The sequence below is a fragment of the Candidatus Neomarinimicrobiota bacterium genome, assembly GCA_041154365.1.
Classification (GTDB): Bacteria; Fidelibacterota; Fidelibacteria; order Fidelibacterales; family Fidelibacteraceae; genus Fidelibacter; species Fidelibacter multiformis.
Genome location: AP035449.1, coordinates 2,018,503 through 2,076,173 on the forward strand (window position 1 = coordinate 2,018,503; position 57,671 = coordinate 2,076,173).

At 44.2% G+C, this 57,671-nt stretch carries 37 protein-coding genes, 2 tRNA genes and 1 CRISPR repeat array (2 of these 40 only partly in view); of the genes, 9 read left to right on the forward strand and 30 right to left on the reverse strand.

Annotated features, from left to right (window positions below; genetic code table 11):
- Positions 1-940: the beginning of a family 20 glycosylhydrolase gene (locus tag strainIA91_RS08680; RefSeq protein WP_400166388.1), read on the reverse strand. The gene continues 1,607 nt to the left of window position 1, outside the view; the window shows 940 of its 2,547 coding nt (coding positions 1-940); it begins with the start codon at positions 938-940; the stop codon falls past the left edge of the window.
- Between the two features lie 244 nt (positions 941-1,184).
- Between strainIA91_RS08680 and strainIA91_RS08685 the strand changes: the two genes are divergently transcribed.
- Entirely contained in the window at positions 1,185-3,845 is a 2,661-nt protein-coding gene (locus tag strainIA91_RS08685) for a DUF5916 domain-containing protein (RefSeq protein ID WP_400166389.1), read from the forward strand.
- Between the two features lie 134 nt (positions 3,846-3,979).
- Positions 3,980-5,794, forward strand: a complete 1,815-nt coding sequence (locus tag strainIA91_RS08690; RefSeq protein ID WP_400166390.1) for a family 10 glycosylhydrolase — start codon at positions 3,980-3,982, stop codon at positions 5,792-5,794.
- A 698-nt stretch (positions 5,795-6,492) separates the two neighbouring features.
- Here strainIA91_RS08690 and strainIA91_RS08695 read toward each other — a convergent pair.
- The gene (locus tag strainIA91_RS08695) at positions 6,493-6,831 is read right to left on the reverse strand and encodes a DUF6249 domain-containing protein (RefSeq protein ID WP_400166391.1); all 339 of its coding nucleotides are present in this window, start codon (positions 6,829-6,831) and stop codon (positions 6,493-6,495) included.
- Between the two features lie 125 nt (positions 6,832-6,956).
- On the opposite strand from strainIA91_RS08695, the gene strainIA91_RS08700 reads away from it, so the two are divergent.
- Positions 6,957-7,499 (forward strand): RNA polymerase sigma factor, encoded by a 543-nt coding sequence (locus strainIA91_RS08700; protein ID WP_400166392.1) that lies wholly within the window; start codon positions 6,957-6,959, stop codon positions 7,497-7,499.
- Positions 7,489-7,908, forward strand: coding sequence for a hypothetical protein (locus tag strainIA91_RS08705; protein WP_400166393.1), 420 nt, complete (start codon positions 7,489-7,491; stop codon positions 7,906-7,908). The genes strainIA91_RS08700 and strainIA91_RS08705 overlap by 11 nt, the downstream gene beginning before the upstream one ends.
- An 11-nt stretch (positions 7,909-7,919) precedes the next feature.
- On the opposite strand, the gene strainIA91_RS08710 is transcribed toward strainIA91_RS08705, so the two are convergent.
- The gene (locus strainIA91_RS08710) at positions 7,920-9,623 is read right to left on the reverse strand and encodes a histidine kinase dimerization/phosphoacceptor domain -containing protein (protein WP_400166394.1); all 1,704 of its coding nucleotides are present in this window, start codon (positions 9,621-9,623) and stop codon (positions 7,920-7,922) included.
- Between the two features lie 215 nt (positions 9,624-9,838).
- Here strainIA91_RS08710 and strainIA91_RS08715 point away from each other — a divergent pair.
- Positions 9,839-9,912 (forward strand) — tRNA-Arg (locus tag strainIA91_RS08715).
- A gap of 6 nt (positions 9,913-9,918) precedes the next feature.
- Positions 9,919-9,991 (forward strand) — tRNA-Lys (locus tag strainIA91_RS08720).
- Positions 9,992-10,463: 472 nt separating this feature from the next.
- Here strainIA91_RS08720 and strainIA91_RS08725 read toward each other — a convergent pair.
- The 3 genes from strainIA91_RS08725 to strainIA91_RS08735 form a co-directional block, all read right to left on the reverse strand.
- Positions 10,464-11,495 (reverse strand): tyrosine-type recombinase/integrase, encoded by a 1,032-nt coding sequence (locus strainIA91_RS08725; protein ID WP_400166395.1) that lies wholly within the window; start codon positions 11,493-11,495, stop codon positions 10,464-10,466.
- Between the two features lie 458 nt (positions 11,496-11,953).
- Positions 11,954-15,826: a C25 family cysteine peptidase gene (locus strainIA91_RS08730; RefSeq protein WP_400166396.1), complete on the reverse strand. Its 3,873-nt coding sequence runs from the start codon at positions 15,824-15,826 to the stop codon at positions 11,954-11,956.
- A 122-nt stretch (positions 15,827-15,948) separates the two neighbouring features.
- Positions 15,949-17,475, reverse strand: a complete 1,527-nt coding sequence (locus strainIA91_RS08735; protein ID WP_400166397.1) for an FG-GAP-like repeat-containing protein — start codon at positions 17,473-17,475, stop codon at positions 15,949-15,951.
- Between the two features lie 343 nt (positions 17,476-17,818).
- Between strainIA91_RS08735 and strainIA91_RS08740 the strand changes: the two genes are divergently transcribed.
- Complete coding sequence (locus strainIA91_RS08740; protein ID WP_400166398.1) at positions 17,819-19,207, forward strand: hypothetical protein; 1,389 nt, start codon at positions 17,819-17,821, stop codon at positions 19,205-19,207.
- Between the two features lie 152 nt (positions 19,208-19,359).
- Here the strand turns inward: strainIA91_RS08740 and strainIA91_RS08745 are convergent, their stop codons facing one another.
- The 7 genes from strainIA91_RS08745 to strainIA91_RS08775 all read right to left on the reverse strand — a co-directional run bounded on the left by strainIA91_RS08745 (position 19,360) and on the right by strainIA91_RS08775 (position 25,477).
- The gene (locus strainIA91_RS08745; protein WP_400166399.1) at positions 19,360-19,593 is read right to left on the reverse strand and encodes a helix-turn-helix domain-containing protein; all 234 of its coding nucleotides are present in this window, start codon (positions 19,591-19,593) and stop codon (positions 19,360-19,362) included.
- Between the two features lie 42 nt (positions 19,594-19,635).
- Positions 19,636-19,800, reverse strand: coding sequence for a hypothetical protein (locus strainIA91_RS08750; RefSeq protein WP_400166400.1), 165 nt, complete (start codon positions 19,798-19,800; stop codon positions 19,636-19,638).
- Positions 19,801-20,409: 609 nt separating this feature from the next.
- Positions 20,410-21,009 carry a hypothetical protein gene (locus strainIA91_RS08755; RefSeq protein WP_400166401.1) on the reverse strand — a complete coding sequence of 200 codons (600 nt, stop codon included), beginning with the start codon at positions 21,007-21,009 and terminating at the stop codon, positions 20,410-20,412.
- Positions 20,996-21,736 carry a DUF932 domain-containing protein gene (locus tag strainIA91_RS08760; RefSeq protein WP_400166402.1) on the reverse strand — a complete coding sequence of 247 codons (741 nt, stop codon included), beginning with the start codon at positions 21,734-21,736 and terminating at the stop codon, positions 20,996-20,998. The genes strainIA91_RS08755 and strainIA91_RS08760 overlap by 14 nt, the downstream gene beginning before the upstream one ends.
- Positions 21,737-21,747: 11 nt before the next feature.
- Complete coding sequence (locus strainIA91_RS08765; RefSeq protein ID WP_400166403.1) at positions 21,748-22,239, reverse strand: host-nuclease inhibitor Gam family protein; 492 nt, start codon at positions 22,237-22,239, stop codon at positions 21,748-21,750.
- Between the two features lie 494 nt (positions 22,240-22,733).
- Positions 22,734-23,030 carry a hypothetical protein gene (locus strainIA91_RS08770; RefSeq protein WP_400166404.1) on the reverse strand — a complete coding sequence of 99 codons (297 nt, stop codon included), beginning with the start codon at positions 23,028-23,030 and terminating at the stop codon, positions 22,734-22,736.
- Positions 23,027-25,477 carry a hypothetical protein gene (locus strainIA91_RS08775; protein ID WP_400166405.1) on the reverse strand — a complete coding sequence of 817 codons (2,451 nt, stop codon included), beginning with the start codon at positions 25,475-25,477 and terminating at the stop codon, positions 23,027-23,029. The genes strainIA91_RS08770 and strainIA91_RS08775 overlap by 4 nt, the downstream gene beginning before the upstream one ends.
- Before the next feature lie 334 nt (positions 25,478-25,811).
- On the opposite strand from strainIA91_RS08775, the gene strainIA91_RS08780 reads away from it, so the two are divergent.
- A complete protein-coding gene (locus tag strainIA91_RS08780; RefSeq protein ID WP_400166406.1) occupies positions 25,812-28,184 on the forward strand; it encodes a hypothetical protein in 2,373 nt (790 codons plus the stop codon).
- Between the two features lie 195 nt (positions 28,185-28,379).
- Here the strand turns inward: strainIA91_RS08780 and strainIA91_RS08785 are convergent, their stop codons facing one another.
- From strainIA91_RS08785 to strainIA91_RS08825, 9 genes are all read right to left on the reverse strand, one after another.
- Complete coding sequence (locus strainIA91_RS08785; protein ID WP_400166407.1) at positions 28,380-29,144, reverse strand: hypothetical protein; 765 nt, start codon at positions 29,142-29,144, stop codon at positions 28,380-28,382.
- Positions 29,144-31,135: a BREX-3 system phosphatase PglZ gene (gene pglZ / locus strainIA91_RS08790; RefSeq protein WP_400166408.1), complete on the reverse strand. Its 1,992-nt coding sequence runs from the start codon at positions 31,133-31,135 to the stop codon at positions 29,144-29,146. Before pglZ ends, strainIA91_RS08785 begins: the two co-directional genes overlap by 1 nt.
- Positions 31,128-33,926: a DEAD/DEAH box helicase gene (locus tag strainIA91_RS08795; RefSeq protein ID WP_400166409.1), complete on the reverse strand. Its 2,799-nt coding sequence runs from the start codon at positions 33,924-33,926 to the stop codon at positions 31,128-31,130. Before strainIA91_RS08795 ends, pglZ begins: the two co-directional genes overlap by 8 nt.
- Positions 33,923-34,621 (reverse strand): hypothetical protein, encoded by a 699-nt coding sequence (locus strainIA91_RS08800; RefSeq protein WP_400166410.1) that lies wholly within the window; start codon positions 34,619-34,621, stop codon positions 33,923-33,925. The genes strainIA91_RS08795 and strainIA91_RS08800 overlap by 4 nt, the downstream gene beginning before the upstream one ends.
- On the reverse strand, positions 34,621-37,446 hold the full coding sequence (locus strainIA91_RS08805) for a DNA methyltransferase (RefSeq protein WP_400166411.1): 2,826 nt from the start codon (positions 37,444-37,446) through the stop codon (positions 34,621-34,623). Before strainIA91_RS08805 ends, strainIA91_RS08800 begins: the two co-directional genes overlap by 1 nt.
- Positions 37,447-37,557: 111 nt before the next feature.
- A complete protein-coding gene (locus strainIA91_RS08810; RefSeq protein ID WP_400166412.1) occupies positions 37,558-38,958 on the reverse strand; it encodes an ATP-binding protein in 1,401 nt (466 codons plus the stop codon).
- Positions 38,959-39,005: 47 nt separating this feature from the next.
- Positions 39,006-42,731: a DUF6079 family protein gene (locus tag strainIA91_RS08815; RefSeq protein WP_400166413.1), complete on the reverse strand. Its 3,726-nt coding sequence runs from the start codon at positions 42,729-42,731 to the stop codon at positions 39,006-39,008.
- 41 nt (positions 42,732-42,772) lie between these two features.
- Positions 42,773-43,237, reverse strand: a complete 465-nt coding sequence (gene brxF, locus strainIA91_RS08820; protein ID WP_400166414.1) for a BREX-3 system P-loop-containing protein BrxF — start codon at positions 43,235-43,237, stop codon at positions 42,773-42,775.
- A 210-nt stretch (positions 43,238-43,447) separates the two neighbouring features.
- Positions 43,448-44,035, reverse strand: a complete 588-nt coding sequence (locus tag strainIA91_RS08825; protein WP_400166415.1) for a hypothetical protein — start codon at positions 44,033-44,035, stop codon at positions 43,448-43,450.
- 424 nt (positions 44,036-44,459) lie between these two features.
- Here strainIA91_RS08825 and strainIA91_RS08830 point away from each other — a divergent pair, with 424 nt between their 5' ends.
- Positions 44,460-45,452, forward strand: a complete 993-nt coding sequence (locus strainIA91_RS08830; protein WP_400166416.1) for a DNA/RNA non-specific endonuclease — start codon at positions 44,460-44,462, stop codon at positions 45,450-45,452.
- Positions 45,453-45,659: 207 nt separating this feature from the next.
- A CRISPR array of direct repeats spans positions 45,660-46,295; the repeat unit is 37 nt; unit sequence GTTTCAATCCTTGTCTTAATGGAATGGGCACTTCAAC.
- A 345-nt stretch (positions 46,296-46,640) separates the two neighbouring features.
- Here the strand turns inward: strainIA91_RS08830 and strainIA91_RS08835 are convergent.
- The 8 genes from strainIA91_RS08835 to strainIA91_RS08870 form a co-directional block, all read right to left on the reverse strand.
- Positions 46,641-46,841: a hypothetical protein gene (locus tag strainIA91_RS08835; RefSeq protein WP_400166417.1), complete on the reverse strand. Its 201-nt coding sequence runs from the start codon at positions 46,839-46,841 to the stop codon at positions 46,641-46,643.
- A gap of 15 nt (positions 46,842-46,856) precedes the next feature.
- Positions 46,857-47,312 (reverse strand): RadC family protein, encoded by a 456-nt coding sequence (locus strainIA91_RS08840; protein ID WP_400166418.1) that lies wholly within the window; start codon positions 47,310-47,312, stop codon positions 46,857-46,859.
- A 728-nt stretch (positions 47,313-48,040) separates the two neighbouring features.
- The gene (locus strainIA91_RS08845; protein ID WP_400166419.1) at positions 48,041-49,072 is read right to left on the reverse strand and encodes a tyrosine-type recombinase/integrase; all 1,032 of its coding nucleotides are present in this window, start codon (positions 49,070-49,072) and stop codon (positions 48,041-48,043) included.
- Positions 49,073-49,519: 447 nt separating this feature from the next.
- Positions 49,520-50,812, reverse strand: coding sequence for a T9SS type A sorting domain-containing protein (locus tag strainIA91_RS08850; protein ID WP_400166420.1), 1,293 nt, complete (start codon positions 50,810-50,812; stop codon positions 49,520-49,522).
- A 13-nt stretch (positions 50,813-50,825) separates the two neighbouring features.
- Positions 50,826-51,494 (reverse strand): hypothetical protein, encoded by a 669-nt coding sequence (locus strainIA91_RS08855; protein ID WP_400166421.1) that lies wholly within the window; start codon positions 51,492-51,494, stop codon positions 50,826-50,828.
- Between the two features lie 148 nt (positions 51,495-51,642).
- Positions 51,643-55,362, reverse strand: coding sequence for a C25 family cysteine peptidase (locus tag strainIA91_RS08860; protein ID WP_400166422.1), 3,720 nt, complete (start codon positions 55,360-55,362; stop codon positions 51,643-51,645).
- 21 nt (positions 55,363-55,383) lie between these two features.
- Positions 55,384-56,856, reverse strand: a complete 1,473-nt coding sequence (locus strainIA91_RS08865; protein ID WP_400166423.1) for a T9SS type A sorting domain-containing protein — start codon at positions 56,854-56,856, stop codon at positions 55,384-55,386.
- Between the two features lie 185 nt (positions 56,857-57,041).
- On the reverse strand, positions 57,042-57,671 hold the 3' end of the coding sequence (locus strainIA91_RS08870; RefSeq protein ID WP_400166424.1) for an FG-GAP-like repeat-containing protein. Its footprint extends 984 nt past the window's final position; the window shows 630 of its 1,614 coding nt (coding positions 985-1,614); the start codon falls outside the window, past its right edge; the stop codon is at positions 57,042-57,044.

A 57,671-nucleotide genomic window follows, 5' to 3' on the forward strand; every position in this document is an offset into this window, starting at 1 on the left:
TTGCAGAGACAGCTTCTTTTTCCGCCTGCGGAGGAAAAAGTCCACGAAATGTCTGAATGCCGTAAAACACTCCGGCAGCATCAGATCCGGATATTTTTATTTCATGATCCGATGTCCAGGTCAGCATATAGGATTCCGGCCCGGCTGTTTCAGGTGTCAGGCTCAACATGATTTGGGTTCCTTTTGCCCTGGGATCCACCGGATGGTAAATCTTTTCCAGTACAGCTTCAAGACAGGCTTTTTCATTTTCCAATCCCTGCTCTGCCAACACGGTGACGGGGCCGGTTAAGGTGACAAGGGAATCCTGCCAGAGAATTTCATCGGGGGATGGTGTGATCAGGGGTTTGTAAGGATCAATCGGGTCAACCTCCGGGAGGATTTGCCGATTGTTCCGATGATAACGGATCCGGTGATTTTCAACCGGCAGTTTATCGTAAGAGGTCCGTTGAATCTTTGAAGTATCAATAGGTTCATAATTGATATCAACAGGCAGGTACTCTTCATGACCGTCAGGATACGTAAAAACAAAGTAATTGCCCGTGGGCAGATCGGTATATGTGACCACCCAGTGACTTGCTGCAATCGGCAAAACCACTTTACCGCCCGGTGGAATGGGGGCAAATGAGGATTTGGGTTCCAGCATATAGAAATCTCCGTTTATGTGACGGCCGGTGATCACATCCGGTAAATCATCCACCACCAGGCGTCTGAAACGGTTGAAATACAAGGCCCAGCCATCCCGGGGCAAGGGCACCTGAGAGTGATTGTGAATGGTTAATAGTCCCAGATGCATCATTTTTCCTTTGTACTGATTCTCCACATGTTTCCAGCTAAGGGATAAAGAATCAGGAAATACTTTTGTTTCTTGTATCATCTCTTTTTCCGTACATCCAAATATTAAAGGCAGGATAAACATCCATATGATCCATTGTTTTTTCATCTCATCCTCACATATTTATGCTTCAACTGACGATAAAAAATTAAAAGAAAAGTCCGTTAGTTCAAAGACAAGTTAACCAATTTCATCCTCCCGGCTTTAAAAAAAGGGAGAATCATTATCTTTTGGGCACTTTGGGATTTTTTTTAAGATATATCGGGAATATTTTTATGTAAGAACTGACAACTTTTTAACAACAGATTCCCTCAGAGGAGAGTCAATGTGTACATAAAAGAGGATGAAGGGAATGAGAAAAATTGTTCTGTCTATCTGTCTGGTCATCATAGGGATACATGCTTTACAGGCACAGGAAAACAACAATGCCCGGCAAAACAGGGTGGTTGAAGCCATATACATCCATCAGAATCCCGGAGTACATCTGGATGGAAAGCTGGATGAACAGGTATGGAAAAAGGGAGTATGGCAATCAGATTTTACCCAGCATGCGCCCCACGACGGAGAACCGGCTTCATGTAAAACACAATTCAAGGTCTTGTATGACGATGAATATCTGTACATCGGCGCCCGGGCTTATGATCCCAATCCTTCTGAAATCAAGGCATTTCTAAGCCGGCGTGATGAATATACCCATTCAGACTGGATGTATGTGTCCATCGATTCCTACAATGATAACCGGACAGCCTTTGAATTCGGTATTAATGCAGCCGGTGTATTGCATGACATCCGTCGCTATGACGATGGGAATGTGGATTGGGACTGGGACGCTGTATGGGATGGTTCGGCCCATATTGATCATGAAGGATGGACAGCCGAGTGGCGCATTCCATTCAGTGAGCTCCGCTTCACCTCCTCCCCGGAAATGGAATGGGGATTTCATGTCTACCGGGAAGCCCCCAATTGCGACAATGAAGTCTCTCTATGGAATCACTGGCCCAAATCGAATAATGGAATGGTTTCCAATTTCGGAACCCTGAAAGGCTTAAAAAATGTGCAAACTGCCAATCCTGTATATGTGATTCCCTACGGAGTGGGACGGGCAGATATTTCTGAGAATCTGAAAACAGATCATCACCCGGAAAAATATGATCTTCTGGCCCGAATCGGTGGTGATATCCGCTACTCGAGTCCTATCGGCCTGACTCTGAACGCCACCATCAACCCGGATTTCGGCCAGGTGGAAGCCGATCCGGCAGATTACAATCTGACAAACTTCGAAACCTATTTCAGCGAAAAACGGACCTTTTTTATGGAAGGAGCCAATATTCTTCAGTTTCCTCTTGGATTTGGAGATGGCGACATGGCTTATAACACCCTCTTTTACACCCGCCGTATCGGCCGGACACCTACAGCCTCAGCCCAAACAGATGATAATAAAACAGTGGATGAAATCCAGTCTCCCGATGAAACAAATATATTGGGAGCTGCCAAAGTGACAGGGAAAACGGCTTCCGGCATCTCTATCGGGGTTATGGATGCATTAACCGCTGAAGAAACGGCAACGGTTTACTATGATGACGGGACAAAAGACCACCCTGTCGTAGAACCCCTGACGAATTATGGACTGGTACGACTGCAAAAAGACTATCATGACGGAGAAACAACCGTAGGAGGCATTTTAACGTCTGTTAACCGGAAACTGGACGGTACAGGTATTACCTCTCTTCATTCATCGGCTTACACCGGGGGACTGGATATCAATCACCGCTTTGCTGAAAATGAATATTCCTTTATCGGTCATCTGGCCTTCAGTCATGTAATGGGGGATACTACCGCAATCCAAAGGACACAAAAACATCCCTCCCGATATTTTCAACGGACGGATGCTGATCATCTGAGTTATGATCCTACACGGGAATCCCTGAGTGGCTATTCGGCCAAAGCCATTTTCCTGAAAAACCGGGGACATTTTCGGGGTGGATCGGGACTGGTCGTCACAAGTCCCGGTTTTGAAGTCAACGATCTGGGATATTACAGATCCGTAGATGATATCATGAGCTTTCTCTGGCTTCAGTATCAGGATTGGGAACCGGGCTCTGTATATAAGCAAATTTACATAAACCATAATATGTGGATAAATTATGATTATTCAGGAACACGGAAGGTCTTTGGCGGAAATGTGAATTACAGCGGAGTATTCCTGAACAACTGGTCTCATGGATTAGGCATCAATTTGAGTGCTTACGGTGTTTCCCCCTATTTTAACCGGGGCGGACCGGCATTGAGAACACCCTCCAACTGGAATGTGTGGACTTCAGTAGAATCAGACGAACGAAAAAAAGTCATATGGGGAATGTTTGGTTACTATTTTAAAAATAAAGACAATGTAACGGGTTTTGAAATTGGACAGGAGCTGACTTACCGTCCGTTGAATAATTTTCACCTGAGTGCCGAGATGAGTTTTAATGTGTTGGATGATACCTGGTCCTGGATTGGAAAAGCAGAAGCTGATGGGCTGGAAACCCAGTATATCTGGGCGGATATGTATCAGGAAACCCTGAATCTTACATTCCGGGCTGACTGGACACTGACTCCGAAACTGAGTCTGCAGTATTATGCACAACCTTTCATCACAGCCGGAGACTATTCCAATTACAAACGGGTGGATCATCCGATGGCAAAAGAATTTAAGGAACGATTTGAAAATGTAAATGACCGGATAGCGTATGATGAAGAAGATGAGGAATTCAGTCTCGATCTGGATGATGACGGCTCGGCGGAATATACATTTCAAGGACAAACAGATTTTAACTATAAACAATTCCGTTCAAACCTGGTCCTTCGCTGGGAATACTCTTCAGGATCCACATTTTATCTGGTGTGGTCACAGGGATTCACAGATTACCGAAGCCTGGGTAATTTCGAATTCAACCGGGATATTCAGGATCTTTTTGGGGCCCCCGGAGATAATGTAGTAATGGTTAAAATGAGTCACATGTTTAAAATTTGATAACACAAATAAAGCTTATAAGGACAAAAGAGATCTGTGTGGTCTCTTTTGTTTTTGTGAATAAAAAGTTCCTTCTCCATACCAGAATCCCTTAATTTATCCCTCGGAAACAGATGACAGACAAAGGAATTCTCATGACCAAAAAATTGTTCGCAATTATATTCATTTTACTAATCAGTCTACAGGGTTTGACGGCAGCCCCGAAAGAAGAGTTTAGGGCTGTATGGGTGGCCACCGTTTTGCGGCTGGACTGGCCTTCATCCTCAACGGTTTCTACACAGAAGAATCAAATGATCAATATCTTGAATACAATGGAATCTTACCGGTTCAATGCCATTGTTTTTCAGGTCCGCCCTGCCTGTGATGCTTTGTATGACTCAAAAATTGAGCCCTGGTCCAACTGGCTGACCGGTACGGAAGGTAAAGCACCATCTCCTTACTATGATCCTCTGGCATTTGTTGTGGAAGAAGCTCATAAACGGGGTATTGAAGTCCACGCATGGTTCAATCCTTACCGGGCCCGAAAAGGGGATGCCGGCTCTTCGGCGGAACATGTTTTCAATAGCCATCCGGAATGGATTCTGGCTGTAGGCGGCAAAAACAGTGATTCACAATACCGTTCTTTGGATGAACGGAACCTGCCAGAGAGCAAAGCAGTGGATTATATCCTGGATCCGGGAAAAGAAGCCGTCCGGGAATATGTCCTTTCGGTGATTGTTGATGTGGCATCCCGATATGATATCGACGGTATCCACATGGATGATTATTTCTATCCCTACTCAGGTATCAGCAATGAAGATGCCGCCACATTTGCCGAAGAAAGCAGGGGTTTTACAAATATACATGACTGGCGGCGGGATAATATTAACCTGTTGATCCAGGCCATTCATGATACATTGGACGTCATCAAACCCCGAATAAAATTCGGCATGAGTCCCTTCGGAATCTGGAAAAACGGTGTCCCTGCAGGCATCGTGGGACTGGATGCCTACAGCACCATCTATTGTGACGCCGTCACATGGTTGAATGAACAGTGGATTGATTATATCACCCCACAATTATACTGGCCATTTGGGGGCGGACAGGATTACGGCAAGCTGATGCCCTGGTGGGCCGGGATCGCTGCAGATAATGAGCGTCATTTGTATCCGGGACAAGCGGTTTATCGTATCACCAACTGGACAGCCGGTGAAATGCCGCGGCAAATCCGCCTGAACCGGCAGACGGAATCCTGTCTGGGATCGGTCTTTTTCAGGTATGGTTTCACGCCAGGAGGCAACCCTTTGGGATTCCGGGATTCACTCCGGAACAACTATTACAAACACCCGGCGGTCCCCCCTGCCATGACCTGGAAAGACTCCCTGCCGGCACCGGCACCCCAAAATGTGCAAATAGAGTTCAATGAAGCCGGTGCAACCCTTACCTGGGAGGCCGGCGAGATAAGTGAAGCCCATGACGACACCGCATACCGCTACCTGATCTATAAATGGCCATTGGGTGAGTCTTTGAACCGGGATGACAATGCTCATCTATTGGCAGTTATTCCTGCGATAGAAGAGTTGACTTTTACAGATACGGATTATGAAAACTATCAATATGGAATTTCTGCCCAGGATCGGCTGAGCAATGAGAGTAATCTGATTCAGACAGCCACATCCGGTATAGATAGTTTTAAACCTTCAGCATCTGCCTGGCAATTACACCCGGCTTATCCCAATCCCTTCAATCCGGTGGTACAGATCCGGTACACCATCCCCCATGCCGCCCGTGTTCAAATTGCCATTTACGACATCCGGGGCCGGGAGATGTTTCAGGAATATATTGATCATCAGCAAGCCGGAACCTTTAGCCGTGAATGGAATGCATCGGCATATCCTTCAGGAATTTATATTCTTACAGTTCAGGGTTCCGGATTCAGATCGGCACAGAAAATAAGCCATTTGAAATGAATGAAGAATGAAGAATGAAGAATGATGAATGATGAATGGAATGAAGAATGATGAATGATGAATGATGAGTTTGGTGTCGTGAAAGATGAGTCGTTTTTTTTATAATCAGCGATACTTTTTTTCTCAATTCCCTTGAATTTCGAACGCAATGATATATTTGAATCGTGGAACACTGAAAGCGATTGAATCATGAGTGTTGATGATCAAGAATGCACGCATTTTCTTGCCAGCACAGGTATATTTTGACACTGCCCGGTAACCGCTTTCATACCAGATCTTCGAAGTCTAAATTTTTTGATGACCGGCATCTCGATAAAATGCACTTATATGAATGAGCGATGACTGCACTTCGATACGACTGCCTGATGGCAGTCTGCTCTGTGACCTCTTTAGTAGATTATGAATGTAATCCATCCATTAAATTATTCGACATATAATATATATAATTAACAATATTATCTTGCTTCATGCCGCATTTCGCTGTATCTTACCCCTTGGGTGGATGGGTGCTACTTAAACGAATTCATATATTCCATCTCTCTTATAACCGGGTTTCAGTTAGGGGAAAAGATTCCAATCATTTTTAAGAAGTTGGAAGTTGGAAGTTGGAATTTAGCGTCGCTTCGCTCCTGGTGTGTCAATCTATTCAATCTATTCAATCTCCTACAGACTGCCGACTGTCCACTGCTGACTGTCGACTAATCAACATCTGAACGTCTAAACGTATACTTATGATACAGCAGGTAGGCAATCCCTACCGCCAAAGGCAACAGTGCCCAGCTGGCATATTTCAATTCGGTGGTAATCCATAAGGCGATAAAAAGGGCAATACCAAACGTTACGAGTACGAGTCCGCGTTTCAGGTTATCCACCTTTTTGCGAATACTAATCTCCGGGACATCTACTCCCATTTCCAGTGCTTTCATCACTTCCGAATGGACGAGCTCTTTTTCTTTAAACGAGATGTAAATTAAATACGCAATCACCCCAAAGAAGGGGATCATGATACCCAGGGGGACAAGGATTTCTTCTTGCATGGTTCTCCTTTTTCATTTTGTTTTATGAGAAGACCGGCTATCCGGTAAAATGTTGCATAAAAAATTGAAAAAATTCTTTATGTTAAATCAAGCAACAAAATTTCTATTCAAGAGTCTTCTTAACAATGGATCCGACAACCGAAAAGAACATACTCCGACTGTACCGGATGGGACAGAAACATCAGGCATTTTCTGAGATACTCCGTTATCTGGGTGATGATGTATATGGACTGGCGTATCATTTCACAAAAAATGAAGAGGATGCGTCGGATATCACCCAGGATGTCTTTCTAAAAATCTGGAAAAAATTTCACACCTTTAAAGGGGAATCCTCCCTGAAATCCTGGATTTTGCAAATCACCCGGAATGCCTGTCTCTCGCACCTGACCAGCCGGCATTATCGGATCAGCCGTGAGGATGGGGATTACGGACAAAGTGCAAATGAATCACAACAGCATGAGACATTCCCGGATCTCCGGACCTGTGTGGAGTCCCTGCCGGCAGATACAAAGACTCCCCTGGTCCTATATCATTTTATGTCCTGCCGATATGAAGAGATTGCCCACATTCTGGATTTGCCACTGAACACCGTCAAAGCCCGGATCCGCCGGGGCAGGCTCATGCTGGTCAAACAACTGAAAGCCAAAGGATATCACCATGCAATGTGACACATTTGAAAAAATTTGGATAGAATACGGGACAGAATCTTTACCCCGGGAAGCTCGAAAACATCTGGAAAGCTGTGCATCCTGTCGCGCCCTGATCCGTGAAACGGAAGTCCTGGCAAATCGTTTGGACAGCTTCTCCCCCACTCCCATACCAAACACTGTGAAATCAAACATCCTGAAGAAAATCGGGAGTCCTTTTTATTCTCCCGATTTGATCCTGAATCTTGTTGCCCTGTTGGGACTCGCTATCATTTTCGGTTTCAACCTGGAGCTCATCCTGCATGGCATCATTACCGGCACAGGCTACCTGACTCACTTTTTTGTTTCCACCCCCTGGTATGTTTTTTCCCTGGGGGGATTGATTTTCGGATCTTTGATTATCGCACCTGTTTTAAGAAAAATTCTGTAGGATAGATTGTATTAAAACCGCGGGGGGACGGATGTATTCATTTTGGGAAATTGAATCCTGAAGGTTGTCCCGCCGGAGTGCTGGATGTCCAGAGACCCTTTCAATTGCTGCACCAGAGCTTGTGTAATTTTCATCCCCAGGCCGAAGGTTTCGCTTTCCACAGCATGTTTCGGCATGGTTTTTCCATCGTTTTTAACCGTGAGTACATACTGCTCTTTTTCCTGTACAAACGACACCCGCAAATCACCTGATTCCTGTCCGGTAAACCCATATTTAAAGGCATTGCTGATGATTTCATTCAGGATCAGAGAGCAGGGTGTTGCCTGTTCCAGGGGAAGCACCACATGATCAACATGAATATGTGTTTGGATCTGGAGCCCCGGTTTTTTGTAGGACATAGACAAATGGGAAATTAGATCTTTCAGGAAATCGGAAAAATCTATCGCCTCTACATTCTGGGTCCGAAAAAGTTTTTCGTGGACAAGGGATATGGCCCGAATCCTGCTTTTTACACTCTTTAGGACAGTATTTTCCTCATTGGAGAGATTTTGCTGCATATTCACCAGACTGTTAATCAACTGGAGATTATTTTTCACCCGGTGGTGAATTTCCGCCAGTAGGATCTCTTTTTCCCGGAGGGATGCGCGAATTTGCTCTTCGTTCTTCTGTTCTTCCGTATGGTCCCTAAAAGTGCAAATGTGTCCCAGCACATCATTCCAGTCATCAAAGACCGGCGCCATGGAAAAAATGGCAGGAAAGGTTTTTCCGTCACACCGTCGTAGATTGATATCCAGATTCCGGACAGGTTTTCTATTTTCCTTATCCAACAGATGGGAAATGCGGTGGACATCTGATTCGGCAACGATCATAGACACCGATTTCAACATCAGGTCATCCCGCGTACACGCCAAGAGGTTTAGGGTTTCGTCGCTGATTTCCCGGATACGACCTCCCATATCCAGCAGGAGGAGTCCTTCTCCCATATTTTTCAGAATATCCGACACAATATTCTGAGAACTGAGTCCCATCGCCCGGTATTTCTCGATTGTATACCAAAGAGTGAACGCTGGAATAAGGGCAAAGAGGACGGCTAGAGGCGGTGCAGGAATCTGAAGTACCGGAAGAACTGTATCTGTCAGGGATCCAAAAATAAAAGCGAGGACCAGGGATAGAATAATTAATCGTGCCTGACTTTTCTCCCGTTTTTTATTCGCCTTTTTCAACCAGTGGATTAACAGGGAGAATCCGATCACAAAATAGGATGAATAATATAGATTGTAAGACCAGTCCAGCCAGGACCCTGAGGAAAGGAAGGTCCAGCCATAGGCCATCAGGACATATTGACCCTCTGCAAAAGCCTGGGGATTAAAAAAAGCAATAAGGATATAGGTCAAGCCTGGTAAATAGAGGAGTCCTGGACAGATTGCACATGTACGGAGGGGTTTAAAACGGGTTTTGAGCATGAAAAAATGGAGGAAAAGGGCCGGCATCAGGCAGAAGCCCAGTGTCGAGAATTGGCGCCAGGCATTGGCAGAGGCTTGTGAAGTGGCCACCAGCATATAGCCGGTAGTAAAGGACCAGATCGCAAGGCTCACACTCAGGGAAAAGAACACTCTGTTCAGGGTTGAATGGTGTTGCCGGAAAAGCACGCGAAATCCCATATAGAGAAAGACGATAAAGGCAAACTGGTACAGGGAAAAGAGGGCATTCATCATATTTTCAAGATCTTTATAGCTAATTGGTTAGGTTTCTAAACAAACTTTCAAAACGTGGGAATATAATCAAGTCTCGTGAGTATATCAAAAGATGCGTGATGATAATCACAGGAAAAAAGATATGGTATTGTAGAATATAAGGTCTCGGGGAATGTAGAAAAAGCATTTATTTTTACAGGAATCTCTGTTATATTAACAGGCTTTTTGTGAAATCTGCGCACGTAGCTCAGCTGGATAGAGCGACGGATTCCGGTTCCGTAGGCCGAGGGTTCAAATCCTTCCGTGCGTACAAGGGGCGTCACTAGCTCAATTGGTAGAGCAGCGGACTCTTAATCCGTTGGTTCGGGGTTCGATTCCCTGGTGGCGTACGAAGATAAGTCGCTGAATATCAACACATTACAAGCCCTCGACAGTTATCGGGGGCTTGTTTTTTACCCCATGAAAAGTGCCGAATTTGCTCAATTTTAGCAGGGTTTAATCGTGTTTAACGGAAACATAGCGGAAACATTTTCAGGGCAGATCAGATGATGTATTTCATTGATTTGACAAGGGATTAGGGGAATTATACAGATCAGCAGTAGATAAGTATTCTCTATTAATTTCAACTACTACAGTAACTTACCATTTGTAATAACGGAAACACATTTTGAAGCAAACATCACTATAACAAATTGATTACCAGATTGTTACAAGTACAACAAATATTACATGCATGAACAAAACCGGAAACATAGCGGAAACATGTGCCGAAATGATTCCCTGAGAGGGTATTGTTTTATTGAAAAACCGGGGCTTTTAGCACAGGAGAACATCCCATGCAAAACCCCGGTTTCATATCATTCAGTGATGATTATTTCGAATGCTGATCACATTCTTCAGGTAGTCGATGGGGATCTTCGTGTAGATTTCAGTCACAACAACCGAAGAATGTCCCAGAACCTGTTTTGTCAGATTGATGTCCCGGTGTTCTATCCAGTGGCGCACGGCAAAGGTGTGTCTCAGGCTGTGAAAGGTATAGTCATCAGAGAGTCCGGCTTCCCGGGCAAAGTGCTTGAATTTGTGAGAGAGGTAGTCTGTGGAGAGGTGGGTGTCCCGGACTCTTTTATACAAATCTACCAGCCCCGGGTCGATGGGAATGATCCGGTCCTGCCGGCCTTTGGTGTTGGTAATGCGGAGATGTTCTCCATCCGGCAGCAGTTCACTGTTTTGCAGTTCAGAGAGTCGCATACCGGTATTCAGATAAATGATGAAGGCATCTCTGGCGTTAGGACGTTTATCTGCAACGGCCATGAATCGCTTTACATCTTCATCCGTCATGAACTTAGGATGAGACTTATCAATCTTCAGAAGCTTAATCCTGAAGGGCCGTTTATCAATATACTCTTCTTCCACCGCCCAGTTGAAAAAGCGGCGGATTCCCCGGAGTAGAATGTTCACCGTTGTGGGTGTAAACCGGGTCTCGATCTTTCCGGATTTGGGATTCACCCGCTCCGCATGAAGCAAACCCTTCATCAGAATAGCGTTATCCGATTTGACAAAGGAATCCAGGGGTTTATCTTTTCCGAAGATGCGGATCAACTCATTGAGGGCGTCTTTATACCGCTGGAGTGTGGATCTCTGGATCAGGTTCTCCTGGGATTTCAGGAAGAGGGATACCATGGCAGACAGGGTGTTTTTAGTAGGCGTCGTCGTATCAGCCTTTGGATCTTCCGCAATACCTATCCTAATTTCATATTCGAGTTTCTTTATTTCGACCAATCGTTGTTTGGCAATTGTCAGGGATTTAGTATTCAAAGGAATACATTTTGTCTTCCTGTCTTGACCCTTATAAATACCATAGTAAAGGTTTCTGGACTTTTTTAAATAGGCCATCTTTATCTCCTTTCCGGTTTGGGTTTTTGGGTTGTTGGGATCCGATTGTCTGGATCGCCTGTTTTCTTTTTCATCCTCTTCCCTTCTCTTTGGGGTTATGGGGTTTGCCGGGAGCAGTTGCGGTATTCACCCATGCTCACCCTAGTTATGTCAGCGGGATTTGGCAGTATTGAGGGAAGGGGATAAAAAACTGGGGGGATATAAAAAAGCCCCTGAAATGGAGCTCAGGGGCTAAGGGTTTGGACTAAATATTCCTATATATGGGTGAAGAGTGGGGTTCCCCAGCGGATTATGGGGTTATTTTAAATGAGAGGATATTAAAAAGGGCGGTGTTGATGCCGCCCCTGGATTGTGTCATATTTATTGCAGGCTTTTGATTGAAACCTGCCCCGATAAGCCAGAATAACATTCGGAAACTGCCCACTGCCCACTGTCGACTTTTGACTTTCGACTTTCGCCTATTTCATCAACACCATCTTTTGCGTTTTCACAAAACTCCCGGCTTTTAATCGTGCAATATACACCCCGGAGCTGTATGAAGATGCATCCCAGGTGACGGTGTGATAGCCTGCAGGTGTGTGCTGGTTGATAATCTGCTCAACCATTCTTCCGGTAATGTTATAAATATAAAGGCTAACATGGCTTGCTTCCGGAAGTGAATATCGGATGGTTGTTGCCGGATTAAAGGGGTTGGGATAGTTTGGCCAAAGGGCAAATTCTTCCGGTAATTGAGAATCTTTCGGATGTGAATCAGGTGCCATTCCATCTTTATACAGTTTCTGTTCTTCAAGATACATTGTTTTGTAATCAGCAATCGCAGTCACAAGAAATTCAATGCCGGATGTATCATGACCGTACTGTTTCTCATAACGTGCCACCATCTCTTCCGCTTTATCAAATTGAGCGGAATATGCATAGAGCATTGAAAGATTCGCCATGATTTCCTGCCGGTTTTCAGGATCAAAACCTTCCAATGCAATTTCTGACAATCGAACAGCTTCAGAGATATCACCTTCCAGTGTCTTCCAGAGAATCATGTACTTCAATGCCCGTCCTCTAATTGAAATCATTTCTTCTGAATTATAAATTGAAGCTAAGTACTGAAAAAAGCCATCTCTCTCATGATATTTATTCGTCACAAAATCTGTACGAATGATGTTGAAAAGAGCTGTAAGGGCGGAATCTGCCTGACCGGCGTCTGTTTCATCAAGGATTATATGTTTCAGGAGAGCGATCTGTTCTTGTGGACTCATGACTTCAACGGGTAAAACACCGGATTTACTGAATTGCTGACCAGAAAATGTCTGTCCTTCCCAGGCAGGCTGAAATTCCAGCTCGTCTGCGATGGAGACATTTCCATAAAATTGGTTGCTATTCGGTGGAAATTCGCCCCACCATGAAAACATCGATTGGATAGATGGATTATTGACTGAAGCATTATATATCTCATATCCACTATTATCGTGAACTGAGCTGAAGTACACCTGTAGACCTCCAAGACTACTGGATGCATATATTTCATTTTGATAATTACTACGGATGGTGTTATACCCCTGCCAGTTTGGGTAGCTTATCTTACCGACATACACGACATCCCCATATCCTGTGCGCAGGCCGTTCCGGGTACTGGTACCTCCTGTCCCGTTATTCTCGATCACATTTCCGTAAAGATTCAGGAGATTACCGGATGCGCTATAGATGCCATCTCTTCCCCCATCTGTTATACGAGTGCCGCTGATATTGACTTGAGGATTATTGATCGTTACAACATTATGCCTGTTATTATAAATATCACAGTTAACAACATCACATGTATTCTGCTCAATTCGGACACCCTGATCATTATCATGGAGAGTACAGTTTTCAAAGACATTACCTGATGATGGATATCCTATTGCATGAATTCCCCAATCACTGTATTCTATCTCACACCATTTCAGGCTGTTATTGTCTGTTCGTAAGTAGAGCCGGTTCCAGGATTGAGGTGTTGTTCCGCTTGTGGAGGTAAAGAGAATAGGATCTTCCTCTGTTCCTTCCGCAATCAGGCAGGCATTGTCATAGGTTGCAATGGTATAATATCCGTCCATCAGGACATGAGTATTGGGGAGAAGGGTTAAGGAACCATTCCCCGATACAGTAACTGTCCCCAACAGATGCAGATTTCCAAACCAGGTTTCATCACTGGTGAAATTGCCGCCGGTGACGGCAGTATACGGAATGTAATTGTGTTTTGTCACGGTAATATAAAGCGGGCGGACCTGAGTTGTGAAAGAATAGCTTTGGACATTATCACATGACAGATAATAACTGCTTCCCTTATCTCCACTGCTTACACAAATGGTGCTTCCGGAAACACCTGAGTTTACTGTTATGTAATTACCGTAATCCGTGACCGTTACATTTGCAAATTCTGAAGGTATGTCCGTCCAGATTTCCGTTTCAGGGCAGCCAAACAGATTATGGGTGAGTTTTAGATGGTGGCTTGTCACCAATGGATTTTGTTTTGACATTGCTTCAGCTTCACCAAGATGAAAAATGTTATTATCATCAATTTCATCACAGAAGTAGAGGTGCAACAAAGGTGATGAAGTCGTATATCCACCCCTTGTGTTTCCCAGCAAAGCCGCAACCCCGGTATGACGATAGGAAACCGTCAATGCTTCACCCATCGTTCGGCCCGGACAACTGTTATCAAAAACATCAAAACAGCCCACATTACAACAGATAGAGTAAGCGATAGGATAATAGTCTTTATTGCTGATATTATTTATTCCATCACCAGCTACCTGACTGTCTTCTCCCCAACTGGTAGCATCTTCCGTATCATGAGCATAGATCCTGTTATCCGGTTCACCTGCGTAACCGGTTCGAATAGAGTTAGGAGCTCCATGAGCATAAAAATTCCATAAACCATATTGAGTATTAGAGATTTCGTTTATAACACTGGTTGCAGTATGGGGTGTGGGTGAATTTAACCAAATCTCATGGTTTATTGAAGAGGGATAATGATAAACGACATTCGTTGGATCAGTCTCACTTCCCAAATCTGCCCCCTGAATGGAAAAGGATTCCAACAGATAATCCTGATCTCCTTTTCCCGGATCCATCTCATATAACATAACTTTTTCCGTCCAGTTTATAACCTCTATTCCCGATGAAACCGGAATCCGTCCGATGAATAGTTCATAGTCATAGTGAACATCATCATCTGTTGGCTCACCATACTTTCCATCGTTATCTACTTCCCAGTCACCATTAAATTCCGCATAATAGAGGTCTGTTGGTGGTTTATAGTAATCATTTGGACAATAGTTGTTATATGTGTGCCCCCTTCTTGCCGGCACAACCGCATCATTTCCCCCGATTAAAACCCAGACAGTTCCATTTCGTTGGGCATCGGATAAATATTGGCGTATGCTTCCCGGATTATCATCAATACCAGAGACCAAATCACCGGAAGAATAATAATTATATATCTCTTCTTTGGTGACAATACCGATATCAAGCCCTTTGCGACTTTTCCAGTTCATAAATGTTTCAAAATAAGGGACCAGTGAATCTGTTGTTACAATCACGTATTCGTACGCGGGAACGGTTTGTATCGCATTTACCTTCCCCATCGATTTCTTGGTTACCGGTCTGATCTGATACCGGGAAATATCCTCAGGATTATCAATTAACCGTTCAAGATTCCTGTCATAATGCTTCTGATTCCGTTCCGACCGGTATTGTACCGGGGATAAGGTGTTTCTTTGGGATGGAGAATAATGAATACGGTAGGAAATCTGATGATTAAACCTTAGTTCTCCGGTTTTCGGATTATACTGTAAGGGATAAATGGCAATAGTCACGATATGATTTGATCTGTCGAAATATTCATCACGGATTTTTACCACCTGATTCTCCGGATAATAATGGTCTTCAGCATATATTGATGGATCCGGTCCGATAAAACCCTCTTCTCTGCCGGGTAGGGGAGTTATGGGCTTATCCGGCTGAAGGGGCATGATTTTATAGGTACCGGTAATAACCGATTCCCGCGTTTCAAGAATCTCTATGGAGCCCACATCCTGATCAGAAGGTATCAGCAACCTTTCAAATCTGACCGGTAATGCGGGTTGACCTTCCCGTCCGTAAGGCAGGTATTCTTTCATCTCCGGTTTTGTATACTCATTCCCGTCCTCAGCCTTTATGGTAGCCAACTGTAAATCGGATTCAGAGAATTGGACATTCCTTACCATATCCGCTTTTAAAGGACTGACACAAAACAGAAAAATGAGACATACAAAGCATACCTGCAAACGCTGTGCTTTAAACTCCTGTTTTTTCATGACGAATTTCCTTACATTTAGATGTTACTTGTTGATTCCCCGGTGGAAAATCTGACTCATTTTTCGCCGGGGATTTTCTTTACGTGAAAGATATGTATAACTCTCACCTCCTTTCAGTTTACCTATTTCACGTAAACCATTTTCCTTATCACAGACTGATTATTACAACTCAGTTTATACAAATATATACCCGATGACAGACCGCCAGCATCAAAGGTATAGGCATGGCTGCCTGATGAAAGATGACCCTTCTCCAGAACCGATATCAGGCTTCCCTTAATATCATACACCGAGAGTTCAACAAAACCGGGATCCTGTATGGTAAATGTAATGGTTGTAACAGCATTAAAGGGATTGGGATAATTCTGCTTTAAATGATATCCTGTCGGTACAGTCTTTTCTTTCACATCTGAGTATTCCCCAAATGTATAAATGAATACTTTTCCATAGGTCAGCACGGATGGATCATCCACATATTCATTAATTCCCCGCTGACCAATGGCAATTTCCTTGTTCCCGTTTCCAGTAAAATCGCCGATTTCCACAATTGAAGATCCAAAAAAATGATGATGAGTGCTGCCATCCAGTATATAATCCGGGATAGTATCGTAATCGCTGCCCCCCATATAACATAATACCTTTCCGGCATATAAAGAGTTTCTATCTCCAAATCCAACCAAAAGATCATTTATCCCGTCATTATCCACATCCATTTTACTTGATATGGCATTTATTCCTCCGTTATAATCAAACCCTCTGAAGGTGTACATCAGCGTCAGGGAATCACCCGAATAGATGTTGATCAAACTATTATGAGGTCTGTATTTTGTTGATGATGTAATCACAAAATCGGGAATTGAATCATGATTGATATCTCCGATTCCCGAGACATGTCTGCCAAACTCAAAAACTGTTGTATCTCCTGTTATTTCAACCAGATTCTCGTCGCTTAATGTTTTACCTCCATAAATAATATAGGCTATTTCCGGTGAAAATACCGGACTTGTGCCTATAATAATATCGTCATAACCATCATGATTGATATCTCCTAATCCATCGATTGTAAATCCAAGGCCTTCTTCAACCAATCCTTGAAAACAATAATCCCATTCACCGTTTATTTCCGGACCGCCAAAGTATATATAGACATAACCGGTTGTTTCCCATGTCGCATGTGAACTAATAATAAAATCTTCATACCCATCTCCGTTTATATCTCCCGCATTGGCGACATCCCAACCGAAAAAACCCCAATAACGAGTTCCGTCAATTACTATATCCGGGGTACCTGTAAAACCCTCACCACCAAAAAAGATTGATACCTGTCCAAATGCAACATTCGCATTGCATGCGCCCACGATCAGATCCGGAACGCCGTCCCCGTTAAAATCACCGGATGCAAGAGCCCAACCGAAATACTCCTCTCCGGTTAGTTTCAGAATCGCAATGGTATCGGGGCTGCTGCTACCGTAATAGATATTAACATAATTTCCTTTGTAACCACCCACTGCAAAATCGTCGTATCCATCCTGATTGAAATCTCCCAATCCGACAACCGTACTGAAAGCATCACCGGGGGATTCTCCCCGGATGGTCATGAGTAAATGAAAATCCGGGTCTGCATAAGAATAAGCTGAAATCAACAGCATAAACAATATAATCTTTATAATGGGACTATTATATGTTTGCTTATTATTCATGAATTACCCCTGTTGTATACTGTTTGTCTGTAATATATATAAGGGGGGGGGGTAATGTCAAGCTAAATTTAACAAATTTGAGATATATTTTATGGATTCCATGGTTCAATTATATTTCACAAAGAGTTTATACATCAATTGACGAAACCGGCCCCCATTCTTCATTCATCATTCAATTCATCATTCTTCATTCTTAATTCTTAATTCTTAATTCTTCATTCAGAATTCTCCCCATTGCTTCCCACACTATTCTCATCTAAATTGCACATAAAGCAGTATACAGGGACTTTTCATGCCTAATCTCACACATTTTACATCAGGGAGCAGATATCCGGCATTGTTGCTTCTTCTTCTCCCCTTTCTCATCACCGCCTGTTTCAACCCGGAGCCGGAGGATTACGGACTGGCGCTTGAAGCGGTGGATGTGGTCTGCGTGGAGGCCACATTCCGGGTGACGGCTTCCGGGGTGCCGGAGACGTGGACCTGCGGACTCTACCGGGATGACAGTCTGGTGGTAACAGAGACACTCAGCGGACAAAGCGGTTATATCCGGGATACGGGACTTCTGCCGGCGGCGGATTATACCTATCACATAACCTATATGAAAGAGGGCCGGGACAAAGACCGTTCCGATCCCATCGCTGTCACCACGCTGGATACCACCAGCCATGATTTCACATGGACCGTGGAAACGCTGGGTGATGCCGGGTCGTACTTCAATGATGTGGCGATTGTGGATGAAAACAATATCTGGGTTGTGGGATATATCAAAAAAGGGGATTCCATCTACAATGCCGCCCACTGGGATGGGGAGAAGTGGGAGATGATAAGAGTGATGTTTGCTGTTTATTATTCAGAAGACCCCACATTCATAGATAACGTTCAAATTAATTCTCTATATTATATAAACAATTCAAATTCGTTATTCTTTACATGTTTAGGCGCATTAACTATATATGAAGATTTAAGAAGCTGGAAGTATATAGAGTTAAACCCAATGCAAGGTGTTCCAGGAAACTCCATCTGGGGCTCATCATCGGATAACGTATGGTTTGCGGGAAACAACGGGACGCTGGTCCACTATGACGGGAGCCGGTTCCGCCGGGTGGAAAGCGGGACGGGGGTGGATTTGAAAGACATGGACGGGACACCGGACGGTAAACATGTGTTTGTTGCCGGGGTTATGAAGATGGGAGATTGGGCCGGTTATAGTGTTTTTCTCCATATCGAAGAGGGAATTCCAAAAATTAAGTATACATCAACTCCTTACTCAGGAGATCCGGAAAATGGCAATTTTGGTGCGATACATGCCCTGACAGTTACTGATTCAAGAGTTTACACAAATCCGCTGGCAGTGGACATGCTGGTTTATGAAATCATCCCGGACATCTATCACTATTATCCTGTCAAATCAACGGTGTTGAGAACCGATTATTATGCCGCAGGATTGCAGATCTGTGGGAAACGGAATCAGGATATTCTGTTTATTTCGCAGGAGTCCGTTGTAGTACACTACAATGGCAGCAGCCTTAGAATAATGATGGATCTGCTTCAACTATACGGGAATAATATGTTATGGGTGAGACGGGCACGCTACACCGATAATCTGGCAGTGATTGTGGGCTTGTTTGATACAGGTATCCCGGGAGGAATTATTGTGAAAGGAGTGCATCAGGACTGAGAGAAAGGCAGGGCGGCCGGGCACGCATGACTGTGTTACCCACTCCAGTTTTCCTGTATATAGGAATAAGGTGGGGTTCTCTGGCGCGGGGGTATGGTTAAGGGACAATAAAAGGGACGGTTTTGACGCCGCCCCTTTTAACCCAGGAGTACTCATGCTGAAAGTTCCAGCGCCCCATTTTGCGCGGCCTGGTGGATTTGGTTTATCTCAAGTCGAATCGATCCTCCAATCCGGCAGGACGGCATAATTCCGTCATTGATCAGCCGGCGCAAGGTGCTTTCACCAATGGACAGCATTTTGGCTGCTTCCCGGATGGTCAAGTATTGGACCGGGAATTGCGGGGTCTCCTGTTGCCAGGAAAAAGCTTGCTTTGTGTTTGTTCTCATCACAAACTCCTTTATGTTTGATTGTTTACCATTATTAAAGACTCAGGCTGATGCCAGCAATCTTTTTTGTTTGGGTGAATAATTCCCCTTTTCGATCTTGTCCAGAAGGGTAAGAACATCCTTTTCCACATCTAAAAAAGTGTATGTCTCAGTCCGCTCAATTCCGTTTTCTGTGATAAACCAGTCAATTCCGAAGACGTTATTCATTATGTGAACCAACGGTATATACGGGGCATTTTCAAGGCTGAGTATGCAATGGGTATTGTGAACCTGCCCGTGACAGGAAGCTCGAATTAATCCCAAATTCGACGGAGTATCGTTATGCTGATTTCCATCAACGTGGTGGCAATTCAAATAAATGCCTTTGGATATGTTCTTTAGCAAGGGAATGCCCGATATCCATTTCAAATACTCTGCGGAAAGGTTTCCTGTATGCTCTTCGGGCCCAATAAGGTTATTCCTGGTTTTAATTTTCAGTCTGTCATCTATATATAGGAATTTGAAGTTTGCTGGGGATTTTCCAAGAAGTAATCGGATATCATTTTCAATTAGAAATGGCAGTGCAAGTTCGCTGATACATAATCCCTTATAAAAAGTAAACCACAACTTTCGATCAGGCGTTTCCGGTAAAGGGTATACAATACCACTGAGAATTTGATTCCTTTCCCCAAGTGGTAAAGAGAGGATTCCGCCGGCTTCAATGATCTGTTTTGAAATAGTAGATAACATGATGATTTTCCTTTATTTGTTCATCTTATTTTCTACTATAGTTATGTCAGAGAAAAACCGGCGGATTTGGATATGGATTGGTGATATTTACCCGTTTTGACGGGCATCAAGAACGCCCGGTGAAACCTTGATCCAGGCGTCGCCTTGCTTTTCGGATTTGCCGAAGAAGTAATCCAACGCAGCCTTTGCATCGGCCATTTTGAGTTCGGGTTCGTTAAGAAGTGAAACAATTCGTTCATGTTCTTCAGACGTAACGAGGTGGTTCCCAAGCAGTTTTTCCAGCGTGGACCGCTGTGCCGGAGAGGCGGGTTTATTTCCATTTCCATTCCCGTTCCGTTTGCCGTTTCCGGGGGATTTACCGGGCTGCCTCTTTTTGGCTGCAATCACCTCATCCGCCGACGCGACGCTTCCAGTAATGCCATATCCTGCAAAGGCCAGGGCACGGCCGACCGCAGATGTCTCTGCGTTTTCAAGGGCAGACGTCTCGTTGATTTCGGTGGATCCGAAGACTTCACTGGCGTGGGCGGTATAAACCTCGCCATTGATTTTCAAAACCGCTTTTACTGTGACCGAGCGCTGATCAATGCTGATAATCTCGGTTTCAATACTGACCTTTTCATGGTTGGTGTGAACCATTTGAAGCCGCTCGTGGACTGTCACATATTCATTTCCTTCAATTAAGACCATTGTGATAACTCCTTTCAGTTATAAGTTGATGGAGAGCGATGTGCTTCTCCATGATTTTGGCCGGCGGTGAACCTTTCAGTCCTTCCGTACAGGCATTATAAAAGCTCCACATATTTCTGGGCTCAAAGTCCTCGTACGAAGGTTTCAGCCATTCTTTTTTGACGATTGGAAGCTGCCGCGGGGTCAGAACACTCTTTCCGAAAAGCAGTCCCAGCATTTGGAAAGCCTCGTCGTCTGCAAGGGCATGTTCTGCCATGGATTCAGCATCTGTTGATATCTGATGGTAGTTCTTCCGGCAGCGGAAGATTGTGGCGATGATCATGTCCTCAAGATCCGTAAGCACATTGGATGTGTGCTTTCGCATGACTGTCAAATCCCCGGTAAAGGCCAGGTTGTCACAAACGAAAACCGATGCGCCAACGGCCAGACCGACACTCAGGGATTTGTCATAGGAATTGCGAAAACCGATGGTGAGACCCATTTGGTCGTCTTCCGGGACCCGGTATGTGTGCGTCCCAAAGAGTTGCCGGCCGTCCCGTGCCAGACCGTAATCATCCCGGTCAAACCGGTATCCAGTCAGAATATCCCGACCGATGGTCTCCACCATCCTCACAAGTTCTGCGTGTGGAACCGGCTGGTAAGAGTCGGTCCTCTCCGGGAGAGGGATGGTTGCCAGTTCTGTCCGCGGAACATGCCGGCCATCGGATGTGTGCATTAAAAGATTCATGATTTTCTCCTTTATTGTGTATTGACTTCAGGCTTGGCGAAGAACTTGGGTTCAGGTGTCACAATATCCACCCCATCGGGGATTTCTCCGGTGGACTTATAGACCTCGAGTATCTTCGCCTTATCAGGTGATTTTGTGACCCGGACAAACGCTTCCCGCGCCAGAATCTTCTCTTCATCCACGACCTCGACATGCGGCGGTTGAACCCTAAATCCGATGCGCCCATGGGGCAGTCCGATGGACTTTTTGCCCGTCTCCAGGACATACGCCTTCAGGCTGTTTCGGAACTCCTGAGCCATGAATTCCAGAGATTCAAGCTTGCGGGATCGCCAGAGATTCAGGTATTGAAGTTCCTGATTGAAGAGGCTTTCAATCTCTTCGATCCTGCTTTCGATTCTCCACAATTTTGCCAGAATCACATCGGCCTGGAACATAGATCCGACGCGGTTTTCCACGTTTGCATCCGTCAGTGGATGTGGTATTTGATGCAATTGAACGGTCATTTTGACCTCCTTTTTGTTGTTGTTTTATTAACATGTGGTGGATCAGTTGGCGACTATGCCATCTTGTCATACGCGCGCAGAATGGCCTATTGATTAAATTCAGTATATATTATTAATAACTGATTGTTTTCGATTGTTATAAAGCTTTCATCTCTGCCATAATGGCAGACATTCAGGTGGGGGACGTTTTCAGAATATATGTGATATTTGACCGGGAGTGTAGCGCTGTACCCTGATTGCTTTCAATATTGGGGGATATTTGATATAAGTGTGGGTTTTATCCACACTTGGGGTCCACACAGGGTCTGGCTGATGCCTGGATGCACCTCACGCGGGGGTAGACCGCAAAACGGGATGAAGCGATTATATCGATCGCATACCCGCTCCGCGAGGGTATGGTGTATAGGGTGGCGTGTCGGGGGTCGATGGCCGCGGAGGAAATGCAGCCTGAATATATTGTCAGTTAATAATGTTCTTTACAGAGGGATCAAATCTTAATTCTGCTTGAAAATCAGGTAGGTGGACGCCTTGTTTGACTCTACCGAAATGAGCTTAGCCGGGACATGGAGCGTGTTCTCTTCACCGCCCCAGTCCGGATACACGCCTTCGCCAAAGATAAGAGTGAACTGATCTGGTGTAAGAACGTGGCCGATGAGTGAATGAGCCGATTGGGCGAGGATGTGTTTGCCTTTGATGATGATGGATTTCTCACCATGCAGCAGCTGCAATCTTGCAATCACACCTTCTTTGCCATTGGTGTAGAATTGGATATCTTCACGTATGCCGATCATTTTTGAACCTCCTTGATTTTGATGATGTGAGTTATCGTCTGGTAATTTGCTCCGGTCTCCTTCACAGCCGTGATCCGGTAAGCGGACTCTGGACACACGCACTGCCTAAATGAAGGATGACTGGCCATTGATTGAAGGTCATCCCCTGAGAAGAGATTGTTCACAGAAAGCCGGCCCGTATACCATATGGGGATTATACATCCACTGATTATCCTCAACATTTGCAGTTCTTCAATGCTCAGAATATTGGCCAGTAGTGTCATGGGAAATTCCTTTAACAGGCTGACAAGTGTAATCGTGTAATCGGTTTTTAAGACACCCCCCATTCGTTTTGCGATGATCCGGGATGCCTCACCGTAGGTCAGGTTGTATTTTGCCGTACCGGCGGCGACAGATTGCCAGAGCAGTTTGCATTCATCCACCTCTCCAAGAATCCGGACAACGGTATCTCTCGAGGTTCGTGACTGAACGGACTCAAACCGGTTCCGGCCGCGGTTTCTCAGGCGGTCCAGTGTCTCTTGATCAGGCTCCATAAGAAGCTCAAGGATATTCCTCGCTTCCCTTGCATGATCCGGCATGATATTCTGAACAGTCTTTAATACATTATGAGCTTCTGCCATCATCTCAGGGACAGGCAGACCTGACTTCCCAAGGGATTTAAATGCTGGTTCAAGAGCATCAATCCTGTCGTGATCAGACAGTGCATCCTCTCCCGGAATCAGCCAGGATTCACTCCCTTCTGGAAGGTGCTCCAATATCCACTGATAACCCCGGAATCTTTCCGATCCGGAGTTTTTCTTCTGAGAGGAAATCGCCCTCTGGATGGCTTCCGTGAAAAGAGAACTGAGATCATAAGTCATCAGTTCCGGCGCCTGACGGATAATCCGCCGGGCTGCCTTGTCGTACATCCCGATCAGATGTGATGCACTCCGTATGCGCCCCGTGGCGGTCCTGACGGCATCAAATTCAGTGTCTTCCGGCTCATCAGAGACACTCTTGAATTTTGTGGTGTCAAACCAGCTTATCTTCTCAGGAGTCTTTGTGTACTGCAAGATGCAGTTGTCATCGCTGAGCGTGAATCCATCGCCATCGCAATCACGGCCAGCCCATTGCATATACCAACGGGAAACCCACTGGAGATTGGTAGGATGCACATTTAACAAAATCAGGTGGTTGTGTATCTTGTCATCCGGGATCAGTTTCACCCGCACATGCATGACTTCTGTATGCACCGGAAGAGCAGGACTGAAGAGGAAAGCCATGTCTTTTATCTCCTCCCGGTGGATGGATTGTCCTCGGATTACGAAATGCACGTGGTCAGATTCCGTCGTCACCCCGACCTTGCCGGCGAAACCCTTGACGGGAGCCTTCTGGAACAGGCGGTATGCGGAAGCGAGGAGCTTCTGGTTGAACTGCCTTACATACCCCGGAAAACCGGTTGCTGCCTTGATGAAGGTATCGGGTTCGGGGAACTGAGACCGAACAGGAAGGGGAATGTCTGCATAATCCGTCTGTTGACGATTCATGGATGGTCTCCACGGCACTAATGAATATTCATCCATCACAGCGCCCAAGACACTGGTTGTGGGCTCTGTCAGTGGCGCCGGGTGCTTGAGTCCCCCATAGAATCCCGGTGCCAATCCCGACAAGGATTCCGATTCCAAAGTCCCCTTGAAGTAGCTTCCATTGGCAAACCACAGCGTTGCCTGCAAGGCGTGGACCGGGATTCCGATTTCTTCTTGTACCTGAAGAAACTGTGCAGCTGAGAGGATGCAGACGCCAAGTTCCCCATAAACTCCCTTTGGCTCAGTACTCTCTTTTTTATGCACCAGTTCTAAACTCAGGGGTAACCCCGCAAGACTCTGCAGCCGAACGCCCTGTCTCTTGAGACCAGCGGCCAAATCAGATCGTTTCTGCGGCTCCAGAGACAGCCACGGCTTGATGTACTCAGGGATGTTATCCTTCGGGAAATAGAAGGATTTCTTCAAGGTTTCAGCAACCAGAAGATAGTCTTGTCCCTCCCATTCCAAATCATAAGGAGCATGCCGGACCAAATCAGTCTGGCGGCCGCTGCTCAGTTCGACACGCTCCAACGGGTCATCTTGCCAGTAACCCACAAGCAATCCCGGAACGAGGGACGGGCGGCTTGTGATGATGGGGATTTCCGGATCAGGATCCTTTACTGACGGCGACGGGATAAAGTCTCCTCCATACATAACCGGTACACCTTCCTGCACCGTTGTACGGTAGAACACCGCCTTGAATGCCTCTTCCGGTGAGAACTCCAAGTACTGAGAATCACCCGTGATCAGATACTCTCTCAGTTTCTCCGAAAGCCGGTTTCCGGGATTGGAATCCAGCAACAATTCCAGGTCAGTCCGGTTGATCTTACCGGACTCGACTTTACTTTTCAGGGACATGAGGTCCCCAATTGTCATGTTCATCATGACGTCCTCCTTTGTTATGTTAAAAGCCATACTGATACCAGGGGTGGGGGCTCGAAACGGCAAGCCCATCACCTGAAATATCATTTAATGTTAAAACATCTGCCACAAAAAAATAACCCTCATTATAACTCAGTTCATTTTTGTTCTTGTCTTAGAAAGAATGGATTTGTATATTATATGTTAAGATCATTACACCCAATTACCTCCTGATGGGTTGGAGGAATAAATAAACTTTTATCGCCTTTCTGGGCTTATTTAATGCTTTAAGGTTTTAGGGACGACGCGTTATGGCGGTTTGGTTTCTGCCATAACTAAATTGAAACCCAGAGGGCTGATGAATCTTCGCACCAAAAAAACAGATCCTGCGATTTACGGCAATCTTGCCCACCAGGATACAAAAACGGCCCGCAGCCGATTTCAGAAGGATTTGATCCTGACAGTCAGCCGTATGCTGAATGAAGGTAAAAATCCAGAGTCTGTTATCACTAATTATATTCACAATGAACTGTTAAAACTCAATCCTGAAATTAAAAGGGCCATGAAAGACGCATGGGCCGGCGGGGTTGCATACAGATTCCCTGATATCGATTTTCAGTTACAATACGGGTTGATCGATCCGGATATTTATAATCAAATTCTTGATCAATATGAAGAAAACCTGCGTATGGGGACTTTGACTGGAGATCTTTCAGAAGATGAAGAAAGATACCACGTTTTATACACAGAACTCACGCATACGGCAAATTCACTGATGTCCTACATTCTTGAAACGGGGAAACATAAACCCCTGGGAATCGACTGGTGGGTGACTCTCACTCCGGGAAGAATAAAAAAGCTAGCCAACTTTTATATCAGTCATGATGAAACGGTGAACATAGTCTTCCGGGCGCTCAAGCTCCTGGCCGCAGAATTCGGAATGCCGTTCAACATCAATCCTCAAGTTGTTTATTCGCTTACCGGCTTGGATAAAAGGACGGTTCAGCGTGCCATAAAGAAGCTGACGGAAAGTCATCAGGATTTTAAAGTTCAATATTGGAAAAAAACATTCCAGTACCATGTCGCAAGTCTTCCCAAAGGGAAAAGAGCGGGCAGAGAAATCCAGGTCAGCATTCCAATGCAGGGTGAACCTAACCCTGATAAATGGGCTGTCAATCAAGAACAGAAACACTGGCAAATGCTGCACGAGCTTAACACAGGAAGGCCGCCCAGATACCATAATGACCCGCGCGCACCACTGATATACCTGAGAAACGGCACCATCAAAATCAAGCTCGGCACGGTCTCCCTGATTGAACTCTTCGCAATTTATACGGATTACAAGCCCAACTCTGATTTTGAGTACAAATGGAGAGCGTCCAAAATCCCCATGCGACGGATGGACTCGTACTCCTATGCTGTAACGGACGATTTCTGGCAAAACAAAGCAAACTGCCTCACGATGCAATACCTTTATGAGGTCCAGTTTCCCATGCAAGACAGGGGTCTGCCACTGGACATTAAGCAGACCGAAAGGCTTATCCGGCGATTCGAAGGATACCTCGCGGGAACACGGAAGCTGCCACGAACACTGCTGGAGAAGTACGGTGAAGGGGAACTGAAACCAGAAAAAAAACAGGTGAAGAGCGACGAGAAGATCACGAACCGTCTCAGAATCCTCCGCAAGATCAAGAAGCATTACGACCCGGAAACGGAACGGATTTACCCCACGATAGTACCCCGCGCAACAGCCAGCGAACGGGCGGGAACACGCTGGCCCAACATCCAGAACCTGCCGAAAGATCTCCGGCATTTACTTCAAAACACACGCGAAAAGCTCATCATGTTTGATATCAGTGGCCAGGAAAACTATCTAATAACAGAAATTCGCAACTTCGAGAACATGCGCGAAATCAACACGATGAGCGATCTGGCGACATGCATCCATGAGAGAACCGGCATCGACCGGAAAGAAGTCAAAACAATAGCCCACGCGCTGACGAAAGGGAAAGGACTGCGGACATTTGAGGTAGAAGGAAACGGTGAGATCGCAAGACAGGTTGCGAGCGAAATACTTACGCTTGAACCCAGGTGGGGTGAGCATCGAGAGGCGAGAACGGAGTATCGTAGAAAGACGCACGGAAGGACTGAACAGACGGTACTTGGGCAGAGCGGGATTATAATGGACAACAGGCGGGCAGACTGTCAGGCGGTGGCCATCGCGGACCAGATGCAGGGGGCTGAGCAAAAGAAGATTTGGCTCTGCAAGCTGAAAGGGATGCTTTCGGTAGGCTGCGGGATCGGCATCGACATGCACGACGCCGTGGGCATCGTCGCGCCGCAAGAGACAGAGGCCGTGGACATAGCAGCAAAAGTGCAGACCGCCCTCGACGCTGCAAATAGACAGCTGGGCTTCTCGGGGACGGCCAAACTCACACACACGATCTATACTGACAGCATAACCGCCAGACAGGCAGGAGGCAGGGCCGGACGATACAGGGCAAACTTCAAGCTGAAGAGGACAACACAGACCTACCAAAAGACAGCACACGTGGAAGAGGCCACCGCGACCTGCAAAGACCTGTACCCGCCGGATCATGATCCCAGAGACCGGGCCACCTCAACTCGCCAAGACCTGTATATGCCGGATCCCTATATATGGGTACATTGTTCAGGGTTGTGCATGCAAACATCCCCAAAATCCCTCCCGAAGAGCCTGTTTCCCCCGTGAAATATGGCCATGAACATGAGATTCTGATCCGACTATAAAGCTTTTAATCAACGGCAGACATTTTGCCTTTTGTGGGACTTTTTGTGCTTTAAAGTTGATTATTAAGATAATCCCAATTACAGAGACTGGAGCCTTTCTTCAGTATTACTCAGGGGCTCGAAACGCAGTTCATATTCATGTTGTATTATTTAATACTTAGTTCTGTTTGTTTATTAGCTTGATCAGTTCGTTATCAAGTCCATAGCGAACCACATCAATTCGTTTGCTGTTTTGGTATATAAATTCACCGTTCAATGCAGGTAGTTGGAATGGAAAAAAGGCCGGATTATGTAAAAGTAGTCCCAAATCTATGTTGGTATTAGGCATGGCAAGAAGACCAGATTCATAAATCAGGATAGCAATATTTGAATCAGAAATAATCAGTGGAGTAACTTTCTTATAACATCCCTTATGATCAGTATCATTTAGAACTTTCCAGGCAACGAATGAGCGCAATGTATATCGAGCATTTCGAGCAACTGTTTCCCGATCTCCATACTTTTCCTTAAGACGGTCAAATACTTGCGCTTGGGTTATTTGGTTTTGGAGATTCAGCAATCTTCCGACCTGCATTGCTACATAGAACCAGAATGGATAGGATGCAGAAATAACCGCCCAATGCAGAGGAAGCCACTTTTCGGGTGGCAGTTGACTTGCAAGGCTTAATGCATTATCACGAAATGGTATTAGATCTGTATCAGGAGAAAACCATGAAGATAATATCCCAATTGCCATTCCGTATGTTTTTTTACCCCGTTCTCCTATACCGCCACTTTGAAGTTGAGTTTGTAGATATTCATTTAATTCCGATCTTATCTCTTTTTCGGAAACACCCGCAAGCAGCATATGTACCGTCTTGTCCATCCAATGCTTTTGTATTGTCTGTTTAATCCCAATCTTATTATGTCTATTACCAGTCACTATATTCTCCTTTCAAACCTCACAAGTGGCACAATAACCTCCTGCAGAGAGATTCCGCCATGACCTACAATAACGTCTCCTGTTTTCACGAATGCATCATTCCCGCTTAATACTAATGGGTAAAAATCTGCTGGTAATCCCACAGGTTGCCACTCGTGGGCAAACGGAAAAGTCCTTGCAACCTGAGAACGTAATTCTGGTGTTGGATATATCCGGGTTCTCTCACCACGAGTCTCGGCAATCACTCCTTCAGATGGCCGACCTTTACCTTCACATTGAATATTACCATGATCCGAAGTAAGCCAGACATCATACTTTAGATCTATCAGTTGACGGATTAATTCAACAAGGAATCTCTTTTGGCACCATTGTATAATCTGGTTATGCATCCCGGCTGACCCAAGCTGGATGCCGTGTATAATCTTGTCAACCTTGTCCACAACCAGTCCTATAACCTTGGTTCTACCCCGATGTATTAATGAATCAATTGTTTTTAAGGCATCACCATCACCCAAACTGCGTTTGTATACAACCTCAAAACGGGACACACCTTGGTTTTCCCAAAATTGTGTCCATAGTTTTTCTTCATTGTTTGTTGTGTTTATGGATGAGGGGAAATACTGGGGCAGCTTGCCTGAAAATATTGCTTGTCTTGAAACTGATGTTAAAGTCGGAATCCATGCAAATGTGGCATGCTCCCGCATTATTAGATTAGAATCCTGCGTTTTCATGAGATGACGGATTGTTACCCATTGATCCAATGAAAGGCCATCAACGACTATAAGCGCAACACTATCTTTACCATCTAAATCCAGATCACGAGCAAGTCTGCGAGGAATATGGTGCAGCAAAGCAGGCTTAGTTGGAGGCAAATTAATTAAGCCAGAATAATGATTAGTAAGCCATTCAGCGAAGAGTGTGTTTATAGTATTACTTATTTCCCTTAAACGTATCTCATGCTCTGTGTTATTGCTACAATATACTAAAGAGGATAACTCAGCCCATTTCAAAGCAAAATCAATCCAATCGGTATATCGAGAATCAGTTTCGGGCAGCTCCTTTTCGACAAGATCAAATAGGCGACTGGTTCGTTGTTTTTCATCATCAGTATTGGGTATGATAATGCCAGTCTGAATCCAAGAATCGGCATGGCTATCAACTTCAGGCATTTCAACAGGTGTTAGTTGTCCCTCAAGGAACAAATTGTCTATGTAAACTTTAATGTCTTGATGATCAAATGGAAGATAATCCGGACCGGAGTATTTCAAGTTATATCCTGATGGGGCTTCTCGTCCCTGGTTGGGTCCACTAAGTCTTGATAGAAATACCGGCCACCGTTCCTGAAGAAAATCATAAAACGCTGTATCATCTGCGACTATTTCTGATAGTGGCCAAGACTTAAAACTATCATTCTCCTTAAGAACTTGAATTAATCGTTCAGCTAATATCGATGGAATATGATATTTCCCGTAATGCAAATGAAGTAAAACACGAAGCAAATCGACTTCTCTGGGAATCAACTCAGGCGCAATTCCAAATACATGTCGAAGTACATAATCTTTAGTCGTATTATCGCCCATCCGGTCTGGCATTGTTCTCTGTTGGGCTTCAAAAAGTTTATCAAGCATACTTCTGTCTAATTTCGAAATAATTGGATAGCTCATGTTTGGGAATAAATTTCCAAGACTAAATGAAAGCTTACGGCCTATCTGAAGCAAGTCATATGGCATAGATTCAATCTCAGTTACTTGAGATTTAAGAATAACAACCAGATCAGTATGTTTTCCACAATCCCAGGCACTACGATAGGTTGACTCATAGACATATCTAAATTCAACAGGATCGGTGTACTCAATCACATCAAATCCACGTTCACGAAGTTTTAATGATAACTTTTCCTCAGTTAAAAGACTGTCCGGATCAGCAACTAAGGTTAACCTAGCTACATTGGGTGTGAACTCTTTTAGAATTTGTTCGCGCCAATTATTCATGTGTACATCCTTCAACCCGGACAACAATAAGAGGCAACATTTCTGGGTAAATCTGAGCCTTACTTTTGAGTTCCTCGTTCCATGAGTGTTCTTCCTGCCGTAGCAAGTTTAATCGATAGTCCCGAACCTGAGGCAGACCAATGCGTTCTATGATTTTTTGCCGAGCAGCAAAAGCATATTCACCTTTTCCTCTCTCGCGCTTCAGCCATAAACGGTGTTCTTGAACAAGCTCATCATATGTGGGTTTGCCGTGTTCCTCCGCTAATTTCACTAGTTTCTCGTAGATATTCTTGGCATCATCACTCTTAAAATAGTCCTTTATATTTGGATCTTCACTCATTAAACGGTCCCATAAATATCGGGCAGTTGGCATAAAGATTTCTCCACTGTCCGCAAGAAAGAGCGGCAGGATTCTGTGGCGTTTCCAGTCCATTGACGTAATACCAATCTGCCACAGGGACCAAAATCCCATAATCTCATCTGAAATTCCAGGGATGGTAACCACAGGAATTGGTTGACCAGGCACAAATCGAGGTAATCTTGTCGCTAAATCACGGATCCTTTTATCTTCTAAAGTTAAATACCATGCTGTAGGAGTATTTTCAGCCTCCTGACCACTAAAAACCACTTTGTTAATATTTTCTCCATCTGGCCAGGTCAAATTCCAAGTTCTCCCATTCCGGTCAGCCTTGCCATCATGAGCTTTAAGATAACTTACTGTCATCCGTTCGACCCAGTGTGGCAAAGGATGAGCCATCAAACGTTGAGCTAAATTTGGATCCAATGTGTCAGCAAAACCAAGAACTGATAAGCTTTGCTGAGTATTCCTTGCTTGCTCTTGAATATGACTGATGACCTGGTCAACGGATACATCTACTTTATCCGGATTAAGAATTGCGTCAACATACAAATGATCAAAGATCTGTCCTGCCTGAGCCGAGTCAAGAACATCACCTGTCTTATCAATACCAAACTGCTCGAAAATGATCGCAAGTTTCTCTTCAAGCACCTCCTGAACACGATGCTCTACAGAATCTTCAAACACAAAGTTAATAGCACGTACAATATGTGTCTGACCAATACGGTCCACTCTTCCGATACGCTGTTCAAGTCGCATTGGATTCCAGGGGATATCATAATTGATCACAACATGGCAAAACTGGAGATTTAAACCTTCCCCGCCTGCATCTGTTGAAATGAGAATCCGTGCATTCTCAGCAAAATCTTCCTGAGCCTTCTTGCGTTCATCCATGTCCATAGAACCATTCAAACAGACAACTGTGAATCCGCGTTCAACGAGAAACTGTCTTAGCATCTGCTGCGTTGGGACAAACTCCGTAAATATCAAGACTTTTAACTCAGGATCTCCTTCTTCTGCTTGCAATTTATAAAGCCAATCAAGCAATGCTTCTGCCTTGACATCTGCACCTGACTGAATACAGCGTGTAGCAGCTTCTAATAGCAATTTAACTTCGGACCGTTCATTCTTCAGTGCTTTCAATCGTGTCGTTAGAAGAGTCTCAATCTGTTCCTGACCATCAAGATCAGCCCATTCATCTTCAGAATACATCGGAAACAGGGAAAGCTGTTCCTGAGGTGATTCGAGGACCTCCAACCGGCGTTTCAGTGTTGTCTGGATAGCTGTAGTGCTGGATACGACCAACCGCTGCATCAGTATCATAAGAAAACCTATGTAACTCCGCTTGTCACGCATGGCCTGGTTGTATCCTTCCCGGACATATTCGGTAACTGCCTCATATAAAAGTTGTTGATCCCGGTGTTTTGTCCCCCAAGAGACTGGGACAAGTTCCGTCTTTCGCGGTTTGAAAAGCGGTTTCCCTTCTGCAGTGATGGCATGGCGTTTTTCCGTCCGAATGACATAAGGTTGTACACGATCACGCGTCACGCTGTCCACACCTGGAAATGCCTGTGTGTCAAGTAAAGATACCAATCGATGGAATGCATCAGCTTTCCCCTGGTGTGGGGTTGCTGACAACATAAGGAAGTATGGAGCGGCTTCACATAGTCCCTGGCCCAATTTAAACCGGGCCACCTGATCAGTACTCCCCCCAAGCCGGTGAGCCTCATCCACGATTATCAAGTCCCATCCTGCGGAAACCAGGCCGTCGAAGCGCTCCTGGTTGTATTCAGCGACCTGTTTTGCCGACCAACCGCGCCGGCTCTCCAATGGTTTGACTGAATCCATGGGACAGACCACTTGTGAGTGACTCCGCCAAATATTGTCTTCTTTGGCAATACGCCTATATGCTGAAAAATCGCTGGGAATAAGAAGCCTGAAATCCTCATTGAAATGAGTGCGCATCTCTGCAACCCATTGTGTTACTAACCCTTTCGGTGCAATGACCAGCACCCTTTTGATCAAACCACGCAGCTTCAGCTCACGAAGGATAAGTCCGGCCTCGATGGTTTTTCCCAGCCCTACCTCATCAGCTAGCAAATAACGAATACGATCTCCAGAAATAGCCCGTGACAGAGCCTTGATTTGGTGTGGAAGTGGAATGACAGATGATTCAATAGGTGCCAGCAAAACATCCTGTGTCAGGGCATCGGCTACACGTGCTGCCGCTGCAATATATGTGATGCTGTCTGCAGTTTCCGTTCCCGAATTCTCCAGGGAGGCGAGTCTGGACGCAGGGACGCGGACCACCGAATCGCGGCCGGGCAGCCATACCCGGCAGGTCTTCTCGCCCCAAAGCGTCTGGGGCTCGATGACCTGGCAGAGTTGCCCATGGTCCGGGCTGAAATACCAGCTATAATTATCACTATTCATGGTTTATATTTTCGTGCTGCCCGTACTGCTCCAATTACTAAATTATCAATTACTTTTAATATTGATGTATCCCATGGATACGTATCTGTATTTGCTAACCATTCATTAGACATTTTTTGAAACTCTACATTCGATGCAATAGGATAAAAGAAATCTGATAGAATCTTGTGCATGAGTAACCACTCACGCTCGAGATTGTTTTGAAATCCCCTGCTACCAAATAAGAATTGAAGAGTATATTCTCTATCAATAGGTGGGATAAGGTTAGGAAGATAATGAGCCATTACTTTTGAATTGCCTACAATCTTGGTACCACTTGCCATTACTTTTATATACTTGAAGACCTTCTCCATTGCATTCCAATCATCTAAAGATAAATCATCAGGTGACTTGCTACGAAGACATTTGATATCTGTACGTAGATCAGCAACACTCTTATTAAAATCATTAAAACTATGCATCTTTGCTCCCTTAGGACCCATTCGGTGCATACCCCAGGATGCCAACGCCGCATATATCATTTCACTCTTTCTAGCCCAATTTTCAACGTTTAACTTAAGAGCCTGTTGGTGGAAATATAAAGAAGGGCCAGTGAATGTTTCTGAAGAATAGAATTCACAGTGATATGATTCTGCTTTTAAAAGAATATCATTTGTCTTTGTCGTGAAATCTCTATCAACCCATCTCTTAGACATCATTCTACCCCACTTCGTGTAAGCGCTTGGTCGTACCACATAAGAAGTTTAGGATCCTCTTGCAGGATACTCTCCGGTATTTTACGTGCCACTGATATAATTGTGGCATAATCGCGCTCCTGCCATGCCTTCTTGAATCCGGCCCGGACAGCCTCCAGGCGGAACACCTTCAGGCGTTTCTGTTTTGATTCCCGGTATTCCTCGAACTCCCGCATTAAGGCCCGCTCGCGCAGTTTTTCCAGATCTCCGGCCTTGTTCGGGTCAGGCACGTACCAGCGGTCCTTGGCTTTGGCCTTGAGCGCTGGAACGTCCTTTTCCAGATTGCGCAGCTCCTTGAAGTTCGATGAGAGGTAGCTGTGAATCTGGCTGGGAACCTCGCCCTTGCCGTCGTAGGACAAGAAGTTCTCTTTTAGCAGTTCGGAAAGCTCCAGGGGTTTCTCGTGTTTTTGCCAGCCGCCAATCTCTTTCATAAACTGAGGGTGGATGTCCTGGAAGGATTGTGGCTTCTTGGTGAGCTGCTGTTTGAGCCACTGGATGGCTGATGCCTCATCGGAGACGAAGAGCTGAAGCTGGAGCACCTCCCTGACCGTCATACGTTTCTTGTCATATTCAGCTGCTTGATTGGGCAGAAAATACATACCGTCACGCTGTGGAAAACGTTGTCCAAGGCCGGCATAGAACTCTGCAGCAGACAAAGGAATGGTCACTCCTCGTTGAACATGAAAGGCCACCATACGGTCAAAGAGCAGGTAATTCTGGCGTTCGGCGACAATTTCAGCCTGACCGTCTTTTGAGACGAACACTGGCAACTGTTTTAAATGAGTACGTACAAAATCCCAGACGCCTTCCTCCGTTCCTGCCTCCAACTTGAACCGCTCCTCCAGACCACTGTTGGGTTTGTAGCAGGAGATGATGATGTCCTGCTTCACAGCACCCGCTTGTGTCACCTGATTGAATGACCCCTGCTGCTTGTCCAGAGTGCGCACGTCGGCGATGACGAAGCCTGCTGTCTGAAGGGCTTCCTGGATGCTGTTCCAGACGCTGTTTTTGGAGTTGTGGAACTCCACTGTCATCCAGCGTCCCGGCTTGAGCACTCGGTAGTATTCCTTGAAGCACTCAGTCATGAGCTTTTGGTACTCCGGCAGCCCCTTGCCCTGCACTTTGTTTTCAATAGCTTCGGGCTTTTTGTTGGTGAAGACCTTAAGCCAGGATTCCCAGAGGAAGTTCAGCTCAGAATACATCAAATTTCCACCAAACGGCGGGTCGGTGAAGATGTAGTCAACAGTGTCATCTTGATATTTCAATGCATTCGCAGAAGCTGATGAAGTTATGGCCATAAACTCGGGGAAATGAATTCTGATAAAATCGCGAAGTTTGTACTCCAGTAACTTGAAAGCACCGTTTTCAGTCCATAAGGATGGCACATATAGTGTCCCCATTACGTTGCCCATTTTTCTATCGATAGTAAACTTGTACATCTTTGTGGTTCTTATTAAGGATGATGTTAACCAAACCTTCAGTAACTGAATACATTGCAGGCATCGATTCAGAACCGCCCCTAGCACCCACAGATTCCGCTTGGTGTAGAAATGGTGCACGTGAGTGAGGCCAATGCGAAGTGGCTCGCCGGTCTTCTCCCCTTCTGGAATCGGGTCCGTCGGGAACCAGTAGGGGATGTCCAGTTCTTCGATCTTTTCGATAAGGGCCAGATCAAAGGCATCGGGCACTTTCTCGTAACGCTTCTTGCCCAGGCTGTAGTTGATCAGCACCGGCACTTGCTTGGCCTGGCGAATGGTCTGCCGGATCGCTTTGTCGTATTTGGTAACCCATGCACGATCCATATTTCGTTTTGTTAACTGTGCATTACAATGTGGACAGGGGAAGTCTTTATATACTTTACCAGCTTCTTTATCCACTGCGGCTTCCCAGAAAACCACCTCATTTGTGCATTCCGGACAGATAAAAACATCAGACCAAACAGTGTAATTAATGCGACCCTTTGTCTTGCCATCTGAGTGCATCGTCTCATACATCCAGCCGCATTCGTCTTCGACTTCTTTCAGAATGCGTTTGGCCTCATGCTCAAATTTACGAACATCCACCGGTGTGTTATAATTGTAAGCAATGAATGTTGCCGCAGGTGACAAGTCATTGAGAATCGCCTTGCGTTCTCCAAGCCTGGAAAAACGCTTCCATGTGGTTTTACCATCTTCACCAGTCTCCTGCTGGTAAATGATTTCATCTTTGTCCACTCTATATCCAAGGGATTCAACAGTCTTTTTATCTCCACATAATTGAGCTGCTACACCTGTCATACCAGTTCCACAAAACCCATCAAAAACAACATCCCCAGGTTCAGTGTAATGGAGTATATAACGCATGATCGCTTTGTGTGGTACTTTTGTGTGGTATGAGTGTGCATTGTAGATTGGGTCGTTCTTACCTTCGCTTACATCTGCAGCAAACGGCTCCCGGCTATACGGCATATTTGGGTCATATGGCTTACCATAATATTTGATAAAATCATCAATAAACGGATTTGGGCAGGCCGTATAATACGGGGGATCAGAAAGAGCCAGGATGTCCTCGTCCTCGCCAATGGGGAATCCCTCGATCTTGCGGAACTCCGGGTCCTTGAGCTTCTCGCGGAGTTTTTCCAAGAAATACTCACGGCGCTTTTCATCATTTTCGAATGTCATCCCGAAACATTTCACTGGATCATCGTTACCAATAAACTCCTCATCAAAAAGCATTCCGGATCCTGGTTTCCCCGGTTTATACTTTGTTCTGAACAATTCTTTTTGGTTGATCTTTGATTTATCCATATCAATTTACTCCAAAACTATGCGAACCTTAACAGCATATTTGACCGCGTATTCCAGCCGATTTGTCTAATAGCGCAAGAATAGCGCAGCGCTATTTCACTATTCGCTTCGCTATTCATTCGTCTTCCTCAGAAGGTAAGCCGCACCACGGCCGCGTCCCGTCGATTCAACAAGGTCAAGCCGACGAAGGTGGGCGAGGTCTTCCTGAATCATGCGGTCCGAGGGCGGTGCCGATAGACGTTTCCGTATCTCTCGAAGAGGTGCAGGGCCCTGCTGTGCCAGGATTTGAAGCAATTCCCGCTGCCGTTCGGTTAAGTCATGTGCCACACGATGCGGGGCGATGTAGCCGCTGGGCAGGAACCGAACCCAGACACTGCCGGCCTGTTCACCGAATTCCGGTTCCGGATGTCCGGCCTTGACGCACAATTCTACAATCTTCTGTGTACCGCGCCCCCAGCGTTCGATCATGCCGCGCAAGTAGAAAACCTGCGAGATCAGAGGATTGCGTGGCCGGGAAGGATGTTCGCGTTTCAAGTCTTCCGGTTTTAAATCGAACGGAAGCGTGCCGTCGCTCCAGATCTCAAGCCGGTCATCAAAGATGGCCAGACTTACCGCCCCGCCGATAATGGTATAATCCCTGTGGCAAAAAGCGTTGACCAGGGCCTCGCGCAATGCCTCAAGCGGGAATAGCGGCTCATCTTTCCGCTCAAAAAGGCCTGGGATAACTCGTCCGGCCACAGGCAGGTGACGGCGCAGAAACATCATGGCTTCTTGAAGCAGGTAGAAAGCATGCCCTTCAATTTGCCTTTGATCGAGAAACTCCGATTTATTCACGCCCCGAAAACGGGCAAGGCGTAACTGGCATTGTGGATAATCAGGAATGAAGTGGGAACCGAAGAGGACAATGGAAGCCTGATTGAGACGGCCGTCCCGAAGCAATCCAAAGCGCTCCAGAATATCCGGGATAGCGTTGCCGGTTGATTCCGGTAAGCGGCCGGCTGCAATTCCAAGGCGCACCGTACGAAGAATTTCCTCAGAATCCAGGTCGGCGTTATTGTAGCCTTCGGCCGGTTGGTTTTCCCATCGGATGCGGCTGTGTGCCCTCTCGTTGAGAAGGCGCTGATAGGTTGCCTGGGGCATGATGGAAGTCGTCGAACCAATCCGCTGGTACGGCCGCCCATCAAAGACATACGGACGTGACTCGGGATTGGGAATCGCTTCCAAAACCAGCACCACTTTGTGATCTGAAACATTCACACGGTCCTGAGCAATAGATGCCGGCGGTTCAAACTTCTGAAGCACTTCCGCAACCTCCCGGATTGTCTTGTCGGAAACCGTCTGACCGACGATGCGGCCTTCTGGTGTGACACCAATCAACACCCGGCCACCGGAACTATTGAGCATGCCGCAGAGTGTTTCTGCAGCCCGCCGCAACTGAGCTGTAGATTTTTTGAACTCTACAGACTCAGATTCTCCAGCGGATACCAGTAATCTCAGCTCTTTAATATCCATTTCCCATCTTCATTTCATTCATATAGATCTGCGTTTATTCATGGTTCTTATTCCAGTACAATTCTAACCTTTTCAGGATCCTTGCCTTTTGTGAGTTCATCCAGATATTTATCGAATCGTTTCTTCATCTCCCCAGGTGTTGCAGGTGAACCCCCTGCAAGCAAAGCTTTTCGTATCTCATCTGTTTTGACCGGAACTTTTTGAAGACCTGATAGCACTTCACTCATGGCTTGTATGAAATCCTGGTCAAGTTCTTCGGGTAACTCTTCCTTCTTTATAAAGTCGTTGACCAGCGTCCTCGGCTCAGGTTTAAGCAAATCCAGGTTTTCTTTTATGGTTGGATCCTTCAGATTGGATAACAGCGTCTGAGTCCAGTTGGATACCAGATTATCCAATTCGTCATCCAGGTTATTCAACACCTTGCCAGCTGGCGCAACAACTTGCTCTGTCTCGGGTTTATAGTTACAATGCGGACATACCGGTGATGTGTTTAACTCTTGTCCTGTTAGAGCAAAACAACTTTTTAGTCCAGCCAGACGATTTTGAAAGTCGCTCAGGTGCTGGCGAGGCATTAATTCAATTGTTGATAAACTTTGCAGTACTTTCAGACGTTCATCCTTTGTGAGAGCGGTTTTATGTTTATCCTCATTTACTCCCAACCGTGCATTTGTATGCATCTTCAAGTATAATTGTATATAAGATTTCTTAAGGTCAGACAGCTTGCGCTGGGTTTCCTGTCTGAATGCTGTAGCAGCACGCTTTTCCGGATCTTTAAATTGGGTGAGAATTTCTTCCCGAACCTTTTTCATGTCGACTACCCATTCATGATCTGACGGTATTACGGCCTCTGCTTTAGAAAGATATGAGGCAGTAGAACCTAAATCGGAAACCAGCTCCTGGATAGATTCAATCTCAGACAATCTTTTAAGGCTATCTTGATGTGAGTTGATTTCTTTTACATCATACCGAAAGTTCTTGAGTTTACCGGGAGAGCTGAATGCCTGAAGTGATTCTAAAAAGCTTTTCGTTTTGTCCAGCTGAATATGCAAACTTTGACGCTCTTTCTCTGAGTACAGATTTTCCTCCCAGAAGATAAGACCACTTTGCAGGGTTTGCTGCTGTGTGACCAATCTATCAAGGAATTGGGTGATGGAATTCTGTAGCTGCTGGACCGGCTCATCTTTCCTTTGGGTGACAAGTTGTGCCATGCCAGGCATTAGACCAAGCAATTCAAACGTTGCTTTAAGCGCTGGTAGATTCCAGTCCTTGTGTCGTTCTATATGCTTAAATTGTGTGAGTTCCTGTATATCAGCACTAGCTAACTGTGACAGGTCAGTAGCATCGAATTTCTTGCCTGGAATTGCAAGGACAAGATCACCGGAATAGACCAGAGAGGCAAGGATAACCACAACCCATTCGGGTTCCAATCGTTGTCGGTCTTTATCCATATATTCCACACTGTTATCATCTTGGATGAGTTCAGAGCGATTCACCACATGACCATGACTTTTCTTATTAAGCTGATTGAGAATGAATTTGGCATACTTGGATTTAGATGGGTCGATCCGATCACCATCAAGCAGTTCAAGGGCATCAAGCACCGCGTTAGCCTGTTTTGTGTGAATTTGTCCGGCAATGGCACGTAAGGCATCCTGGGCAGCCTGGGATCGGTTAGTGCTGGTAATATGCACTGCGAAGTAAGGATATTCGGGTGCCTGATCCTGAAAATGAGCACTAAGGCAGATGCCGGCTATTGAATTTACAAGATCACGGAAATTAATATGTTCATGAGTGCTCAGACTGAAATCACGGATTGATTTACTTTTAGTCCATTCAATAAATGATTTTGTGTGTCCCTGGTAAGTGACTTCAAAAGAATCCGTTATGTGCTTTTGCAGCCACTGAACCAAGTCTCGTAAATACTGTTCTGACTTAGACTTATAAGTCGTTTTAGCATGCCCTGATGAAGTAGATGCCAGATCCAAAGCAGCGGCATAATTCCGAATTGTTGTTTGAAATTCAGTATCTTCAGTTATCAGACGTATAAAAAGCTCATCTGCCTTCTTTTCATCCTTGTAATATGATGGATCAAATGGTTGGATGAAATAGATATAGAAATCTCGAGGTGGCACAGCTGTGGATCGATCAGTTGGTGAGCCAAAAAACAAATATCCTTGTCGGGAAGCTTTTCGATCCAACCACATAAGCTCATGTTCCCAGATATTGTAACCTGTCACATAGGTTTGATCTGTACACTCCATGACACGTTTCAAAGCTTCATAATAATAACGGTCAAGTTGTGAATCATCAAGACTCTCAGCTCTTTTTTCAATCAGAGCATCGAAGTCACGGCTTTTTTTCAGATCCAGATAGAATTGGCGATTATCCGGATTCGATGATACAAACTGCCCATTGACAGTTTTATGGATTTCCCGGAGAACCGTTTCCACCTGAGAGCGTAAGTCATCAGCGGGATCTCCACCCAGTTCTTCAATACCCGGCTGGTAGAGGCAAAGTCCATCTCGCAGTTCTTCGGCTGTCGCACCCAGGGGCGCATGAATGTCTTCAGTTGTGAGTCTGTGAACTGACAAAGCATGGATTAACTGCAAAGCCATTTGTTTATAAACCGGTCGTGTAAAAGCTTGCCGGATTCGATCCTCCAGGACCTGGCTGCATTTAATTACCTCATTGATCTCCGGGTAGGCACGAAACGAGGGATTTTCCCGAATATTGTTCCAATAAGTATCATAGGCAATAAGTCCTGGTCTGTCTTCTGATATCTCCTGATCGAGTATCTTTTTCATGGCCAGTGAAAGTGTCTTAAGTACTTCGCGTTTTTCAACAGTAGAAACTCGCTCAAAAGTATCTATATAATCAGGATGGACCGGAAAAAGGCGTACAAACTCATCCATTCGCTCATTCATATTGCCGTAAAACTTACTGAAGGGAGTTAAATACTCTCTTATCTTGGCCTGCTGCTCGCCAGTCTTTTTAAGTAACCGTTCAGCTACTACAAACTTGACATCCCTACGGGCTATCAGAATTTGTTCGAAGCGATCTTTTACCCGACGGATACTGCTTGATACGAAAGCAAAGCGTGGACTGTCAAAAATAGCTTCCTGAACACCCGCTATAAAACGGAAACGGAGATCTTTGCAGACCTCACCTACCTCACGAAGGAAGTTTAAATCAAGAATTAACTTCTGATCTTTTCGAGAATTGAGAAAATCAAGCAGCTCATCAACAACCAGTAGTAATCCAGAATCCGGGTAAACTTCATTGAATTTGCTCATCATATCTTCAAATGCACGTTTATGATTCGGTATGGTATCTGCTTGAGGAAAAACAAAGTCTACACCTATTTGATTGAGATGCTCTTCCAATTCCGCAATAATAATATCACGTAAAGACATGGTAGTTGAACCTATTTCAGTACGAATAACCTTGAATTTCCCTGCAATACTCTTGGCTGCATCACGAACGCCGGAATGATTGAGTTCATCTAACATCGTTGATTCACCGGCTATACACGAAATGACTGACATCAAGTGAGATTTACCTGTTCCATAATTACCTACAACCAACAAACCTTTATTGTCAACAGGTTGATCAAACTGTAAATGGGGAATTACTATGTGGATAAGCCGTTCTGCCATTTCTTCCGATATAACATATGAATGGACCAGTTGCCGGGCATTTTCGCTTTTATCCGCATCTCGTAACTGGATAACAGATTCAATTGGCTCAAACTGTATGACATCCCTGTATTTCATCTGTTTATCTCCCGATGTTTTGATTTTTATTAATGAAGTACCTAATCCAAACAGATTAACTGGATATCTTCTGGATTGTATTCTCTAAATTCTGGGTGTCCAGGCTTAGCATATACAAGTCTACCATTCTCAACAGAACCATTCCATGATGCGAGGATAGTATATCTTCTCGAAAGATGTTGCAATAAACGAAACGGATCTTGTTTAATATCATTATCAAATAGAATCTCAAGGTTATCTAAAATTGCAGGTGATGATGCGTCTTCAATGATTCCAGATAAAATCTCTGGTACTTTTAAAGAACGTTGTTTAGGAGTTAAATCAAGGAGAGCCTTTGAAACTGACAGATTTACATTAATTATAGATGTTTTGAAGTAATTGGAAGTTTCTCTTAAAAGGAAAGTCTTCCCTGAGCCACTCTCTCCAACTAAAAAGACAAGATGATGGTATAAATCCTCTGATGTATTGAGAAATCGTATTATTTGGTTTACTTTAATATCAGTCATATCATAATCGGTATATTCAGCATAAATGATTCTGATGCCAAACCATATTAACAAAACACCAAGTTACAATTATTGTCTTCATGTTAATAGCCACACTCATATATTATGCAATGAATTATAACAAACTTCCGAATCTTATACCAGTGCTGTTTTTCTTCTTTACGATTAAATCCAATTGTTATAAAATGACATTACATAGTCATCTAATTATCACTTTTCGTTTTGGGCATAGTGATTTGGTTTTAGCATATGCCAGCCTTGTTCTTCTAATAGACGATTTAATTCCGCTTTAAACCTTTTTCGACGATCTTGAACTGTCCGATTAAATTGCCTATCGGAAGTAATAATTTCTCCTAATTTAATCCTTACACTACCATCCTTTTTCCATTCTATACGAGGATCTTCTTTTCGATTAATAATTATTGGAACTAATTCTTCAGCTATAGGCTTAACATTTAATCTTGGCTTTTTGGGCAACAATTGAATATATCCACCAATATAACATTTTGCTATTTTTGTATCTAAATCCAGATGCCATTCTTCACAATCCACTCTTGTAGTACTTCTATTATTGTAATATTCAGGAATCTTAAACTTTATTACAGGTGGATTCCACACGACATTATAAATTGGTTTATTATTTATAACCGAATTTATGTTTTTACCATCAGAGTATTTGAATATATCCCAACAATTTGAAATATAGTGTTTTACTTTAAAGACATCTTGTCCCTTTTCTATTTTGCCTGATGGTAGAGATTCCAGATACTTACGGAGCGCTTCTAATTTCTTTTCCACTTTTACCTCCTTGAAGTTTATGGTTTACTCAATGCTTATTAAAACTTGGTCTTCCGGGTTATTGATAAGTGTTTTAACAGTATCATAAGAATCAACATTGGTTAGTAAGTAAAGTCCATAGGTATACGAAGTGAATTCTAATAAATAGTGAACTTATTGTCAATAAAAGATTAGAAGAATTTCACTACTACCTTCAATAAAAAAGACAGCCCGGCACATCTAAAAGGGAGTTAGACGTCTTTAATGGATGTGCCGGGCTGCATAAAAATATTAGCAATTCACAAGAATAAATGCAAGTTTATATGAATGTTGTTATGTTACTATTTTGCTATACTTAAAAGTATCGGATGGTAAAAGTGCTGCGGAGTCTTCCCCATCTTTATTAGACTATTGAAATATATGAAACTGATTATTACTTTAAAGTATGAGATATTTAGCACTCTTTGTCGTATCCATTCTCTGCAATGTCCTCTATGCACAGAACATCGGTCTTCCCTTCTACACCGATTCTGATCAGGTCATTACTCATACCACATATACCTTGAGTTACAGTGAGAAGCACGAGCAGGCATTCTGGGTTGCGTATAAACTAACCGCCGGTCATTTAACCGGGACAGTTAGCCGGACTGATGATTTCCGGTCGGATTCCAAAGTCAAGACCGGATCCGCTTCACTGGCAGATTATAAAGGATCGGGGTATGACCGGGGACACCTCGCACCTGCTGCTGACTTCAAATGGTCTCCTGTGGCCATGAGTGAATCTTTTTACATGTCCAATATGTCACCCCAGCATCCCAGTTTCAACCGGGGGATCTGGAAAAAGCTGGAAGGTGCCGTCAGAAACTGGGCGGCGGATAATGAAGAGATCTATGTTGTCACCGGACCGGTACTCACAGGTACATATCCCGCTATTGGCCCCAATCAAGTGTCAATCCCGAAGTATTACTACAAGGTTATTCTGGATTATAAGGAACCGGAGCTGAAAGGGATTGGCTTTATCCTGCCGAACATGAAATCGGGCCGTTCACTCCAAGGTTATGCTGTGACAATTGACGAAGTGGAACGAGTAACCGGCATTGACTTCTTTTATGCACTGGATGATGCCATTGAGGAAAAGATTGAATCAACCGTAAATGTGAGCCAGTGGAGCTTTCGCAGTTCATCCACCTATTCAAGTAGCAGCAGCGCCTACCAGACCAAACAGGAGAAGCTGGCCGGTAAAGCTAGAATCAATGTCAACACTGCATCCAGGTCTGAACTCATGCAACTGCCGAGAGTGGGACCGGCGACGGCGGACAAGATCATAGCTTACCGTAAGGTTCATGGACCCTTCAGATCACTGAATGATTTACAGAAGATTAAAGGGATCGGACCGAAGACGGTTGAGCAACTGAAGCCTTATGCGGCGGTTCGTTAGATGGGTACCCCGGGGGCTCGAAACGGCAATCGGCAAGTAACCTTTTAACTATATAAATAACATCTATCTTTGTAATAACACCTTCAACGTGAAAAGCTCCATTTTAGTTGGCATTCAATATCCGATTAAATGATTGGATTGCTCGTCTTAAGTGTGTCTCTACAAGCCGCAAGGCGGCGCCAACTACCAACTTCCCGAGCGAAGCGAGGAAATATCCTTGTCTTAATGGAATGGGCACTTCAACGTCAATAAGAAGGGGGATATGACGCAAGAGTCATATTTGTTTCAATCCTTGTCTTAATGGAATGGGCACTTCAACTTTTTTATGTTCTAACTTTTGTATATAAAAGCCTATAGTTTCAATCCTTGTCTTAATGGAATGGGCACTTCAACGAGAGTGCAGAAGCACTGACAACTCTTGTCCAGCTTACAGGGTTTCAATCCTTGTCTTAATGGAATGGGCACTTCAACATGGTACCGGTGCATGATCCTAAAGGATCTGTTATGTTTCAATCCTTGTCTTAATGGAATGGGCACTTCAACTGATATTTAAGCCAATCCCTTCCGTCAGTGCTGGAGGTGTGTTTCAATCCTTGTCTTAATGGAATGGGCACTTCAACAAGGTGAAACTTGATCAGATCAAGATCAATGAAGATCTGTTTCAATCCTTGTCTTAATGGAATGGGCACTTCAACCATGGCATGTTTCTAATGTAGACAATGATGATACTAGTGGTTTCAATCCTTGTCTTAATGGAATGGGCACTTCAACTAAAATTATCTTTAGTGCTGTGATGGAATTGCATAGTTTCAATCCTTGTCTTAATGGAATGGGCACTTCAACAGCAAATTCTTTCTAATTTCTTGTTTTTACTGAGTTTAAGCCATGTCGACTTCGGCTTAATTTTGCTGTTTTGGCCCGGTGAAACATCGTTTTTTGCCCTGTTTTTGACCCTTTTTGCACGCTTTTGATCCTTGTAACGTGTTGGCTATCAATCCCTTATTGTCAATGAGCAGTGTATCGCTGAATAATTTTCCCTCAGCAAAAGTAACAACTTGAATATAAACGATTCCTTTACCGCTTTCAAGTAGATTTATCCACATCCTGTCGGACTGTAATTTTCACCGTAATGTCTTCCAGTTCACTCCCGGGTGTTATATGTTGAAAAAGGTCCGGACCTTTTACATGTCAGATCATCCCCTCAATCATATCCTCCAGATAATCCGGCTCCAGGCCGAAGTAATCCATACAGATATCCGAGGCAGATGATATGTCTCCGTGAAGCAGTCTTTCCGCGAAGTCGTCCATGGCTTCGTTGATGAGATCTTCTGCTTCTTCATGGGTCATGTGATCCCGCTCCATAAGGACGGTTTTGATGTCTTTACGCATGATGAGCCTCCAGGGTTAATACGTGATATAGCCGCGATCTGATAAGCTGATGTACTGATCGCCTGCGATGATGATGTGATCCAAAAGCGCCACTTCCATCAGTTTCAACAGATCCTTGAGTGTGCGGGTGAGTTCAATATCCTCCCGGGATGGTTCCGGGTTGCCGCTGGGATGGTTGTGGCTGACAATGATGGCAGCCGCATTCAGATCCAGGGTTTTTCTCAACAGTTCCCGGGCATAGATGTGGGCTTTGCTGATGGTCCCTTCGGATATCACTTCCGTTTTGATCACCTTGTTGCAGCTGGACAGATACACGACCACAAAGCGTTCTCTTTCATTCTTTTCAAAGAAAGACGCCAGGTGGTGCTGAGCCTGAAGCGGGTTGGTGATCTGTTTTCCCGGCCTGATGTAGAACCGGTCTTTGTATTCCTGAATGAGCAGGTCATCCGGAATGGTGCTAAGTTGTGTCATAATGACCTCCAGTTTTTATGGGTTAAAGGTGTCCCTGTACCGCAGTGTGCGGCGGGGAATGATTCATTGCAAATGAAGGACTAAAAGCCTTATTATTAATGGTGAAAACGGGCTAAGATAGACGTAATATTCTTATACATAAAGAGAATACTTTACATAAACCAAACCGGAAACATAGCGGAAACAAATATTTAATACAATTGTAAGTCATTGATTATGAAACAATTATAGATATTATCCCAGAACTCTTAATCCGTTGGTTCGGGGTTCGATTCCCTGGTGGCGTACGAAGATAAACCGCTGAATATCAACACATTACAAGCCTCCAAGTCGTTCCGGGGGCTTGTTTTTTACCCCCTGTAAAGTGCCGAATTTGCTCAATTTTAGCAGGGTTTTATCATGTAAACCGTTAACATACCGTTAACTTTTTGAGGCATCTTTACAATGATTAACCTGCTGATAGAAAGAGAGTTATGAAAACATGCCCTTTTAGTAAATGAGTATTACTCCGGATTAAACGTAGCGTGGCCTGTAGTTTTATTGATTAAAATGTCTTACTGATGCATACCTGTAAACAGTTGATTATCAACGTACAAGAAGAATTCTAAACGCTCATACCGTTAACATAGCGTTAACTTTTCAGATTATCACCCCAAATTGTTGGACTTTTATGCTGAATTACCGGGGCTTATCACAGGAAACATCCCATGCAAAACCCCGGATTCTGTTCAGGACTTCTGGTTCCGGATGTTGATGACATTCTTCAGGTAGTCGATGGGGATCTTGGTGTAGATTTCAGTCACGACAACCGAGGAATGTCCCAAAACCTGTTTGGTCAGGTTGATATCCCGGTGTTCAATCCAGTGACGCACAGCAAAGGTGTGTCTCAGGCTGTGGAAAGTGTAGTCTTCAGAGAGTCCGGCTTCCCGTGCAAAGTGCTTGAACTTGTGAGAGAGGTAGTCTGTGGAGAGATTGATTTCCCGGACTTTCTTATACAAATCCACCCATTCAGGATCGATGGGAATGATCCGGTCCTGCCGGCCTTTGGTATTCGTAATACGAAGGTGTTTCCCATCCGGAAGCAGTTCACTGTTTTGCAGTTCCGAGAGTCGCATGCCCGTATTCAGATAAATGATGAATGCATCTCTCGCATTGGGACGTTTTCCTGCAGTTTTCATAAGCCGGTTGATCTCCTCATCCGTCATGAACTTGGGATGGGATTTGTCGATCTTCAGCAGTTTTATCCTGAAGGGCAGTTTATCGATATACTCTTCTTCCACCGCCCAGTTGAAAAAGCGACGGATTCCCCGGAGAAGGATGTTCACGGTTGTGGGTGTAAACCGGGTTTCGATCTTTCCGGATTTAGGATTCACCCGCTCTGCATGCAGTAATCCCTTCATCAGAACCGCATTATCCGATTTCACAAAGGAATCCAGGGGTTTATCCTTCCCAAAGATGCGGATCAGCTCTTTGAGCGCATCTTTATACCGCTGATGTGTGGATTTCTGGATCAGGTTCTCCTGGGATTTGAGGAAAAGGGATACCATGTCGGACAGGGTGTTGCCGGACAGGGATGCTTTATCTGCGAGGGGATCTTCCGTGATGCCGAGTTTGATCTGATATTCCAGTTCCTCCACATTTTTGAGTCTTTGTTTTGCCAGTGTAAGGGATGATGTTTTCAGTGAGACACATTTCTCTTTACCGCACTCACCTTTATAATATCCATAGTATCTGTCTTTGACTTTTCTCATGTAGGCCATGATAAACTCCTTTCCGATGTGTGTTCTTTGGTTTCAGTTCTCCGGACTCACCCGTTTTCGTTTTCATCGTCTTCGCTCCTCTTGGGGGTTATGGGGGTTGTTTTTGGCAGGAGCAGTATTCACCCATGCTCACTCTAGTTATGTCATGGGTTTTCTGGGCATTTTTGAGGATGGGGGATGAAAAACGGGGGGATATAAAAAAGCCCCTGAAAGGGGGCTCAGGGGCGTGGTTTTTGGACTAAATATTCCTATATGTGGGTAAAGGGTGGGGTTCCCCGGCGGATTACGGGGTTATTTTAGAATGAGAGGGTATTAAAAGGGACGGTTGTGATGCCGCCCCTGGATTGTGTCATATTTATTGCAGACTTTTGATTGAAACCTGCCCCGATAAGCCAGAATAACGTTCGGGGACTTCCGACTGACGACTGATGACTGATGACTGTCGACTTATTTCATTAACACCATCTTTTGTGTCTTCACAACATCTCCGGCGACAAGTCTGACAAGATAGATTCCTGAGCTGTATTCGGAACCGTCCCAGGTCACCGAATGGTAACCGGCGGAAAGCCGATCATGGACCAGGTTGGTCACAAAGTTTCCGGTTACAGTGTAAACGGTGAGAATCACGCTGGATTCTGACGGGAGGCCGAAGGTTATATGTGTCACGGGATTAAAGGGGTTGGGATAGTTGGGAAGCAGGCTGTAGGATTCCGGAAGCATAGCGGGGCCAATCTGTGAAGGTCCTGATGGTAAATCATCCGGGATACCGTTCATGGCCAGATCCGCCACCAGTCCCACAACCGCTTTAGCCCGGTCATGAAAAACCGGCATGTCAAAAAAGTCGATCCGGTCGCTTCCCCGGCCATCCATATTGGGATTCAGAACCAGATACGGGTTGGTGGTGTCCGGATTGTCGATTGTCTGGGTAAAAGAAATCGAGGGAACCACCCTCCATAATTGCCCATAACCGCCGCAATTGACACATCGTGCGATAGATAGATCAACTGAACCCATACTGATAACCGTTTCCAGTCGTTTCAGAACATGCTCCTGAACGGGCATGTATTCGGGATATTCCACATATTGCGCATTGATTTCCTTCAGGCCCAGAGTATCAAAACCGATGGCTTCCACATCCACGTTAAAGATAATGTGATCCATATACGGATTCTCAGGCCATGCGTATTTATAGAATGAGTTAGCATCTTGTGCTCCCCAAAGGGCAAACAGAACAGAGTGGGATGTTTCAACATCTTTGAGGATCCGGGCACATTCCAGAAGGGCTGCCACACCGCTGGCATTCATATCTGCCGAAGGATTCACAATGGACGGGTGGGCCCAGCACTCAATCCCGTTGTAAAAGGCTGTCATCATGACATAAGAATCAGAATATTGACTCCCTTCTTTAACGATCAGAAGATCGTTGACATCCAAATCTAAATCTACCGGGCGGGCTGTCACGGAATATCCGTATGATTCAAGAGTTTCCGTCAGATACTGCTCTGCCAGAGGAACATCGTTTTCTTCTTTTACCGTCGTAGTTAAAATGTAATAGCGTTTTTCGATCTGTTGTTCGCTCCCCCCGATCATGGCCGTGGTGTCGCCTGAAAGAACCCGCACATGATAATCCAGGTTATCTGTATTCACGGACTGCATAATATCCGGAAGTGTTGCAGAAAAGAGATATGATGTAAACAGAATGAGGAGAACCGGAATTGTGACAAATCTTATCGTTTTCATTTTTGCCTCCTTGTTAATCCTCAATATTGTCAATGACCGGAATATCCGGCCACACCAGAGTTCTTCCGGCTGACATATAGTTACTATTGTCTCCTAATTGAGAATATATCGTATAATACACATACCCAATGATGTTTTTTACATTTATTTCTGTATCAGTAAAAACAGTATCCGGCGGGTTGTTTCTGATCTGTTGAGCTTGTCCATCAATATCAGTAAGTGTATCGATATATATTGTTGTCCAGGGTCCATTATTAATTTTCCGCTTAATAATATAATAATGCGACCACATAAAATCCCATTTCATCGAAGGATTGCTTCCGGATAACTTGGTGAAATTTCGAATGGGAGGAGTACTTGAGGGAATATCTTCACCACAGGCATGATATCTTAAGGATGAATCAATCCACGTGTTGTATGCAGCCCATAGTCTGCCGCCTTCAAGAGAAGTTATGGTTTGATCACCCTGGTGTTCGCATTCCGTCCACGACATTGACATCATAGGATCATTTATCATGCTTCTGGAGGGAAAATCATTATTAACGCAAGGAGTACGATATAAATAATCGTCATTCCCTTCTTTATGAAACTGTAATACTTCATTATTTTGTAGTGGGTAATTATTATCATTATTACAACCAATAAAAAACAAAACAAATAATAAACAGATTGCATATCTCATCACTTTGCCCCTTTAAATTAATGTCTGATTAATAGTAATGATATAAAAATACTAAATCAAGTATTATTTGGATGTCTAATTGTATCTCCCGGAATTGCAGTCCTGACACATACTGCCGACTGTCGACTGTTGACTGCCGACTGTCGACTTATTTCATCAATACCATCTTTTGTGTTTTAATAGAACTCCCGGCTTTTAATCGTGCGATATACACACCGGAGCTATAAAGGGATGCATCCCAGGTGACGGTGTGAAACCCGGCGGGTGTGTTTTGATTGACGAGTTGTTCCACCAGCCGGCCGGTAATGTCATAAATATAAAGGATAACATGGCCTGCTTCCGGAAGTGAATATCGGATGGTTGTTGCCGGATTAAAGGGGTTGGGATAGTTTGGCCAAAGGGCAAATTCTTCAGGTAATTGAGAATCTTTCGGATGTGAATCAGGTGCAATTCCATCTTTATACAGTTTCTGTTCTTCAAGATACATTGTTTTGTAATCAGCAATCGCAGTCACAAGAAATTCAATTCCGGATGTATCATGACCATACTGTTTCTCATAACGAGCCACCATCTCTTCCGCTTTATCAAATTGAGCCGAATACGCATAGAGCATTGAAAGATTCGCCATGATTTCCTGCCGGTTTTCTTGATCAAAACCTTCCAATGCAATTTCTGACAATCGAACGGCTTCAGAGATATCACCTTCCAGCGTCTTCCAGAGAATCATATACTTCAATGCCCGCTCCCCGATTGAACTCATGTCTTCTGAATTATAAATTGAGGATAAGTACTGAAAAAAGCCATCTCTCTCATGATATGCATTCGTCACAAAATCTGTACGAATGATGTTGAAAAGAGCTGTAAGGGCGGAATCTGCCTGTCCGGCTTCTGTTTCGTCAAGGATCATTTGTTTCAGGAGAGTAATCTGTTCTTGCGGAGTCATGACTTCAGCGGGTAAAACACCGGATTTACTGAATTGCTGACCGGAAAATGTCTGCCCTTCCCAGGCAGGCTGACATTCAAGCTCGTCTGTGATGGAGACATTTCCATAAAATTGGTTACTATTCGGTGGAAATTCGCCCCACCACGAAAACATCGATTGGATAGATGGATTATTGACAGAAGCATTATATATCTCATATCCACTATTATCGTGAACTGAACTAAAAAACACCTGAATGCCACCAAGGCCACTGGATGCATATATTTCATTTTGATAATTGTTGCGAATAGTGTTATACCCCTGCCAGTTTGGGTAGCTTATCTTACCGACATACACGATATCCCCATATCCGGTGCGAAGGCCGTTCCGGGTGATGGTACCTCCTGTCCCATTATTCTCGATCACATTTCCATAAAGATTCAGAAGATTACCGGATGCGCTATAGATGCCATCTCGTCCGCCATCTGTTATATGAGTGCCACTGATATTGACTTGAGCATTATTGATCGTTACAACATTATGCCTGTTATCATAAATATCACAGTTGATAACATCACATGTATTCTGCTCAATTCGGACACCCTGATCATTATCATGGAGAGTACAGTTTTCAATAACAGTCCCTGATGACGGATATCCTATTGCATGAATTCCCCAATCACTGTATTCTATCTCACACCATTTCAGGCTGTTGTTGTCTGTTCGTAAATAGAGACGGTTCCAGGATTGAGGTGTTGTCCCGCTTGTGGATGTAAACAGGATGGGATCCGCCTCTGTTCCTTCCGCAATCAGGCAGGCATTGTCATAGGTTGCAATGGTATAGTATCCGTCCATCTGGATACGGGTGCCGGGGAGAAGGGTTAAGGAACCATGACCCGATACCGTGACAGTCCCTAACAGATGCAAATTTCCAAACCAGGTTTCATCACTGGTGAAATTTCCGCCGGTGACGGCGGTGTAGGGAATGTTATTGTGTTTTGTCACAGTAATATAAAGCGGGCGGGGTGGCGTTTCAAATCCAGTACTACTTACATTGTGAACCACTGAATGGTAATATTCTCCATTGTTGCCACTGGATACACAAATATCACAACCACTTGTGTTCGCGTTAACATACACGATTTCACCATCATCATAAACAGTGACATTGGCAAATTCCGAAGGTGTATCGGTCCATACATGGGTTGCGGCATCACCAAAAATGTGCCAGGTATTAAAAACACCAGGCCCGGTAGAAGGATAATCTTCGATCATTTTACATGAACCGTTAAAACACAAGCCACCAATGGTGATCTTGTCATCAGCAACTAATAAATCCACAGCTTCTGCCTGCACAACACACGGCTCTACCCATGGCTGACCGATAGAGGAGCCATAGAAACCAATAGCGCCGGTGGGGCTGTCTGCGCTTCCACTGCGAAGCCAAGCTTCCGCAAAACAAGTGCTATAATCAGGAAAAGAACCAACCTCGCAGGCAACTGAAAAGATAAATGGTAACAAATTTGTATTCGAAAGGCTTTGCACATCCGAAATAGAAAATAATGGCCAAACATAAGGATAATTGAATCCCCATTCTGTTTCAATTCCATGACCAATAAAATTAACCACTCCTCGACCGGAATTCATAGCACTTGTTATGGGCGCTGCTGAAGTAATATCATAGAGTTTATCCACTGTGGTATAACCATATCCAAGTAAGTCATCCCTCAGCCAATTACAGCGTGTCGAATCTGCAAGACTGCCCTGATGGGAGGCAATCCCGCAGGCTTTCTGGAGCCACGAACCGGAAGCCGGATCGGTTTCATACTTGATGATTCGTCTCACCTGGTTTTCAACCTGAGCGACGTTTTCAGCAGATAGTCGAGAAATATATGCATCGGGATATTCTATAGTACCAGGATCGTCATTAAGATATGTATATTTGGGATCTTTTGGAGCAGTAGGACTGTATGGATAATCAAAATATGGTACTCCCTTTGATGGTACATCTGAACCTTCACCCACCAGAAGAATATATGTGACACTTCCAGCCTCATCATACATATCCTGAATATAGTCCTGAATAGCATCATCTGTTGTTCCTACATCCGAGCATTTCACCAGTGTTGTCCTGTACCCTTTCCTGGTTCGCCAATCTCTTAATGGAATCATGCTGTCATAAAAATCATCGGCGGCGATAATCAGCATTCTGCCTGTTTCTTCAATGTCATCATAAGCGGCTTTCTTAAGCGATTTCGCATCATCTTTCGAATAATTCAGAAAAAATCTCTGATAGAGTTTGTCAAAATCATAACCCGGATGGGTTGTCTGGCTTTGTTTCACATTCACATCGTCCATGCCGTCAGAATAGACACGCACAACCATATGTCTGCATACGATTAACTGTTTTCTCATTGCGTTGTGACGGAAAAGATTGAATCGCACGGTAATACCCCGCATGTCTCTAAGAAGAAACGGTAATGAAAGTTCAACAATATTTTCCGGCCAAAATGTGTTGGTTTCATAGAAGTCGCTGAACGTATATGGAACCGTCTGTGGATCGATTGAGCGGGGGAGACTCCCTTTGGAAGGTGCTATCAGCACGCCGTCCATCGTATCATATATCGCTTCAACGATTTCAATACTCATTTTGGCTTGGTTCGGAATTACGATACTACGGTTGACGCGCGGAAGCTCCGGGTATCCCTTTTCAAGAAAAATAGACGCTTCCGGCACTGACAATGTCAAATATGAATTGTTTTCAATACTGATGCTTTTTTCATTATAACCGGCGACATTGAATTCTATGACTGTTTCACTTGCATCATCATCAAGAACATTTACAGTAACCGGGCTATCCTCCGGTCCACTTATACTCTTCCACTGCGCTGATAGGGATACTCCGATACAAAGAATGATTATCAATATTACATTTAAAGATTTCATTTTAAATCTCCTCCTTTCTTTCTACTTCATTAACAGCATTTTCCTTGTTGTTGTGATATTGGTGCCTGCTGTCATTTGCACAAAATACACTCCGCTTGAAAAATCAGCGGAATCCCAGACTATTTCATACGCCCTCGGTCGCTGATATTCATCGACCAAAACGCTAACACTGTGGCCTAATAAGTCATACAGTGTGATTTTTACCCATGCTGCTTTTGGTATTTCATACCGGAGCGTTGTCGATACGTTGAAGGGATTGGGATAATTTTGATGCAATATAAAATTATCCGGTAACAAAGGAATTTCATCAATTTTATCTACTCCTTTGTCTTTCAACTTTATTGTTAAAAAGTCGTATTTGTTCTTTCCATATATATGATTTGTTATTCCGGTCACAACGAGGTTTCCTTCATTATCTAAGGTTATACCGCTTACCTCATCTTCATTGTCATAATCATGGGTAAATGTCCACAGAGTATCTCCATTTAAATCACATTTGACTATATAATAATCACTTCGGTTATTGCTTGTGCCTGTATCACTCCAATAAAAGTATTCACCAGCCAGGTAAATATTACCGTAATCATCGGTGACAACATCGACAAAGCTTACAACTTCGGCGTACTGAAGAGTATCCGTGAATATCTTTGTCCAGAGTGTATCGCCTTGCGCTGAATACTTTACTACCATTGCTGAACAACCACCCGTTCCCGGAAGCAGTTGATGGGTTTCACCGACAACTATTACATTTTCATCTCTATCAGTGGTAACTCCAAAAGCCCAGTCTGTTTCGGCGACATCGTACTGCCTGATCCAAAGGGTTTCCCCATCGGAATTGTATTTAATCGTACACCAGTCCCAGTTAATATCGCTGTCAGAATAACCGGTCACGATAATATTATCAGAATTATCAACTGTAACATCCTGGGCATAGTCTTCCCAATCACCGTAATACTCTCTCTTCCATAGAAGGTTGCCGTTCGAGTCATATTTGAGCGTGATGTAATCGCCCCAGTTGTAATGTACTGTCCCTGTAACAATAATATTATTCTTTGAGTCTGTAGCCACACCGTAACAAAATTCCCCGACATTTTCTCCATTGGCGTATGTCTGAGTCCAGATTAGATTACCATCGGGATCGTATTTGACAATGTGTATATCGGTGTTCGTCGAATCTGTCCAAATATAACCGGCGATGATAATATTATTGAGGCAATCTGATGTTACAGCGTATACACCGTTATAAAAGGTAGTATCATACCACTCTGTCCAGAGTGTATCACCATTAGAGTTATATTTAATTGTAAAACAACTTCCGCCACTTTCTTCGTGAGAACTTTGACCTGTTACGATAATATTTCCTTCAGAATCCGTTGATATTCCTCTTGCATAATCTGTCTCTCCTGTATCAAAGATTCTTTGCCAAAGTATCTCTTGGGCAAATAATAGTCCGGTGATTAGAAAAACTACTGTAAATATTTTAATTGATTTCATGATTGAGCCCTCCTTTTTTGGATCGCCAAATGTACACTGCGCTCTGATAAACAGAATAGCATTCAATCCCATCAAATTGCTCAAATCTTTCTACTTATCATGACTCTTGAAGGGCACTGCCATTTAGCATTTCAGCAAGAATTTCTTTGGCTGAAAACTTGACCTCACTTTTCTATCATATTTATTCATTTTATTAACACCGCTTTTTGTATTTGGAAAATATTTTCACCCCTTGCGTGTATCTTGATAAAGTAAATTCCTGATGATAGTTCTTGGGCATTCCATGCCAATGTATGTGTACCAGGCTGATAAAATGAATCCGTTAACAATGCAATTTCCCGCCCTAAAATATCATGAACAGTTATTTGTATTTGGTCTGCTTGAGGAAGATAGAAATGAATGTTTGTGCTATTATTGAACGGATTTGGATAATTAGGTTTTAACGTAAAACCATTCGGTTGGTACGAATCGCTATGCCTGTCTATAGCGCTATTGCTTACCGGAAATGGATTATTGGAATATATATCTATATTATAGATCCGAGTATATGGATCATCGGAATCTATTCTTCTTAAAAAGATCAACTCATCGGTTTTGTCGTTATTTAGATCGATAGAATTTGAAAGAGAAAATGAAAGAGCATTCGTATCGTCAAGTGCTATTGTAGTATCCGGATTAAAAAGATCACTCTCACCTAGATAACAATACATCTTTTTTGATTCACCTGATCCTCCTGAAACTATGATATCTTTATATCCATCATTGTTAAAATATCCTTGGGCAAACCAAATAAAGAAAGACTGATCATAAGGATC

What these genes read in the sequence shown, in the direction of transcription:
- strainIA91_RS08685 (WP_400166389.1), top strand. Translation starts at nt 1,185, where the DNA reads ATGAGAAAAATTGTTCTGTCTATCTGTCTGGTCATCATAGGGATACAT.
- strainIA91_RS08690 (WP_400166390.1), top strand. Translation starts at nt 3,980, where the DNA reads ATGACCAAAAAATTGTTCGCAATTATATTCATTTTACTAATCAGTCTA.
- strainIA91_RS08695 (WP_400166391.1), bottom strand. Translation starts at nt 6,831, where the DNA reads ATGCAAGAAGAAATCCTTGTCCCCCTGGGTATCATGATCCCCTTCTTT.
- strainIA91_RS08700 (WP_400166392.1), top strand. Translation starts at nt 6,957, where the DNA reads ATGGATCCGACAACCGAAAAGAACATACTCCGACTGTACCGGATGGGA.
- strainIA91_RS08705 (WP_400166393.1), top strand. Translation starts at nt 7,489, where the DNA reads ATGCAATGTGACACATTTGAAAAAATTTGGATAGAATACGGGACAGAA.
- strainIA91_RS08710 (WP_400166394.1), bottom strand. Translation starts at nt 9,623, where the DNA reads ATGATGAATGCCCTCTTTTCCCTGTACCAGTTTGCCTTTATCGTCTTT.
- strainIA91_RS08725 (WP_400166395.1), bottom strand. Translation starts at nt 11,495, where the DNA reads ATGGCCTATTTAAAAAAGTCCAGAAACCTTTACTATGGTATTTATAAG.
- strainIA91_RS08730 (WP_400166396.1), bottom strand. Translation starts at nt 15,826, where the DNA reads ATGAAAAAACAGGAGTTTAAAGCACAGCGTTTGCAGGTATGCTTTGTA.
- strainIA91_RS08735 (WP_400166397.1), bottom strand. Translation starts at nt 17,475, where the DNA reads ATGCTGTTGATTTCAGCTTATTCTTATGCAGACCCGGATTTTCATTTA.
- strainIA91_RS08740 (WP_400166398.1), top strand. Translation starts at nt 17,819, where the DNA reads ATGCCTAATCTCACACATTTTACATCAGGGAGCAGATATCCGGCATTG.
- strainIA91_RS08745 (WP_400166399.1), bottom strand. Translation starts at nt 19,593, where the DNA reads ATGAGAACAAACACAAAGCAAGCTTTTTCCTGGCAACAGGAGACCCCG.
- strainIA91_RS08750 (WP_400166400.1), bottom strand. Translation starts at nt 19,800, where the DNA reads ATGAATAACGTCTTCGGAATTGACTGGTTTATCACAGAAAACGGAATT.
- strainIA91_RS08755 (WP_400166401.1), bottom strand. Translation starts at nt 21,009, where the DNA reads ATGGTCTTAATTGAAGGAAATGAATATGTGACAGTCCACGAGCGGCTT.
- strainIA91_RS08760 (WP_400166402.1), bottom strand. Translation starts at nt 21,736, where the DNA reads ATGAATCTTTTAATGCACACATCCGATGGCCGGCATGTTCCGCGGACA.
- strainIA91_RS08765 (WP_400166403.1), bottom strand. Translation starts at nt 22,239, where the DNA reads ATGACCGTTCAATTGCATCAAATACCACATCCACTGACGGATGCAAAC.
- strainIA91_RS08770 (WP_400166404.1), bottom strand. Translation starts at nt 23,030, where the DNA reads ATGATCGGCATACGTGAAGATATCCAATTCTACACCAATGGCAAAGAA.
- strainIA91_RS08775 (WP_400166405.1), bottom strand. Translation starts at nt 25,477, where the DNA reads ATGATGAACATGACAATTGGGGACCTCATGTCCCTGAAAAGTAAAGTC.
- strainIA91_RS08780 (WP_400166406.1), top strand. Translation starts at nt 25,812, where the DNA reads ATGAATCTTCGCACCAAAAAAACAGATCCTGCGATTTACGGCAATCTT.
- pglZ (WP_400166408.1), bottom strand. Translation starts at nt 31,135, where the DNA reads ATGAATAATTGGCGCGAACAAATTCTAAAAGAGTTCACACCCAATGTA.
- strainIA91_RS08795 (WP_400166409.1), bottom strand. Translation starts at nt 33,926, where the DNA reads ATGAATAGTGATAATTATAGCTGGTATTTCAGCCCGGACCATGGGCAA.
- strainIA91_RS08800 (WP_400166410.1), bottom strand. Translation starts at nt 34,621, where the DNA reads ATGTCTAAGAGATGGGTTGATAGAGATTTCACGACAAAGACAAATGAT.
- strainIA91_RS08805 (WP_400166411.1), bottom strand. Translation starts at nt 37,446, where the DNA reads ATGGATAAATCAAAGATCAACCAAAAAGAATTGTTCAGAACAAAGTAT.
- strainIA91_RS08810 (WP_400166412.1), bottom strand. Translation starts at nt 38,958, where the DNA reads ATGGATATTAAAGAGCTGAGATTACTGGTATCCGCTGGAGAATCTGAG.
- strainIA91_RS08815 (WP_400166413.1), bottom strand. Translation starts at nt 42,731, where the DNA reads ATGAAATACAGGGATGTCATACAGTTTGAGCCAATTGAATCTGTTATC.
- brxF (WP_400166414.1), bottom strand. Translation starts at nt 43,237, where the DNA reads ATGACTGATATTAAAGTAAACCAAATAATACGATTTCTCAATACATCA.
- strainIA91_RS08830 (WP_400166416.1), top strand. Translation starts at nt 44,460, where the DNA reads ATGAGATATTTAGCACTCTTTGTCGTATCCATTCTCTGCAATGTCCTC.
- strainIA91_RS08835 (WP_400166417.1), bottom strand. Translation starts at nt 46,841, where the DNA reads ATGCGTAAAGACATCAAAACCGTCCTTATGGAGCGGGATCACATGACC.
- strainIA91_RS08840 (WP_400166418.1), bottom strand. Translation starts at nt 47,312, where the DNA reads ATGACACAACTTAGCACCATTCCGGATGACCTGCTCATTCAGGAATAC.
- strainIA91_RS08845 (WP_400166419.1), bottom strand. Translation starts at nt 49,072, where the DNA reads ATGGCCTACATGAGAAAAGTCAAAGACAGATACTATGGATATTATAAA.
- strainIA91_RS08850 (WP_400166420.1), bottom strand. Translation starts at nt 50,812, where the DNA reads ATGAAAACGATAAGATTTGTCACAATTCCGGTTCTCCTCATTCTGTTT.
- strainIA91_RS08855 (WP_400166421.1), bottom strand. Translation starts at nt 51,494, where the DNA reads ATGAGATATGCAATCTGTTTATTATTTGTTTTGTTTTTTATTGGTTGT.
- strainIA91_RS08860 (WP_400166422.1), bottom strand. Translation starts at nt 55,362, where the DNA reads ATGAAATCTTTAAATGTAATATTGATAATCATTCTTTGTATCGGAGTA.
- strainIA91_RS08865 (WP_400166423.1), bottom strand. Translation starts at nt 56,856, where the DNA reads ATGAAATCAATTAAAATATTTACAGTAGTTTTTCTAATCACCGGACTA.